Origin of the sequence: Saccharopolyspora sp. NPDC050642 (assembly GCF_040654735.1) — a bacterium.
GTDB classification, from domain to species: Bacteria; Actinomycetota; Actinomycetes; order Mycobacteriales; family Pseudonocardiaceae; genus Saccharopolyspora; species Saccharopolyspora elongata.
In genome coordinates this window covers 55,795-110,782 of sequence record NZ_JBFAIN010000011.1, presented here as the reverse complement: position 1 = coordinate 110,782, position 54,988 = coordinate 55,795, and the positions used below count along the sequence as shown (strand labels likewise).

Sequence of the window (54,988 nt, the reverse complement as noted above, 5' to 3'; positions counted from 1 at the left end):
GTCGGCCTGGTGGCGGCGCTGGCGATCTCCACCACGATCGTCGACACCTCGCCGTTCTCGACGAACGGTGCCCTGGTGCTCAGCAACGCCCGCGGTGTGGACCGGGACCGCTTCTACAGGCAGATCATCGGTTACACGGCGGGAATCGTGGGTGCCGGCCCGATCCTGGCATGGGGCTTCCTGGTGCTGCCCTCCTCGATGTGATCGCGCGGCGGAGCCGGAGCCCATGCCAGGGCTCAGGCCCCGCTGTTCTTTGCGATGTGAGATACGCGTCACAGTCGGATGATCTCCAGTGCGGTTGAAGTTGGAGATTTGGTGCGCAGTCAACGGAGTGCTGAGGAGTGGTCATGCGGGTTGTGCGGGTGAGCGAGTTCGGTGGGCCTGAGGTGCTCGTCGCGGGGGAGGCGCCCGATCCGGTCGCCGGGGCCGGGCAGGTCGTGATCGGCGTCGAGGTCGCCGCCATCGACTTCGTCCAAACCCAGCTGCGCCAGGGCTTCTCGCCGGGACCACCGCTGCCGGAGCTGCCGTACGTGCCCGGCGCGACGGTGGCCGGAACGGTGTTTTCGGCCGGCGACGGCGTCGACGCGAGCTGGACCGGCCGCCGGGTGGTCGCGCACACCGCCGACGGGCTCGGCGGGAACGCCGAGAAGGCGGTCGCCGACGAGGACGCGCTGTTCCCGGTCCCGGACGGGCTGGGGCTCGCGCAGGCGGCGGCGCTGTTCGACGACGGCGCCACGGCGATCGGCCTGGCCGAAAACGCGGCGATCAAGCCGGGGGAGTGGGTGCTCGTCGAGGCGGCCGGTGGCGGCGTCGGCAGCCTGCTGGTGCAGCTGGCATGCGCCGCCGGCGCGCGCGTCATCGGCGCGGCGAGGGGCGAGCGCAAGCGCGAGCTGGTGCTCTCGCTGGGAGCCGAGCTGGCGGTCGACTACTCGGAATCCGGTTGGCGCGAACAGGTCCTGGCGGCGACGGACGGCCGGGGCCCGGACCTGGTCTTCGACGGCATCGGCGGAACCATCGGCCGGGAGGCGTTCGAGCTGACCGCGCGCGGCGGGCGGTTCTCGGTGCACGGCGCCTCCAGCGGCGCGCCGAGCGAGATCGACGGGGTGGAGGCCGGGCGCCGCGAGGTCACCGTGATCGGCCTCGACCAGCTCTTCGGCTTCGCGGCGACCGCGCGCCCGCGCAAGGAACGAGCGCTTTCCCAAGCGTCGGCGGGATTGCTGACCCCGACCATCGGCCAGACCTTCCCGCTGGAGCGCGCCGCCGACGCCCACGCGGCGATGCAGAACCGCCAGGCGATCGGCAAGACCCTGCTCCAGGTGCAGCCGGGCGCATGATCAGGACTCGTGAGCACTTTGGGCTGTTGTAGCAGCCCGAAGCACTCACGAGCCGGGTCAGCGGAGGTAGACCCGGTCCGGGTCGACGTCCTCGCGGAGCAGGCGGAGTTCCGCCGCCGTGGGCGGCTCGATGGTGGTCAGCTCGTCGGCCACCTGGAGGTCCCAGCCGGTCGCCGCGCGGACCTGGTCCACCGTGACGCCGGGGTGCGTCGCCACCAGCCGCAGCTCCTCGCCGACTCCGTCGCGCGCCAGGATGCCGAGGTCGGTGATCACCCGCGTGACGCCCGCGCCCAGCGGCCGGATCCCGTCCTGCAGCGCCCGGTCCGGGCCCGGCGAGGTGCAGAAGTCCAGTTCGGACATGAAGGAACGCGGGTCGTGGCGGCGCATCACCACGAACACCTCGCGGGAGTTGGCCATCACCTCCATCGCCCCGCCCGAGCCGGGCAGCCGCACCTTCGGCGCGTACCAGTCGCCGATGACCGACGAGTTCAGGTTGCCCCACCTGTCGATCTGCGCCGCGCCGAGGAACCCGACGTCGATCCGGCCGCCCTGCAGGACGTAGCCGAACAGCGCCGTCATCGGCAGCACCGCTTCGGAATCGGTGATCAGCACCGCGTCGGCGATCGTCTCCGGCAGCTGCGACGGGTGCGCCCCGCACACCCCGGACTCGTAGACGATCTCGATGCCGGGCGCGACGGTCAGCTGCGCCAGCGACACCGCCAGCGTCGGCAGCCCGATCCCGGCGAAGACGGTGTTCTTGCCGGCCAGCTCCCGCGACGCGACCGCGGCGAGCAGCTCGGAGGACGTAACGGCCACAGTGGACCCCGTCGAACCGGTGGACCCCGTAGAACTGGTGGACCCCGTAGAACTGGTGGACCCCGTAGAACTGGTGGACACAGCGTTCATCACGACAAATCCTTTCGTTCTGCCCGTCAGAGCCGGCGCCCGTAGTTGACCGGTTCGCTCCACGCCTCGCCCACCGCCAGGCCCGCCCAGTGCTCGGCGCCGAGCTTCTCGAGGTACTCGGCGTGGTCGCGGGTGCCGCGGATCCACTCGTCCAGCCAGGCCTGCAGCCGCTCGGGATCCTTGCTGATGTGCGACCAGCCGCGGTAGAAGTCGCCGTCCCGGTCGTAGTAGCCCTGCGCGAAGGCCGGGTGCGCGCCGCGCGGGCACTCCACCACCGCGTCCACCGCGTGCGCCGGGATGACCGTGCGGTTGGGGTCGGAGCGGATCACCTCGTCGGCCACCACCTCCTCGACCACGATGATCGCGTGCTTCGCGGCGTAGACGGCCTCGGCCTGGATGCCGGTCAGGCCCCAGATCTGGGTGTTGCCGGCCCGGTCGGCGCGCTGCGCGTGCACGATCGTGACGTCCGGGTTCAGCGGCGGCACCACGTAGATCTGCTCCGCTTCGCCGTCCGGGCCCGGGAACGGCGAGGTCACCTTGCGGATGCCGGGGTTCACCGCCGGCACGTCGCTGCCGCCGTAGGAGCGCAGCGGGTAGAACGGCAGCCGCTGGGCGCCGGCGAGGTACCGGCAGATCATCCCGTAGTGGCTGTACTCCTCGAACTCCAGCGGCGCGGGCTGCCCGGTCTCGATGCGGCGGCGCAGCTCGCCGAGCGAGCCGGCGGTGGAGTTGCCGACGAACGACGAGACGAGCTTGCGGACGCAGCCGCCGGCGATGAGCTGATCGGTCACGATGTCGGCGGTCATCCGCGCGACGGTGAGGTCCTTGCGGCCCTGCCGGATGATCTCGTGCCCGGCCGCGGTGGGGATCAGGTGCGTGAAGCCCTCCAGCGCCACCGTCGCCCCGTCCGGGACGAACGCGGCGATCGCGTCCCGCATCGTCATGGTCTTGTCGGGCCGCGGGACCGGCGTCGTCGACTCGGCGACCGGGTTCTGCATCGTCGGGGCTCCTCGGTGTGCGCTTCGAATGCACAGCACATTGCCAGGCGGCATTGATAGCTGTCTAATACTGAATTAGTGTCGGATCAAGAGTCATTTCTTATGGATTCCCCGGGTTCCGGGGTGAACAGAGGTCGACCGTGGAGTTGCGCTACCTCACCGCATTCGTCGCCGTCGCCGAGGAACTCCACTTCGGCCGCGCAGCCAAGCGGCTGCAGATGGCGCAGCCGCCGCTGAGCCAGCAGATCCGCCAGCTGGAGAAGGAGCTCGGCGTCCAGCTCTTCGAGCGCAACACCCGCTCGGTCCGGCTCACCAGCGCCGGCGAGTCGTTCCTGGAGCCCGCCCGCACGGCGCTAGACGACGTCGACATCGCGGTGCGCGCCGCGAAGGCCGCCGGCCGCGGCGAGTACGGGCGGGTCACCGTCGGCTTCGCCGGCGCCTCCAGCCACGAGTCGCTGCCCCGGCTGACCCGCGCGGTGCGCGCCGCGCATCCCGGCCTGGAGCTGGTGATGCGCGGCCAGACCTACGCGAACGTGGCGCTGGCGAAGGTCGCCGACGGCTCGCTGGACCTGGGTTTCGTGCGGCTGCCGGTCAACCAGGTCGGCTCGCCGACCCCGGGCGTGCAGACCCGGGTGATCGAGGTGGAGGAGCTGATCTGCGCGCTGCCGACGGACCACCCGCTGGCCGGGCGGGAGCGCATCGCGATCGAGGACCTCGCCGACGAGCCGTTCGTCAGCTTCCCGTCCAACGCCGGGTCCACGGTGCGCGACGCGCTGGTCAAGGCGTGCGTGTCCGCCGGGTTCAACCCGCGCGTGGTCCAGGAGGCGCCGGATTCCTACACCATCCTCGCGCTGGTGGCCGCGGGCGTCGGCGTCACGCTGACGCTGACGTCCTGCCAGCACATCCAGCAGACCGGCACGGTCTACCGGCCGCTGGCGGGCGCGCCGAAGCTGCTGCACGCGGCGCTGGCCTGGCGCACCGACAACACCTCCGCGGCCCTGCGCACCGTGCTCGGCATCGCCGAAGAAGCCCTGCCCACGCCAGCGGGCGGCTGATCGCCGGAGTGCTGCTCACCTGGGGCGTTCCCGCGAATTAATAAGCCTGACGTCTCACTGTTGCACTGATTCTGTATTGGACACGTCTAGGTTTGGGTGGCACGGTTACCGCCATCACATCGGGACGCGGGCGCCGTTCGAGGACGCCCGCCGGCACCGAGCTTCAAGGGAGAATGCATGGGTGCGGCCAACGCGCGCGAACAGAGCCGAACGGCCAACCGCGCCGGGATCGGGGCCTTCATCGGCTCGACCATCGAGTGGTTCGACTTCTACATCTACGGCACGGCCTCGGCCCTGGTCTTCGACAAGGTCTTCTTCCCGGAGCTCGACGGTGCGATCGGCACCCTGGTCGCGTTCGCGACCTTCTGGGTCGGCTTCCTGGCCCGCCCGATCGGCGGCGTCATCTTCGGCCACATCGGCGACCGGCTGGGCCGCAAGAAGACCCTGGTCATCACGCTGCTGCTGATGGGCATCTCGACGACCCTGATCGGCGTGCTGCCCGGCTACGCCCAGATCGGCGTGTGGGCGCCGATCCTGCTGGTGACCATCCGCATGGTGCAGGGCATCGGCCTCGGCGGCGAGTGGGGCGGCTCGGTGCTGATCGCCTCGGAGCACGCGCCCAAGGGCAAGTCCATCCTGTACGGCGCGTTCGCCCAGCAGGGCTCGCCGGTCGGCAACACCCTGAGCACGGTCAGCTTCCTGGCCATCAGCCAGCTCCCGGACGAGGCGTTCCTGGGCTGGGGCTGGCGCGTCCCGTTCCTGGCCTCGGCGCTGCTGGTGCTGGTCGGCCTGTTCATCCGGATGCGGGTCACCGAGTCGCCGGCGATGGCGAACCTCATCGAGCGCAAGAAGGTCGCCAAGCTGCCGGTGTGGGAGGTCGTCCGCTCGCACCCTGCGCTGCTGGCGCTGGGCATCGGGGCCTGCACGATCGGCCTGTCGGCGACCTACTTCAAGTCGACCTTCGCGCTGTCCTGGGCCACCAGCCACCTCAGCTTCGACAAGAGCTCGTTCCTGACGATCATCCTGGTCGCCAACATCACCCAGATCATCGTGCAGCCCTTCGGCGCCGTCATCGCCACCAAGATGCGCAGCTGGTCCCGCGCGGTGACCGTGATGCTGCTGCCCGAGGTCGTGCTGCTGCCGCTGATGTTCGTGCTGATCGGCACCGAGAACTACGGGCTGGCGATGTTCGGCGTGGCGATCGCGACGATCCCGCACTGCCTGTACTACGCGGCCCTGGCGGGCATGCTCGCCAGCCGGTTCCCGGCGCACGTGCGCTACACCGGCATCTCGCTGTGCTACCAGATGTGCGGCACGCTGCTCGGCGGCACGACGCCGATCGTCGGCCAGTTCCTGCTGAACCTGTCCGGTTCGATCACCGCGGTGATCGCCTACGCGATCTTCCAGGTGGTGCTGACCCTCGGCTGCATGCTGTTGCTGCTGCGCCGCCCGAACTACGACGAGCGTGCCGGGGCCGACCAGGCGCCGCGCGCCGAGGCGGTTCCCGCGTAACCGGGCGCGACCGGGTGCGGCTTCCCCGTCCGGCGGGGAAGCTGCGCATCCCGTTCTTCTGGAGGCACAGATGGAGAATCCGCGTTGGGTGCGGCGTCCCGAGGGGTCCAACTGGGGCGATTTCGGGCCGGACGACAACCTGGGGCGGCTGAACCTGCTCACGCCGGAGAAGGTCCGGGAGGGCGTGGCCGAGGTCGTCGAGGGCGTCACCCACTGCCTGAGCCTGCCGCTGGACCTGCCCGGCGGAACCGCGCTGAACCCCAACCGGTTCCCGCCGGTCCTGCGGCCGAACCGGCGCGCCGGCGAGGTCAACTACAACTTCGAGATGGATCGCATCGACCCCGGGCACACCGATGTGCTCTGCGACGACCTCGCCGTCCTGCACCTGCAGTACTCGACGCAGTGGGACTCGCTGGCGCACGCCGGTTCGATGTTCGACGCAGACGGTGACGGAGTTGCGGAACCGGTGTTCTACAACGGTTTCCGCGCCGCGGAGCACGTCGTCGGTCCGGCCGGGCCCGACGACGCGGGCATGCAGACCCTGCACGGCGCCAGCACGTCGTCGGCCGGGCCGCTCGGGATCGACCACATGGCGCGGAAAGCGGTGCAGGGCCGGGCCGTGCTGATCGACCTGCACGCCCACCTCGGCGGTGAGCGCACCCTCGTCGGCTTCGATGCGCTCGCCGAGATCATGGCCGCCGACGACGTGGTCGTCGAACCAGGCGACATCGTCTGCCTGCACACCGGCTTCGCCGAGAAGGTGCTGTCGATGCAGGGGAATCCCGATCCGGACGTGCTGCACGGGTTCGGCGCCGTCCTCAACGGACGCGACCCGGAGCTGCTGCGCTGGATCACCGAGTCGGGACTGGCCGCGCTGGTGGCCGACAACTACGCGGTGGAGGCGTTCCCCGCCCCGGCGGCGCCGGGCCCCAACGCCGTGCTGCCGCTGCACGAGCACTGCCTGTTCAAGCTCGGCGTGCACCTCGGCGAGCTGTGGCGGCTCACGCCGCTCGCCGGACACCTGCGGGCGAGCGGCCGCAGCCGCTTCCTGCTCACCGCCCCGCCGCTGAACCTGCCGGGCGCGGCCGGTTCGCCGGTCACCCCGGTGGCCACGCTCTGAAACATTTCGCACCGGGAAGGCCCCGGCGCGCTAGGGAAAGCACAGATGACCAAGATCGCCAACTTCTTCACCGAGCTGATGCGCCGGTACCTGCCCGATCCGTTCGTGTTCGCCATCGGGCTGACCTTCCTGACCCTGCTGCTGGCGCTGACGGTGGAGGGCAAGGGCTTCCTCGAGATCACCGAGGCGTGGGGCGACGGGTTCTGGAACCTGCTGTCGTTCACCACCCAGATGGCCGTCATCCTGGCCATGGGGTACGTGCTGGCCAGCGCGCCGGTGACCGACCGGCTGCTCGACGCGGTGGTCGCCCGGGTGCACCAGCCGCGCACGGCCGTCGCGGTCGCCACCCTGATCGGCGCCGTCGGCTCCTACCTGAACTGGGGCTTCGGCCTGGTCATCGGCGGGATCGTGGCGAAGAAGCTGGCGCTGAAGGTGCCCGGCGTGCACTACCCGCTGATCATCGCCGCCGCCTACAGCGGGTTCACCATGTACGGCCTGGGGTTGTCGGCGACGATCCCGCTGACCATCTCCACCAGCGGGCACTCGCTGGAGAGCAAGATGGGCGTCATCGCCCTGGGGCAGACGATCTTCTCGCTGCCGATGCTGCTGACCGCGCTCGCCGTGCTGATCACGCTGCCGGTCCTCAACGCGATGCTGCACCCCAAGCCCGGCCAGCCGGTCAAGGAGATCGACCCGGCGCTGCACACCGAGAGCAAGTCCGCGGCCGTCGAGTCCGCGGACTTCGGCGGCGTCACCGTCGCGTCGCGGCTGAACAACAGCCGCGTCCTGAGCCTGCTGATCGGCGCGCTCGGCATGGTCTACGTGGTCGTCTACTTCGTCAAGGGCGGCGCGGCGGACCTGAACCTGGTGAACTTCTTCATCCTGTTCCTGGGCATCCTGCTGCTGGGCACGCCGCAGGCCTACGTCGCGAAGCTCGGTGAGGGCATCAAGACGATCTCCGGCATCGTCCTGCAGTACCCGTTCTACGCGGGCATCATGGCGATCATGGCCGCCTCCGGGCTGGTGGGCACGATCTCGCAGGTGTTCGTGGACATCTCCACCCCGGAGACTCTCGGGTTCTGGGGCCTGATCAGCTCGTTCGTCATCAACTTCTTCGCGCCCTCCGGCGGCGGCCACTGGGTCATCCAGGGCCCGTTCATGGTCGACGCGGCCAACGCGATCGGCGCGCCGATGCCCGACGTGGCGATGTCGGTCATGCTCGGCAACGCCTGGAACGACCTGGTGCAGCCGTTCTGGATCCTGCCCGCGCTGGCGCTGTCGCGGCTGCGCCTCAAGGACGTCATGGGTTACACGGTGATCATGATGTTCTGGGTCGGCTTGATCTACATCGCCGCGATCCTGCTCTGGGGATTCCTCGGCTGAGCCGTTGTTCGCCGGCCCGGTGCGCCCGCTGTGGTGCCGGGCGCACCGGGTCGCTGTCCGACTAGGAGAGTGAAATGCCTTATTTCATCGAAACATTCGACAAGCCGGACCACCAGCAGGTGCGGCTGGACAACCGCCCCGCGCACCTGGCGTTCCTCGAGGAGCACAAGGAGCTGCTGCTGGCCTGCGGCGCGAAGCTGGCCGACGACGGCGATGCGGCCACCGGCGGCGTCTACCTGCTCGACGTCGAAACCCGGGCGGCGGCCGAGGAGTTCATCGCCGCGGACCCCTTCGCGAAGGCCGGGCTGTTCGCCGACACCAAGATCCTCCGCTGGCGCAAGGCCTACCTCGACGGCAAGGGCTACCTGTAGTCCTCACGAGCCGGGCCGGGCGCGGATGGCGAGGAAGCCGCTCGGTTCGCGGTGCAGGCGGCCGGAGCCGAATGACCGTCCACATCGGACCAGGTCGCCAGGCTCCGGCGGGTCTCGAAGCGGCGCCGCCGGCCGCTGATCGGGTCGGTGAACTCCAGCGCCCGGGCGAGGAGCTGGAGGGGCGCGGTGAAGTCGTCGGCGGCGCGGTCGCGGACGACGGGGTAGAGGTCGTCGCCGAGGATCGGGATGCCGAGGCCGTTGAGGTGCACCCGCAGCTGGTGGGTCCGGCCGGTGCGCGGCAGCAGCCGGTACCGGCCAAGGCCGTCGCGGTGCTCGATCAGCTCGATGCGCGTTTCGCTGTTCGGCTCGCCGTGTTCTTCCTGGGCGGCGAGCACGCCGCGGTGCTTGACGATCCGGCTGCGCACCGTGCGCGGCATCGCCAGCCCGGGATCGAAGCGGGCGACGGCCTCGTACTCCTTGTGCACCAGGCGGTCGTGGAACAGGGTCTGGTAGGCGCCGCGCAGCTCGGGCCTGAGCACGAACATGACCAGCCCCGCGGTCAGGCGGTCCAGCCGGTGCGCCGGGCTGAGCTGCGGCAGGTCCAGGTCGCGCCGCAGCCGCACCAGCGCCGTCTCCACGACGTGCCCGCCGCGCGGCGTGGTGGCCAGGAAGTGCGGCTTGTCCACGACCAGCAGGCCGTCGTCGCGGTGCACGACGTCCAGGGCGAACGGCACCGGCGTCTCGTCGGGCAGGTCGCGGTGGAACCAGACGAACCCGCCCGGCGCGTACGGCGCGTCGGGCGCGAGCGGGCCGTCGACGCCGACGATCCGGCCCTCGCGGAGCATGGCGTCGATGCGTTCCGGGGCGAGCTTCGGTATCCGGTCGACGAGGTGGTCCCGGACGGTGGCCCAGTGGCCGTCGGTGGGCAGTCGCAACCGGACAGGGTCCAGGCCGTGCCGCTGGGGCAGCGGCGATCTGAGCTTGCGTCGCATCGCCCCGCCAGCCTAACCGGCGGTCACAGCCGGAGCTTGTAGCCCACGTGCGAGGCCTCGAACCCGAGCCGGTCGTAGAAGCGGTGCGCACCGGAGCGCTGCCTGTCCGTGGTCAGCTGGACCAGGGCGCAGCCGCGTCGGCGGGACTCGGCGATGGCCCAGTCGAACATCACGCGCCCGAGGCCGCGGCTGCGGTGCCGCTCGTGGACGCGGACCGCTTCGATCTGCGCGCGCAGCGCGCCCCGCCGGGCCAGCCCGGGGATGAACGTCAGCTGCATGGTCGCCACGACCTCGCCGCCCGGCGTCGCGGCCACCAGCAGCAGCTGCGCGGGATCGGCCTCGATCGCCTCGAAAGCCCGCTGGTAGGGGGTCAGGTCGGCGGCGGACTCCCGGGTCGAGCCGAGCTGGTCGGCGGCCAGCAATCCGACGATCGGCCCGAGATCATCGCCGGTCGCCCGGCGCAGCAGGTACGTCCCGGACCCGGTGGACAGCTCGACCGGCACGCTCAACTGATCCTCCACTGTGGACTCGGCAGTTGGATTCACCCCACCTGACCCTAACTCGGCGGCGTGGGGGAGCGCGAAAACCGGCGGCGCGCGCCGGCGGGTCTTGGCATGATCGTCGGGGACGCCGGAGGAAGGACGGGTATGCCCGAGGTCGCGACGGATCGGCGGCCGGTGGCGGCGCGGTTGGCGGTGGCCACGCTGTTCCTGGTCAACGGGGCGAGCTTCGCCAGCGTCGTGCCCCGCTACCCGGAGCTCAAGGACGCCCTGGCCCTGTCCAACGCCGCGCTGGGCACGGCGATCGCGGCGCTGCCGCTGGGCTCGCTGGTCGCCGGCCTGCTGGCCGGGCCGATCCTGGCCCGCTGGCGGTCGGCGGTCGTCGCGGTCGGCTGCTCGGTGCTGCTGGCGGCGGATCTCGTGCTGATCGGGTTCGTGGGGCACTGGTGGCAGCTGGCGGCGGCGTTCTTCCTCGCGGGTGCGATGGACGCGATCGTGGACGTGGCGATGAACGCGCACGGGCTGCGGGTGCAGCGGCGCTACGGGCGGTCGATCGTCAACTCCTTCCACGGGATGTGGAGCGTCGGCGCGATCATCGGCGGCGCGGCGGGCTCGCTGGCCGCCGGGGCGGCCCTGCCGCTGCCCGCGCACCTGACGGCGGCCGCCGTCGTCCTGGCCGCCGCTGCGGTCGTCTGCGCCCGGTTCCTGCTGCCCGGCCGGGATGACGCCGAGCGCACGGGCGGGCACCGGGGGAGACCGCGCTTCAAGCTGCTGCTCGCGTTGCTGGCGCTGGGCGCGCTGTGCGCCGCGGCGGCGCTGGTCGAGGACACCGCGGCGTCCTGGGGCGCGGTGTACCTGCGTGATTCGCTGGATGCCGCGCCGGTTCTCGCGGGCATGGCGTTCGTCGCGCTGCAAGCGGCGCAGACGGTCGGCCGGCTCTCCGGTGATCGCCTGGTGGACCGGTTCGGCAACCGGGCGGTCGCGCGCATCGGCGGCATCGCGGTGCTCGTCGGCGTCGGCTCGGCGCTCGTGTGGCCGTCGGTCCCGAGCACGCTGGCCGGATTCGCGCTGGCCGGCTGGGGCGTCGCCACGATCATCCCGGCCGGGTTCCACGCGGCCGACGAGCTCCCCGGACTGCCGGGCGGAACCGGGATCGCGGTCGTCGGCTGGGTCTACCGGCTGGGCATCCTGGCCGGTCCGCCGGTCGTCGGGCTGCTCGCGGACGCGGTCAGCCTGCGCCTCGGCCTGGTGGTCGTCCCGTTCGCGGGGGTGCTGATCGTGCTGCTGGCGTCGCGCCTGCCGCGCCGGCGCCCTAGCGCGGGCTGACCGGTGGCATGGTGAACTTGCCCGCCAGCACTTCTGGGCCCGGGACGTAAGACCGGGCGAACAGGATGAAGTTCTTCCCGTTCGAAGGGCTCGGTAGCCAGTTCGCGGTCTGCTGCGCGGGTTCGGTGGCTTGCACTGCGATATCGATGGTTCCGTCGGGATTGGTGACCAGCCCCCGGGTCTGGCTGCTGATGACGTAGCGGTCGATGGGGTTCGGCGTGGGGAACTGGCCGTTGTCGCGAACCTCGTACAGGGTGATCGACCAGAAGGCATTCGACGGGATGCCGCCGGGCGGGAGGCGCAGAACGTAGTTCTGCGTGCCGCGCAGCGGCGCGCCGGCGGCGTCGGTGAAGGTTATCCAGTAGTTGGCCTCTTCCCTGGACATTCCGAGCGTGCCGCCGCCGGTCGCGAGCGCGAACGCGCGCAGGTCGTGATCCTTCTGCTCGGTGGTGCCGAGGAGGTTCCCGGGCGAGCTGTAGTCGGTCCAGCCCGTTGCGCGGCCGGCCTTCTCGAGCCGTTCGAAGTAGCGGCCCAGGCTGGGGAATTCCGTCGTCCACGCTGCTTTCGCCGCTGCCGGCAAGCCGTCCCAGCCGCATCCGGATCCGCAGATGCCGACCTCGCGGAACCGGTCGACGAGCCCAGCCTCCTCGGCGGGTGGTGGATCGAGGGCCATCATCTGGTTGACGACGTCGACGTAGCTCTTCGGATCACCTTCGACGGGCCGGATCCGCTTCGGTCCGGGTCGGGGCGCCGGTTGCGCCGGGGTGAACCGGAATCCGTCCTGCACGGCGTTCGTCGCGGCCTGATCGGCGGGGCCGTCGGTCTGGATCCGCAGGTTGACGTACACGTCGTTGGTCGATGCGCGCACCAATGTCGCGTCCGCAGGCGCCTGCCCCTGCCAGTCCGGCCCGACGACGAAGTACTTCTGCGCCTGCGTCCCCGTCGTGCGTTCGCCGGCGTAGAAGAAGGTGTTGGAGTAGAAGTCGATCAGGGTCAGCACGTAGAAGCGGTCCCCCGTGTCCGGGGTGTCGAGGTGGACCGGGCCTTGTGCGAGATCCAGCCAGGCGGTCGAGTACAGCACGTCTTCGCTCGGCCCGTTCGCCCAGGTGTCGTCGGGACCGGGAAGCGACCGGGAGTGCGCGAAGGCGTTCAGGGTCGTGGCGGTTCTGCTGCCGGGTGTTTCGAGCGCGTTCCACCGATGCCGCGCCAGTTCGTACAGCGGGAATGCGTATGCGTAGGCTTCTTCGACGGTGGTTCCGAGATCGGGTGACGCCGGATCGGTCCCGGCGCAGCCCGAAGCGACCAGTGCGGAGCAGATGGCGGCAGCCGAGATGACGCGTCCGGTCCGCCGTTCCCGGCTTCGGTGAAGTGCCATTCGTCGTTCCTTCCTGCGGCCCCGCTACCAGGACCGGTCGCCGCGCAGGACCGCGTCGGCGCCGCCGTCGACGAACACCACCTGGCCGGTGATGTGGGAGTTCTCGGGGGAGGTGAGCCAAGCGAGCAGCGGCGCGATCTGCTCGGGCCGGGCGTGGCCGTGCAGTGGCATGGGGACGCTGCCGTCGATGGCCCGGCGACCGGCTTCGGTGTCGAGCATGTCCTGGATCATCGGCGTGACGATGGTGCCGGGAGCGATGGCGTTGAGCGGTATTCCCGCGCCCGCCCATTCCGGTGTGATCGCGGTTCGGCGCACCCATCGCGCGATCGCGGCCTTCGAGGACGCATATACCTGCGCGCCGTCGCCGCGCTCCACCGCGGCGCGGGCGGCAGCCACTGCGGCGTCCTCGTCGCCGGCGAGTGCGGCGTCGACGATGCCGGGATCGGTCGGGTGCAGCGACGCGACCGACGAGATCACGACCGCGCGAGGATCGGTGCCGCGGGCGAGGAGCGGGCGCAGGCCTTCGAGGGCGGCGACCGCGCCGAAGTGGTTGACGCTGATCGTCAGCGGGTCGAACAGCGCGATGCCGGCGCACGCGATCACGCCGTCGAGTCGACCACCGGTCATGTCGTGGGCTCGGTCGACCAGCGTGGCCCGCCCCGCTTCGGTGGCGAGGTCGGCGGTGATGTCGGCGTCGCGCAGGTCGGCGCCGATCACCCGAGAGCCCTGTTCGCGTAGATGTGCGCTGGTCGCAGCGCCGATTCCGGAGGCGCTGCCGGTGACGAGGAAGGTGCGGGGCATGCTTCTGCCCTTTCGTGGCGATCAAGCAGGAGGTGCGCATCTGTGACAGGTCGCCAGCCTGTGCCACGATGCTAGTGTGTGTCAAGACACACCCAGGAGGAGAAGTGACCGAACCGGAGTCGTCCTTGCTGGATCGGCGGCGGCTGGCCACGAAGCTGGACATCGCGGCCGGCGCGGCCCGCCTGTTCCTCGAGCGCGGGTTCGAAGCGACCTCGGTGGAGGACATCGCGCGTGCCGCCGGAATCTCGGTGCGAACCTTCTACCGGCATTGCGATGCCAAGGAGGACGCGCTCACCCCGATCGTGGTCGCCGGTATCCGCGACTTCGTCGGCTACCTGGCGGACAGGCCCGCGGAAGAACCGGTGAAGACGTCCGTGCATGCGGCGTTCGTAGAGGCGTTCCGCCGGGATCGTTACGCTCACGTGGTCCCCACGAGGGACCTCTTCGTCGTCCTGACCTCGGTGCCGGGAATTCGCGCGCGGTGGATGGTCGCGGCCCATGAGCTCACCGACGAGTTGCGTCCCGTCCTCGGCGAACGCGCCGGGCTCGACCCGCAGGGCCTCGAAGCCAGGTTGCTGTCGCACACGCTGATCGGTGCCCTGACGGTCGCACTGGAATACTGGGCCACCTCCGAACCCGAACCCGCTGAACGGGGCGACGTCACCGACCTGGCCGCGGCGGCGCTGTCGGTGATCCGGTTCGAGCGCCTGTGACCGCTACGGCCTTCAGAGCGGACCCCGGTCGCGGAATTCCTCGTGCGCGACGGTCCAGGCGCGGGCCTGGTCGCTGATCGTCACGCCGAGCCCGGGGCGGCTGGAGATGTGCATCCGGCCGCCGGAGATCTCGAGGTGCTCGTCGAACAGCGGGTCCAGCCACTCGAAGTGCTCGACCCACGGCTCGCGGGCGTACGCCGCGGCGAGGTGGACGTGGATCTCCATCGCGAAGTGCGGCGCGAGCTGGAGGTTCCGGTCGTCGGCCAGCGTCATCACCTTGAGGAACTGCGTGATGCCGCCGACGCGCGGGGCATCCGGTTGCACGATGTCGGCGCCGCCGGCGTGGATGAGCTCGCGGTGCTCGGCCGCGCTGGTCAGCATCTCGCCGGTGGCGATCGAGGTGTCGAAGTTCGCGGCCAGCACCGCGTGCCCCTCGAAGTCGTAGGCGTCCAGCGGCTCTTCGATCCACACCAGGTTCAGCGGCTCCAGGGCGCGGCACATGCGGCGCGCGGTGGGCCGGTCCCACTGCTGGTTGGCGTCGACCATCAGCGCGACGTCCGCGCCGATCTCCTCCCGCACCGCGGTCGCGCGGGCGAGGTCGGTGGCGTTGTCGGGATGCCCGACCTTGATCTTGATGCCGCCGATGCCGTTGGCCACCGATTCCGCGGCGCGGTCGAGGACCTCCTCGATCGGCGCGTGCAGGAAGCCGCCGGAGGTGTTGTAGCAGCGCACCGAATCCCGGTGGGAGCCGAGGAGTTTCGCCAGCGGCAGCCCCGCTCGCTTGGCCTTGAGGTCCCACAACGCCACGTCGAAGGCGGCGATCGCCTGGACCGACAGGCCGCTGCGGCCGACGGAGGCGCCCGCCCAGACGAGCTTGTCCCAGATCTTGGCGATGTCGCTGGGGTCTTCGCCGAGCAGCACCGGGGCGATCTCGCGGGCGTGCGCGTACTGGCCGGGGCCGCCGGCCCGCTTGGAGTAGCTGAAGCCGACGCCCTCCAGCCCGCCCGCGGTGGTGATCTCGGCGAACAGCATCGCCACCTCGGTCATCGGCTGCTGCCGCCCGGTCAGCACCTTCGCGTCGCTGATGGGGGTGGGTAGCGGCAGCGTCACGGAGGAGATCTTGACTCCGGTGATCCGGTCCAGCGTGGCGGATTCGGTCGTGGTCATGGGTCTTCCTTCTCCGTTCCGGCGGTTTCGCGGATCACCCCGCGGTGACCAGGACATTAGGTTCGCGCACCGATGCCGGTCCAACACCGATTCGACATCGATCAATACCCGGTCCGCATTGGACACTCGGCGGCCCGGCCCCACCCCGGCTCGCGCGGCGGCGACGCCCGGCGATGCGCGCAAGGTATCGGTCGATGCCGAAATAGCCATGGACACGCATTTTTCGCGCTCTTAGGCTGCGCAGCGTTCCTCACCGTGACGGCACTCACACCGAGCGCGCGGCCCAGCGGACCGAAGGAGAAGGCATTGACCCAGGTGATGTCGAAGGCGCCAGTCCGAGGGGCGGTGTCCGTGCTCGCCGCGGCTCTTTCCCTGTCGCTCGCCGCGTGCGGCGGGAACCTCTCCAGCGGTGGCGGCGGGAAGTTCCCGAGCGGGCCGGTCACCATGACGATCGGCCAGGCCCCGGGCGGCAGCACCGACCTGATCGGCCGCGCGCTGGCCCAGGGCGCGGCCGACGACCTCGGCGTCCCGATGCCCGTGGTCAACACGCCCGGCGCCAACGGCGCCCTGGCCGCCGGGGAACTCGCCGGGAAGCAGCCGGACGGTCAGCACATCATGGTCATCAACGCCTCGCTGACCGCGATCACGCCGCTGGCGGCCGCGCCGCAGGAAGCCGTCGCGATCGACGATTTCGAGGTGGTCACCGGGATTTCGCAGGACGACTACGTGCTGGTCGCCAACGCGGCCTCCGGCCTGAAGTCGGTGCGGGGCCTCGTCGACGCGCACCGGAACCTCAAGTTCGGCACCACCGGCGTCGGCACCGGCAGCCAGCTCTCCCAGGAACTGCTGTTCAAGCAGGCGGGGATCGCCGGCACCGCGGTCCCGTTCGACGGCGGATCGCCCGCTATGACCGCCGTGCTCGGCGACCAGGTGGACGTCGCCTCCGTCCAGCTCGGCGAGGCGATCGGCCAGATCCGGGCGGGCGAGCTGGTCCCGCTGGTCACCTTCGCCGCGCAGCGCAACCAGTACCTCCCGGACACCCCGACGGCCGTGGAAGAGGGTTACGACGTACGGGTTTCGCAGTTCCGCGCGGTCGTCGCCCCGAAGGGCACGCCCCGGGAGGTCGTGGACCGGCTGCGCCAGGCGTTCCGGACGACGTTCGCCACCGAGCGGTACCGGAAGTTCAACGAGGACAACCTGCTCACCCCGCACGAGGTCGACGGCGCGCAGGTCGCGCAGGAGTGGACCGGCTCGCTGGAGAGCTACCGAACCCTTATCCAGCGCTACGGCATCGACCTCGGCGGGCCGAAGTGAGCGATGCCCGGCGCGACGGTCAACCGGCCGGCGCGGCCGCGAACCTGGTGGTGGCGCTGGTGATCGCCGGCATCGGCGGCAGCGGGATGGCCGGTTCGTGGGCGCTGGGCCTGGGCAGTGCGGCCGCGCCGTCCGCCGGAACCTGGCCGTTCCTGGTCAGCGCCGCGATCGCGGCGCTCGGCGTGGTGCTCGCGCTGCTGGCGCGGCGCACGAACGACGCCGAAGGGCTGTCGTCGTCCGGCCTGCCGGTGCTCGGCGCGGTGGCCGGCATGGCCGGGTTCGCCGCCCTGGTCGGCGTGATCGGGTTCGAGATCCCGGGCGCGCTGCTGGTCTTCGCGTGGCTGCGCTTCCTCGGCCGCGAGTCGTGGCGGCTGTCCGTCCTCGGCGCCGTCGGCATCGTGGCGGTCTTCTACCTGATCTTCGTCGGCGCCCTGAACGTGCCGATTCCCCACCTGTTCTAGGAGCGGCGATGGATCTGACTCCGGTGCTCGACGGGTTCGGCGTCGTCCTCGAACCCACCAACCTGCTCTACTGCCTGATCGGCGTCGTGATCGGGATGCTGGTCGGGGTGCTGCCCGGTCTCGGCCCGGCCGCGACGATCGCGATCCTGCTGCCGCTGACCTTCGACGTCGAACCGGTGACGGCGATCATCATGCTGGCCGGCATCTTCTACGGCGCCCAGTACGGCGGCACCATCACGTCGGTGCTGCTGCGGCTGCCCGGCGAGGCGTCCTCCGTGGTCACCGTCTTCGACGGCCACGCCCTGGCCCGGCAGGGCAAGGCCGGCACCGCGCTCGGGATCGCGGCGATCGGGTCGTTCGTCGGCGGCACCGCCTCGATCGTCGTGCTTTCGGTGCTGGCACCCCTGATCGCCGGGTTCGCGCTCGACTTCGGGCCGCCCGAGTACACCGCCCTCGCCCTGCTCGGCATCCTGCTGGTCGCCACCGTGAGCAGCGGCGGCCGGTTGAAGGCGGTCGTGGCCGCCTGCATCGGGCTGCTGCTGGCGGTGGTCGGCCGGGACGCGTTCACCGGCGCCGAGCGGTTCACCTTCGGCTTGCTGCCGCTGTCGGACGGGCTCGACTTCGTCCCCATCGCGATGGGCCTCTTCGGGCTCGGCGAGATCCTCCACGGCCTGGAGGAACGGCGGCAGGGCGCGGCGGCGGTCACCCGGGTGGCCAACGCGTGGCCGTCCCGCGTGGATCTCCGGCGCTCGGCGGGGGCGATCGGCCGGGGCTCGGTGCTCGGGTTCGTGCTGGGAGTGCTCCCGGGCGGCGGCGCCACGCTCTCCTCGCTCGCGGCGTACGCGCTGGAGAAGCGCTGGTCGAAGACGCCGGAGCGGTTCGGCAGCGGCGCGGTCGAGGGCGTGGCCGCGCCGGAGACGGCGAACAACGCGGCCGCGACGTCGTCGTTCATCCCGCTGCTGACGCTGGGCATCCCGGCGAACGCGACGATGGCGATGATCTTCGGCGCCCTGCTGATCCAGGGCGTGACCCCTGGGCCCCAGCTCGTGGACGAGCGGCCGGAACTGTTCTGGGGCGTGGTGAACTCGATGTACGTCGGGAACATCCTGCTGCTGGTCATGAGCATCCCGCTGGTCGGGCTGTTCGTGCAGATCCTCCGCGTGCGCGCCACCGTCCTCGCCCCGATCACCGTGCTGATCACGCTGGTGGGCGCGTACACCGTCCGCAACAGCGTCTTCGACATCGGGCTGGTGATCGCCTTCGGCGCCCTCGGCTACTTGATGAAGAAGTTCGGCTTCGAGCCCGGGCCGCTGGTGCTGGCCTTCGTGCTCGGCGCGCTGCTCGAAACCTCGCTGCGCCGGTCGCTGCTGCTCTTCGACGGAGACCCGGCCGGCTTCGTCACGAGGCCGATCTCCGCCATCCTGTTCGCGCTGCTGCTCCTGGTCGTCCTGCTTCCGCTGCTGCAGAAGCTGATCCGGTCCCGGCGCCGACCACGACAGCCGTCCGATGCAGACGCATGAGGAGCGGGCGGCGGACCCCGGTCACAGCAGGTCGAGCAGTGCGTGCAGGGCTGGGTTGTCGTTCGTTCGGCGCCAAACAAGGTGCAGTTCAACGGGATTCGGTTCGGGGAGCCCAACTTCGCGGAACGTCACGCCTTCGAAGTGCAGCCGGGCCGCGGTGCCGGCACCAAGGCGGTGCCGAGGCCGACCTGGACCAGCGCCAGGGCCGTGTGGATCTGGCTGACGTGCTGCACGTAGGTCGGCTGCACGTCGGCGTTGCCGAAGGTGGTGACGAGCAGTTCGTGGAAGTACCGGGCCTCGGTCGGGGAGTACATCACCATGTCGGTGCCGTGGAATTCGGCGAGCTCCAGGGGTTTCGCGCCGTCGGCGAGCGGATGCCCGGCGGGCAGGGCCGCCAGCAGCGGTTCCGCGCGGAACCGGCGCGACTCCAGCTCGGGCCGCGCGGCGGGCGGGCGGGCCAGCCCGAGATCCAGGGAACCGCCGGACAGGCGGTCGATCTGGTCGCGGGTGACCAGCTCGTGCAGCACGACGTCCACCTGCGGCAGGTGTTCGCGAACGGTCGCCAGCAAGCCGCCCAGCACCCCGTACGCCGAGGTCGCGGTGAAGCCGATCCGGATGATGCCCGCCTGGCCCGAGGTCACCCGCCGCACCGACAACGAGGCGTTCTCGGCCTCGTGCAGCAGGCGTCGCGCGTCCTGCAGGAAGGCGCGCCCGGCCGGCGTCAGCCGCACCGTGCGGCTGGTGCGGTCGAACAGCTGGACCTTGAGCTCCTTCTCCAGTTGCTGGATCTGCCGCGTCAGCGGCGGCTGGGTCATGCGCAGGCGCTGCGCGGCGCTCCGGCGGAGCCGCGGGGAGCGACCACCGGTGCCCACCGCCGCCAGGGCCGGCGCAGTCAGATGAATCCGCCCGATGAAGGAGATCTGCCGATGTCCGCGTATTCGCCCACCGATGTGGCCCGGCAGCTGGCCGGCGGGCTGTTGTCGTTCCCCGTGACGCACTTCCGGCCAGACCACGGCTTCGACGAGGCCGCCTACCGGGAGAACATCGGCTGGCTGGGCGGGTTCGGGGCGGCCGGGCTCTTCGCGGCCGGCGGCACCGGTGAGTTCTTCTCGCTGACCCCGGCCGAAGTCGAGTCGGTGGTCACCGCGGCCGCGCAGGAGGCGCCCGAGGGCGTGCCGGTGATCGCCCCGGCCGGGTACGGCACCGCGATGGCCGTCGAGATGGCCCGCTCCGCCGAACGCGCGGGGGCCGACGGCCTGCTCCTGCTGCCGCCGTACCTGACCGAGGCGGACCAGGACGGGCTGGCCGCCCACGTCCGCGCGGTCTGCGCGGCCACCGGCCTCGGCGTGATCCTCTACAGTCGCGCCAACGCGGTCTTCGACGAGACGACCGTCGCCGCGCTGGCCGAGGACTGCCCGAACCTGGTCGGGTTCAAGGACGGGGTCGGCAACATCGAGAAGATGACCCGCCTGTACTCGCGGCTGGGCGACCGGCTCACCTACATCGGCGGCCTGCCCACCGCAGAGACCTTCGCGCTGCCGTACCTGGAGCTGGGCGTCACCACGTACTCGTCGGCGATGTTCAACTTCGTGCCCGAGTTCGCGATGCGCTTCTACCGGGCGGTGCGCGACCACGACCGCGCCGCCGTGTACCGGTACCTCGACGACTTCGTGCTGCCGTACTGCGACATCCGCAACCGGCGCGCCGGTTACGCGGTAAGCATCGTGAAGGCGGGCATGAAGGTCATCGGCCGCCCGGCCGGGCCCGTGCGCCCGCCGCTGGTCGACCTCGGCGAGCCCGAGCTCGCGCTGCTGGCCGGACTCGTCGAGCGCCTGCCCGAGGAGTCCCGATGACCGACCGGACCGGCCGCATCCCGGTCTGCGGTGGGGGAGAGCGGGCGGTAGCCCAGGCCACCGGCGCCGAGCTGGAGCCGGCGTTCGGCCACGCGATGGTCCACGGCGGACCGTTCCCGTCCACATCGGACTTCGGGGTGACCTCGGTCGGCGCGGCCGCCATCGACGGGTTCCTCCGCCCGGTCGCCCACCAGGACGGTCCGGCGGCGTTGCCCCCCGGCGCGCCGGCCGACGACAATCCCGACGGCTCGTGGCGCCGCATCGACGGCGCGCTCGGCGAGCACTGACCGCGGAGGATGCCGATCATGACCGCTCAGCACGGCCCGTTGGTGACCGGAATGCAGGTCGTTCCCGTCGCGGGGCACGACAGCATGCTGCTCAACCTCAGCGGGGCGCACGCCCCGCACTTCACCCGGAACCTGGTGATCCTCACCGACTCCGAAGGCCGCACCGGGGTCGGCGAGGTGCCCGGCGGGGAACCCATCCGCATCACCTTGGAGGAGTCCCGGGACCTGGTGGTCGGGCAGCCGGTCGCGCGGTACCACGCCGTGCTGGCCGGCGTGCGCGACCGCTTCGGCGACCGGGATTCCGGCGGCCGCGGCACGCAGACCTTCGACCTGCGCGTCGCGGTGCACGCCGTGACCGCCCTGGAGTCCGCGCTGCTCGACCTGCTCGGCAAGCACCTCGGCGTGCCGGTCGCGGAGCTGCTCGGCGACGGCAAGCAGCGCGACGAGGTGCCGGTGCTGGGCTACCTGTTCTTCGTCGGCGACCGCACCAGGACCGACCTGGCCTACCGAGCCCCGGCCGACGAGCCGGCCGACGCCGACGACTGGTCGCGGCTGCGCCACGAGGAGGCGCTGACGCCGGATTCCGTCGTGCGGCTGGCCGAAGCGGCGCAGGCCCGCTACGGGTTCCGCGACTTCAAGCTCAAGGGCGGCGTGCTGCCCGGACCTGCCGAGATCGAGGTCGTCACGGCGCTGGCCGAACGGTTCCCGGAGGCCCGCATCACGCTCGACCCCAACGGCGGGTGGCTGCTGTCCGAGGCGATCGACCTGTGCCGGGGCCTGCACGACGTGCTCGCCTACGCCGAGGACCCGTGCGGCGCGGAGCGCGGGTACTCGGGACGGGAGGTGATGGCGGAGTTCCGGCGGGCCACCGGGCTGCCCACGGCGACGAACATGATCGCCACCGACTGGCGCGAGCTCGGCCACGCGATCCGCGCCGACGCCGTCGACATCCCCCTGGCCGACCCGCACTTCTGGACGATGAGCGGCTCGGTGCGCGTCGCGCAGCTCTGCGACGCGTGGGGCCTGACGTGGGGTTCGCACTCGAACAACCACTTCGACGTGTCGCTGGCGATGTTCACCCACGTCGCCGCGGCGGCGCCCGGCGAGATCACGGCCATCGACACGCACTGGATCTGGCAGGACGGCCAGCGGCTCACCCGGCAGCCGCTGGTCATCACCGACGGCCGGCTACCGGTGCCGACGGCCCCGGGGCTCGGCGTGGAGCTCGACATGACCCGGGTGGCCGAGGCGAACGAGCTCTACCGGCGAGAAGGCCTCGGCGCCCGCGACGACGCGCTGGCGATGCAGTACCTCATCCCGGGCTGGACCTTCGACGGCAAGCGCCCGGCCCTCGAGCGGTGACGACCGGTCAGCCGAGCAGCTTGGCGAGGAACCAGCCGACTCGGCTCACCTTGCGGATTCGGGGGTTGTCGGCCACTCCGTGGATCTCCCACTGCTGGCCGCAGACGTCGCACCGCCACAGGCCGATCCGGCTGGTGTCGGGTTCGCAGGGGTGGCCTCGGCGCCCTCGTCTCATGCACCGATGAGATCACAACGGGTACCCGGGATGGTCCCGATCGGTTCCGGAAGATCGGGTGAAACCGTGACTTTCGGCCTTACCGAGCGTGCACGGAAACGCCGTAGCGTCATCGGCGGTGTTGCACGTCGGGGAGAGGAGCACCAGGTGACGCTGCGGGAGATGGTCGAGCAGATGGAACAGCGCTGGGAGGAGCTGAACACCCTGCGCGCGAGCCCGGACATGTACGGCAGCGAGAGCCTGGACGGCCAGCTCTCCGAACTGGAGCTGTGGCTGCTGCGGATGCACCGCCTGACCGCGGCGAGCTCCGCCGCATGACGGGCGCGCCGGGGGTGCGGATCAGTTGACCAGCCGGTCGCGGGGGGCGAGCTTGTCGAGCAGGCGGAGCAGCTCGGCGCGCTCGGCCGGGGTGAGCCGGTCGAGCAGTTCGATGTCCACCCGGTCGGCGATCGGTTCGACGACGCGCAGTTCGGCCTCGCCGATCGGGGTGAGTCGCAGGAGGCGGCGGCGCCGGTCGGCGTCGTCGACGGTGCGGTGCACCAATCCGCGCTGCTCCATCCGGACCAGCAGGGAGGCGAGGGTCGCCTTGTCGATCGCGGCCCGCTGACCGAGCTGAGCCTGCTCTATGCCGGGGTTCGCCCGGATCGCGTTGAGCACCGCGTACTGCGGTTTCGTCAGGTGCGGCAGGCGGGACTGCCAGCTCGACGTGTGTTCCTGCATGGCGCGGCGCATGAGGTGGAAGACGGCGTTGTCCAGCTCCACGTGGGCGTCACTTCCGTCGGGGTCGGCGAACGGGGTGTGCGAATCCTAGTCCAAACGGCCCAATTCGCGGCCGATATCCGGAACTTCACCGGTCTGGATTCCGGTCGAGGTCGCACGTGCACGGGTCCTGGCAGGCGTGGTTCAGGCCCGGCAGCGGGTACGTCTCGACACGCCGGGCGCGGTCGATGGTCAGCCACGCCAGCACGCCGCCGGCCGCGCACATGACCGCGGAGATCAGCATCGCCTGCCCGAAACCGGGGCCGAGCGGCTCGCCCGCGCCGGTGTGCGACAACCCGGCGATCACCGGGAGCACCGCGACCGCGAGGAGGCCCGCCAGCCGGGACACCGCATTGTTCACACCGGAGGCGACACCGGCGTTGTCCGGGCTGACGGAGGCGAGCACCGCCGAGGTCAGCGGCGCCACCGTGATGGACAGGCCGACGCCGAACACCAGGACGCCGGGCAGCACGCCGCTGAGGTAGGTGCTGCCGGGCACCGCCCAGGTCAGCAGCGCCAGGCCGACCCCGCAGACGACCGGGCCGATGCTCATCGGCAGGCGCGGCCCGGTGCGCTGCGCGAGCGCGCCGACGCGCCCGGACACCAGCAGCATGATGATCGTGATCGGCAGCGTCGCGATCCCCGCGGCGAGGGCGGTGTAGCCCATCGACTGCTGCAACTGCAGCGACAGCAGGAACAACGCACCGCTCAATGCCGCGTAAACGCTGAAGGTCGTCAGGTTCGCGCCGGTGAACTGCGCGGAGCGGAACAACGACAGCGGCAGCAGCGGGTCCGGGTGGCGCGACTCGATCAGCGGGAACGCGACCAGCGCGGCGACGCCCACCACGGCCGCCGCCGCGCTGGCGGCGTTCCACCCGTTCGTCGGGATCTCGATCAGGGCGTACACAGCACCGGCCAGCCCGACGGTCACGGTGATCGCGCCGAGGACGTCCAGCGGCCCGGCGGCGGCCGGGCCGCGGGATTCCGGCACGTGCCGCAGCGCCAGCAGCGCGGCCGCCGCGATGGGGACGTTGATGAAGAACACCCACCGCCAGGACGCCGCGTCCACCAGCCACCCGCCCACGAACGGGCCGATCGCCGAGGCCACGCCGGTCAGCCCGGCCCAGCGGCCGACCGCCTCGCCGCGGTCGTCGTGGCGGATCGTGGAGTTGATCAGCGCCAGGCTGCCGGGCACCAGCAGCGCGCCGCCGACGCCCTGCAGCAGGCGGGCGGTGATCAGGGCCGCGCCGTTCGGCGCCAGGCCGCAGCCCAGCGAAGCCAGTGTGAACAGCACTAGGCCGAGCGTGTAGACGCGGCGGCGGCCGTAGCGGTCACCGAGCGCGCCGCCGAGGAGCAGCAAGGCGCTTAGTGTGAGCAGGTAGGCGTCCAGCACCCACTGCAGGACGCTGAGGTCGCCGCCCACGTCCCGGCCGATCGCCGGCAGCGCGACGTTGACGACGGAGCCGTCCAGGAACGCCACCCCGGAGCCGAGGATCGTGGCGACGATGATCCAGCGGCCGGACCGGGAGCGAAGGGCTGTGGCGGCGGTCACCGACCGACCATAAGGGGCATGTCCAGGACCCGCCGTCGATCACCTGGTCCCCGGCGTGAACGCCACCGGCAGGTGCTTGACCCCGTTGATGAAGTTCGACACCAGGCGCTCGACCGGCCCGGCGACCCGCAGGTCGCGCATCCGCCACAGCGCCTCGCGGTAGAACGCCCGCAGCTGCAGCCGGGCGAAATGCGCGCCCAGGCAGACGTGCGGGCCGTTGCCGAAGGCGACGTGGTCGTTGGGCGCGCGCCGGATGTCGAAGCGGTGCGGGTCGGGGAACCGCCGCTCGTCGAAGTGCGCCGAGCAGTGGAAGACCACGACCTTGTCCCCGGCGGCGATGCGCCGGCCGCCGAGTTCGGTGTCGGCGGTCGCGGTCCGGCGGAAGCTGAGCACCGGCGGGTGGTAGCGCAGCGTCTCCTCCACGGCGGAGTCCAGCAGCCCGGGATCCTCCAGCAGCAGCCGCAGCTGGTCGGGGTTCTCGGCGAAGGCGAGCATCCCGCCCGGCAGCGCGCTGCGCACGGTGTCGTTGCCCGCCACCGAAAGCAGGAAGAAGAACATCTCCAGCTCGGCGTCGGCCAGGCCGCGCCCGTCCGGCTCGGCGGTGGCCAGCGCGGTCATCACGTCGTCGGCCGGATTCCGGCGCTTGAACGCCGCGAGGTCCTGGGCGAAGGCGAACATGTCCGCCAGCATCGCCGGGGAACGCGGGTTGACCGGCTTGCCGTCCGCGTCGCGGACCACTTCGGAGTGCTCCGGGTCCTGGTAGCCGATCACGCGGTTGGTCCACTCCAGCAGCATCCGCCGGTCCGACTCCGGCACGCCGAGCAGATCGGCGAGGTTGCGCAGCGGGTAGTCGTCGGTGACCTCGGCGGGCAGGTCGCACTCGCCGCGCTCGACGACGCCGTCGACGAGCAGGCGGGCCCGCTCCGCGACCTCGTGCCGGAACCGGTCGATCCGCCGGGGCGTGAACGCGCGGCTGACCAGGCGGCGCAGCCGCCCGTGCTCCGGCGGGTCGAGGTTGAGCATCATGCTGCGGATGAACGGCAGGTCCGCCGGGTCGGGATCGCGGATCTGGGTGGCGCCCAGCCAGGACGAGTACGTCGCGGCGGACTTCAGCACCGCGACGACGTCGGAATACCTGGTGACGGCCCAGAACCCGGGCCCGGCGGGCCAGTCGCCGATCTCGTGCTCCTCCTGGCGGCTCACCGGCGCGTGCCGCCGCAGCCAGGCGAAGTCGTCGTGCGGCACGCCGTCGGCGTACCTGCGCGGGTCGAACACGTCCGGAACGTGGGCGGGCGCTGCCATTCGCGACTCCTTCACCGCAGCCGTTGCAGGCCTACTCTGGCCGCGGCGCGCGACCCCGTCAACGCCCGCCTCCGGTCCGAAGTGGACTATCCGGGTACCGGCACCGCCAAGCCGGGGGCGGCCAGCTGCGAGCCCGCGGCGTCCGGGGCGTAGCGGCGCAGCAGGTCCAGGCCGATCTGCGCGCGGCGCACCCGCTCCCGGCCGAGCGCCACCGCCGTCGGCGTCAGGTGGGTGCCGCTGGGGTAGATGTTCGGCGCGTTGCGCAGCCCGAACTTGACGTGCACCGGGGCCGCGACGCGCACGATCTCGGCGATCTCGAAGTGCCGGACGAAGCCGCCCATGTCGTCGGGCGCCTCGACGTAGACGTCCAGCGGCAGGTCGGTGGCGGCGCGGATGGCGGCCAGCTGCCCGATGCTGAGGTCGGTCGGCACGTTGTAGGTGTCGGCGCCCAGGTCCTCGGCGATGCGCACCGAGGCGGGGTTCGCCAGTCCCATCTGGACGCTGATCTTGAACTGCAGGTCCGGCGGCAGGTCGCCGGCCGCGCGCATCGCCGCGGCCACCTTGAGCACGCCGAGATCGGTGATCAGCACGCTGCGGATGCCCGCGTCGGCGGTGCGGCGGATGTCCTCCAGCACGTGCACCAGCTGCTCGGTGCCGCGAGCCTGGGCGGCGACCGGTCCGCCGGCCGGGGCGGTGGCCATCGGGCTGGTGTCCCACCCGGCGACCGGCCGGGCGAACAGGCTCAGCTCGACCGACCGCCCGGCGGCCGTGGCGGCCATCGCGCGCAGCTCGTCGTCGGTGAGCAGCATGCCGCCGCTGCCCTGGGAGATGCGGTGCACCGGCACCTGCCGGGCGTCCGCCTCGGCGAGCACCGCGTCGAGCACCTCGGGGCCTTCGGTGCTGGGGATCTCCACCCGGTACTGCGCGCCGTCCGGGAACCGCTTGGTGCTGGTGGCGGGGGAGTCGTCGGTGGGCAGTCCCTGGGACCGCAGGAATTCACGTGTCTGGCGCACCGGTAGCTCCGTCCGAAATGTCGAACAATGTTCGCCAAATCGTATGGTCGGCCGGACCGGGTGGTCAAGGGACCGGCTCGCCGTGGTCGATATCGGATACGATGTTCGAAATATCGGTCAACGGGCCGACGAGTTCCGACAGGGGGAAGTACGCGTGGCACGAGCGGTACCTGCCGTGGAACGGGCCTTCGACGTCCTGGAGCTGTTCCTGGACGCCCACGAGCTGAGCGCGCCGGAGATCACCGCGCAGCTGGGCCTGCCTCGGACCACGGTGCACGAGCTGGTCGGCACGCTCAGCGAGCGCGGCTACCTGATGCCCGCCGGCCGCGGCAGCAACCGGTTCCGGCTGGGCGTGCGCGGCTTCCAGCTCGGCGCGGCCTACGCCGAGCGGCTGGACCTCGCCCGCGAGGGCCAGCTCGTCGCGGAGGAGATCGCCGAGCGCTGCCAGGAAACGGTGCACGTCGGGGTGCGCGACGGCACGGACGTGCTGTACGTGGCCAAGGTCGACAGCAGCCACCCGGTCCGGATGGTCTCGGCCGTGGGCCGGCGGCTACCCGCGCACTGCACCGCGCTCGGCAAGGCGCTGCTGGCGGCGCTGCCGCGCGCCGACGTCGACGAGCTCTACGGCAACCGCCGCCTGGAGGCGATGACCGAGCACAGCATCACCACCCGCAAGGCGCTGCGCCGGGAGCTCGACGCCATCGCCGAGGGCGGCGTAGCGGGGGAGTACTGCGAGTCCAACGAGTCGGTGGCCTGCGTCGCCGCGCCGGTGCGCGACCAGTCCGGCGCGGTGGTGGCCGCGATGAGCATCTCGGCGCCGATCCTGCGCTGGAACGACGAGACCGAGGCGGCGCTGCGCGAGCTCGTCGCGGAAGGCGCGTCGGCCCTCTCCGAACGCCTGGGCCACACCGGTTCCTGACCCCGCACGCGCGGCGGCCGGGAAGGCTGCCGAGGCCGCCGCGCAAGTCGATCCACCGGATCGTCGTTCAGTGCCGGACGATCACGACCGGGCACTTGGCGTGCTGGGCGCAGCGCTGGCTAACCGACCCGAGCAGCGCGCCGTAGAAGCTGCCGTGGCCACGGCTGCCGACCACCAGCAGGTCGGCGCCTTCGGAGGCGTCGAGCAGCGTCTGCGCCGCGTGCCCGTGGGTGAGCTCGCGCTCCACCGGGACCGCCGGGCTGAGCTCGTGCTCGATCTCGTCGACGGTGTCCGCCAGGCTCTTGCGCGCGGCCTCCTCGAAGTCGTCCGGCGGCATCGGGCCGCCTTCCCAGCTGTAGAAGGCCGGGAACTCCCACGAGGTGATCGCGTGCACCGTGGCCCCGGAGAGCGCTGCCTGCCGCAGCGCCCACCGCAGGGCGCACTTGGACGAATCCGAGCCGTCCACCCCGACGACGATCCTGTGCTGGGTTCCGCTGTTCATGGCGCTGGCCTCCGGTTCCGCGATCCGCTGCGGCGGCTCAGCCGCCGGACCGCTCGACGAGCTCGTCGGACAGTTTCCGCAGCCGCGCCCTGGCCTGCCCGTCGTAGGCCTGTTCGAGCGCGCGGCAGGCGCGGGTTCCATGGAAGTACTCCCCGGTCACCTCGTCCAGTCCCGGGTCCGCGACCAGCCGCATCGTCGCCGCGACGCCCTCGGCCACCGTGGCCACCGGGCTCACCCCGGCCTCGCGGACCATCGCGGTGTTCATGTAGGTCGCCGGGTGCAGCGCGTTGACCGTGACGCCGGTGCCGCGCAGCTGCTCGGCCAGGTCGAAGGTGAACATGATCTGCGCGAGCTTGCTCTGCGCGTACGCCCGGTAGCCGAGGTAGTTGCGGACCAGCATGGGGTCGTCGAAGTCGATCGGGTGCTGCCCGGCCGAGGCGACGTTGACCACCCGGGCCGGCGCCGAGAAGATCAGCAGCGACTGCAGCAGCCGCGTCAGGTGGAATCCGGCCAGGTAGTTCACCGCGAACCGCAGCTCGATGCCGTCCGCGCTCTCCTCCCGGCCGCTGTCCGGCGGCCCGGAGCCGACGCCCGCGTTGTTCACCAGCACGTCCAGCCGGTCGCAGCGCAGCCGGACGTCGTTGGCCAGCCGCTCAACCTGGCGGAGCTCGGCGAGGTCGGCGACCAGCACGCCGAGGCGGTCCGATCCGGTGGCCGCCGCGATCTCCGCGCGCGCCGCTTCGGCGCGCTCCGCGCTGCGCCCGTGGATCAGGACCCGGGAACCGGTCTCGGCGAGCCGGTGGGCCAGGGCCCGGCCGAGTCCGCCGGTCGCGCCGGTGATCAAGATGCAACGCTGGCTGGGATCGCGCACGGCTCGCTCCGAACTGTCGGCGGTGATTACGACCAGTGTGCGGACGTGCGCCGGGAAATGTCATTCCCGCGTGCCGGAGATCCCCGGCCGAGGTACCACGAAAGCGTTGTGTCGCAAGGTAATCGCCGAGGAAGGCGAGATGGGCGGTACGGATAGTGCGGTCCTTACCCGAGTGGGTGCTTGTGACTGTCCGTAACGCGCGATACACCTGAGAACGGTGTGGTGCTTCGCCGCACCCGGAACTCGCCGAGGGAGCGACCATGACCACCAACGAGGAGAGCTCCACCGGACGCTATCTGGTGCTGCTGGAAGACAACTCGACGATCATCGGGACCCGCGAGCTGACGCGGCTGACGGGCATCCGCTGCGCCAACACGGCCGACGCGGCAGGCGCGGCGCCGGGCGAGCTGTTCCGCGGCGCGGGCGGGATCGTGCTTCACCAGCTCGGCATCGCGTTGGTCAGCGCCGACGCCGAGCAGGCGGCGGCCCTGACGAACGCGGCCCGGGAGAGCGGCCCGATCGCGGCGTTCGAACCGGAGCGCCGGGTGTTCGCCATCGGCGCGGAACCGGCCGTCGCGGACGGCGAATTCACCTGGGGCCTGCAAACCGTGCGCGCCGACCGCGCGCAGCCCACCGGCAAGGGCGTGCGGGTCGCGGTGCTCGACACCGGCCTCGACCTCAAGCACCCGGACTTCGCCGGCCGGGACATCGTCACGGGCTCGTTCGTGGAGGGCCAGGACGTGCAGGACGGCCACGGGCACGGCACGCACGTGATCGGCACCTCCTGCGGGCCGCGCACCTCGCAGGCCGGGCCCGGCTACGGCATCGCGTCCGAGGCCAGCATCTACGCGGGCAAGGTGCTCGGCGACGACGGTTCGGGCTCCGACAGCGGCATCCTCTCCGGCATCGAGTGGGCGATCTCCAACGGTGCCGCGGTGGTGTCGATGTCGCTCGGCGCGCCGACGCAGCCCGGCGAGGCGTTCTCCGCGGCCTTCGAGCGGGTCGCGCAGCGCGCGATGGAACGCGGCACGCTGATCATCGCCGCGGCCGGCAACGAGAGCGAGCGCTCCGCCGGGAAGATCGCGCCGGTCGGCCACCCGGCCAACTGCCCGTCCATCCTGGCCGTCGGCGCGATCGATTCGCAGCTGCAGATCGCGGACTTCTCCAGCGGCACGGTCGACGAGATCGGGCAGGTGGACCTGGTCGGTCCCGGCGTGGACGTCTACTCGAGCTGGCCGGGAGCGGAGCGCTACCGCAAGCTCAGCGGCACCAGCATGGCCACGCCGCACGTCGCGGGTATCGCGGCGCTGTACGCGCAGCAGCACGCGGAGCGGGCGTGGGGACTGTGGGCGCGGCTGTCGCAGACCGCCCGCCGGCTGCCGCTCGCGTCGACCGACGTCGGTGCGGGCGTGGTCCAGGCGCCGTAGCGGCCGGAGGTCGCCGCGCGGTCATTCGTCGACGATGGCCTGCGCGGCGACCTTCGTGCAGTTGCCGAGGTCCTCCGCGGCGGCCGCGGCCTGGTCGAGCGCGACGTGCAGCTCGGACGGTTCGGCGGAGTTCGGCGTCTCGTAGGCGGCGGCCAGCATGTCCAGCTGCCGGGCCAGCCGGGCGCCCGCCGCGGTGACGGCCAGCAGCGCTTCGCGGGCCGCGGCGGTTTCGCCCGGTTCCCGGCCCTTGCGGGCGGCCCGTTCCAGTTCCCGGCCGACCTGCGAGATCACTTCGCCTGTCGTGCCGACGTCCTGCCAGCGCGACGGCGTGTCGCTCTCCATCTGGTTTGCCCCCCACCAGCACCCGTTCGCCCGCCCGGGTCAGCTCCGCTGCAGCGCCCGCTCCAGCTCCGACTTCGTCATCTTCGAACGGCCTTTGATGCCGGCGCGCTGGGCGTCCGCGTAGAGCTGCTGCTTGGTGCGCCCACCCGGGCCGGAGCCGGATCGCAGCCCACCGCGGCGCTGCGGCGGGATGTCCTGCGTGGCGGTCCTGCTCTGCTGCCTGGCTTCGCCGCGCTGCGCGCGGTTCTTGTTGACCGTCCGCGCCGCGATCTCCTCGGCGCGGTCCTCGGTGCTGCCGCGCTCGATCGCCTGGTCCTTGATGTGCTGGTACTGGCGTTCCTCCGTTGCGGTCCAGCTCTGCTGCGGCATGCCCGTTCACCTCGCCTCCGCACGACCTTCGACGTGCTTCGCGTACCCCGTGCGGGCGTCGGTCACACGTTTCAGCGGCGGGCGCGGAGGCGCGCGGCGGCGACGGAACCGAGCGCTCCGGCGGCGACCTCCAGTCGGCGCGGGCCGGAGACCGCGAGCCGCTGCCGGAACACGTCGTACCCGGATTCCACGATGCGGTCCAGGATCTCGCCGTACAGCGTGAAAGCGGTGCGCACGCACGGCCGGGACCAGGGCGCGAGCAGCGCGATGCCCGGCTCCGCGGCGCGGTACTTCGAGCGGGTGCGCGCGACCTGGTCGGCCAGCGCGCGGCGCACCGGGCGGTCCGGGCGGCCCGATTCCCGGCACCAGGCCAGCCGGTCCCGGTCGACGCCGAACACCGCGAGCTCCTCCATCGGCAGGTAGACCCGGCCGCGGTCGAGGTCCTCGCCGACGTCGCGCAGGAAGTTGGTGAGCTGGAAAGCGCCGCCCAGCGCCGCGGCGAAGGGCTCGGCCTCGCCTGCCGGGCACACCGTGCCGAGCACCGGGAGCAGCTGGAGGCCGATCACCGCCGCCGAGCCGTGGATGTAGGCGTCCAGCGCCGCCCGCGTCGGGTAGGCGCGGACGGTCAGGTCCATCCGCATCGAGGCCATGAAGTCGGTGAACAGCGCCGGGTCGATGCCGTGCCGGGCGACGGTGTCGATGAGCGCGGCCAGGATCGGGTCGTCGCTGGACCCGGCGCGCAGGCCCGCGCGCAGCTCGCCGTCCAGCCGGTCCAGCGCCTGCTGCCGGTCCGCCACGGTCCGCCGCCGGTCGGTGTCGTCGACGATGTCGTCCACCCACCGCGCGAAGCCGTAGAGCGCGTGCACCGAAGGCCGCTGCTGCGGTGCCAGCAGCCGGGTCGCGAGGAAGTAGGTGCGCCCGTGCGCGGCGTTGAGCATCCGGCACCGCTGGTAGGCGGGGCGCAGCTGCGGCCGGACGCCCGCGGCGTCGAGCTCGCGGCGCGCCGCCACTCGCGGCCAGGTGCCCGTGTCCATACCGGGAATCTCAGCACACGGAGTGCGCGAGCATGCGCACGGTGGGCATCCGCGGTGAACCCGGTCACTACCGCCGGAGTCCTCTTAGGACTGTTCGGCCGGCCCACTGCGCTCGCCCCGCGGGATTCCGCCGAGGCCGCTCTCGGCCAGGGCCTCGTCGAGGCCGTCGAGCAGGACCACGCCCAGGGTGTTCGCGACCGAGCCGGAGGCCAGTTCGCTGCGCAGCCGGAAGGCGAGCAGCCGCACCCGGCGCGGATCCGGCCGGTCCTGCCGCACGGCCTCGCCCAGCCGCCGGGCGATGAGTTCGATCTCGGCGGTGTCGCCGTAGCGCGCGTGCACCGTGGGCAGCGCCAGCAGCACGACCTTGGCCACCCGGCTCAGCCCGGTGAAGTCCGGGCGTGCCGGCGGAGCGTGCGCCGGCTGGGCGGGCACCACGGGGTCCGCCGGGCGCTCGTCGAGCACCGCGACCGACTGCGCCCTGGCCCACGAGCCGATGTCGCCGCCGTGCCTGCCCGCGCAGATCAGCCCGGAGCCGGTCAGCCCGGCGCGGGCGGGCGCGCCCTGCCACCCGGTGCCGCTGGTGGCGATCAGCTCGTGCTCGCGCAGCGTCTGCACGACGTCGGCGAGCTCCGCCCACGACGGCTGCAGCGCGGCCGCCACGGCCGCCGGGCTGGCGAAGAAGTCCGCGATCTCGGGCCGGAAGCGGTCGTCCTCGTACAGGTATCGGAGGAAGGCGCGAGCGATCGACTCAAGCCTGGACACGGTTGGCCTCCAGAGTGCTCGTCCAGGGTGCAGGGCGAGAGGGAGGGCGGACCCGGGTCCTGCCGAAGACCGCAGAACGCACCGGCGCAGCCGGTTCCGGATTTTTGGTGCCGCTGTCCCCAGTTTCAGCGGATCCGCCGTGCGGCCGCCGGGTCCCGGGCGGCCACATCGGAGGAGCGTAAGCGGACCGGGGCCGTGATCGCAGGGGTCTTTCGTCACCCACAAGCTGGGGATTTCGACGCCGCCGCGTGAGTGTCCACTGTGTTCAACTCGGCCGGGAACCGCGCCGCTGCGGCGAACGTGACAGGAGTTACTCGGGGGACCGCCGGTCGCGACCCACATCCAAGTCACGACCGACGGCCGGTCGCGCGCACGAAATCCCCTCTGCGTTCCGCGCGCGCGGCGGGCGCTCCAGATCGCCCACGGGATCGAGACCCGCTGGCGAGATCATCATGACGCCAAGATCTGGAATTTATTCCGCGCGAGTTCCGGGGGCCTCCGGCGCGCGGTCGTCGGCGCCGGTGCGCAGCCCGTCGAAGGCGATCTTGGTCACCGCGTCGGCGACCTGCGCGGCCCGCAGGCCGCGGCTGGGCCGGTACCACTCGATGATCGAGTTGACCATGCCGAACAGCAGGCGGCTGGTCAGCGCCGGGTCGACGTCCGGGCGGATGCTGCCCTCCGCCTCGGCCTGCCGGACCAGCTCGCTGACCACCTGGTCGAACTCGCGGCGCCGGGCCAGCGCCTGCCGCTCGACCTTGGTGTTGCCCCGCACCCGCAGCAGCAGCGTGACGAACGGCAGCTCGTCGACCAGCACCTCGATGCTGCGCCGGACCACGTGTTCGAGCCGGTCGATGGCCTTGCCGGTGGTCGAGGCCGCTTCCTCGGTGACCGCGAACAGGGCGTCCAGGGCCCGGTCGACGCTCAGCCGCAGCAGCTCGTCCTTGCTGGACACGTGGTAGTAGATCGCTGACTTGGTGATGCCCAGCCGCTGGGAGAGGTCCTCCATGCTGGTGCCCTCGTAGCCGCGCTCGTTGAACACCCGGACGGAGACGTCCAGCAGTCTGCCGAGGTCGTAGCCCGGCCGACCTCGGCGATTCGCGCGACCAGCGTTCCCCGACATGGCTCGCAGTATTTCAGCCGGCCGATCGGGGTTCGCGGCGGTCCACCACGCGGCGCAACTTGCCCACCGAGCGCTCCAGCGTGTCCGGGTCCACCACGGCGACCTCGGTGCTGACGCCGACGCCGTCCTTGATCGCGCGGACCAGTTCGGCGGCGGCGGGTTCGCGGCGGTCGGCGGGGCAGTCGGTGCGCGCCTCGACGCGGACCGCCATCTCGTCCATCCGGCCCTTGCGGGTGAGCAACAGCTGGAAGTGCGGCGACAGCCCAGGCGTGCGCAGCACCAGCTCCTCGATCTGGGTGGGGTAGACGTTGACGCCGCGCAGGATGATCATGTCGTCGCTGCGTCCGGTCACCTTCGCCATCCGGCGCATCGGCCGGGCCGTGCCGGGCAGCAGCCGCGTGAGGTCCCGGGTGCGGTAGCGGATGACCGGCATGGCCTCCTTGGTCAGCGAGGTGAACACCAGCTCGCCCTCGGCGCCGTCGGGCAGCACCTCCTCGGTGAACGGGTCGATCACCTCGGGGTAGAAGTGGTCCTCCCAGATGTGCAGCCCGTCCTTGGTCTCCACGCACTCGTTGGCCACGCCGGGCCCCATCACCTCGGACAGGCCGTAGATGTCGACCGCGTCGATGTCCAGCCGCTCCTCGATCTCCTGCCGCATCTGCTCGGTCCACGGCTCGGCGCCGAAGATGCCGATCTTCAGCGACGTGCTGCGCGGGTCGATGCCCTGGCGCTCGAACTCGTCGACGAGGGTGAGCAGGTAGGAGGGGGTGACCATGATGATCTCGGGCTTGAAGTCCTGGATGATCTGCACCTGCCGGGCGGTCATCCCGCCGGACGCCGGGATCACGGTGCAGCCGAGCCGCTCGGCCCCGTAGTGCGCGCCGAGCCCGCCGGTGAACAGGCCGTACCCGTAGGCGACGTGCACCTTGTGGCCCGGCCGCCCGCCGGCGGCGCGGATGGAGCGCGCCACCACGTCTGCCCAGACGTCCAGGTCCCGCTCGGTGTAGCCGACGACGGTCGGGTTGCCGGTGGTACCGCTGGAGGCGTGCAGCCTGCGGACCTGCTCCATCGGCACGGCGAACATGCCGAACGGGTAGTTCTCGCGCAGGTCCTGCTTGGTGGTGTGCGGGAACTTCGCCAGGTCGGCCAGGCTCCGGCAGTCCTCCGGGCGGACGCCCGCCGCGTCGAACTTGTCGCGGTACAGCGGCACGTTCTCGTAGGCGTGGCGCAGGGTGTGCTGCAGGCGCTCCAGTTGCACCGCGGCGAGTTCGTCGGCGGAGTACCGCTCGGCGGGGTCGAGATCGGCCGGATCCGGCGCGGCTCCGAGCCGGCGCGGGGCGCCCGTTGTCGCGGTCATGGCTTGGCTCCCTCGGACTGGTTCTCGGACGAGCCGTTCAGCGTCCGGCTGTGGCCCCGGAATTCGGCGATCGGCTCGTCGTCGCGATGCACCGACACGTCGTAGATCCCGCTGCGGCCGAAGCGGGTCCGCTCCTCGGCGCGGGCGACCAGCAGGTCGCCGGCGCGGGCGGGCCGGATGAAGGTGATGTCCGCGCGCGCCGCGACGGTCGTCGGGCCGTGGCTGTTGCAGGCGCAGGCGAAGGTCGTGTCGGCCAGCAGGAAGATGTAGCCGCCGTGCGCGATCCCGTGGCCGTTGACCATCGCGTCGGTGATCCGCATCCGGGCGAGTGCGAACCCGCTGCCGGTCTCGACGAGCTCGATGCCCAGCGCCCGCGAGGCGCGGTCGTCGTCGAACATGGCCTGGGCCGGGTTGCGCGTCGTCGCGCCGGGCTCCTGCACTGGGGTTCACCGCCTCGTAATCGAACGAATAGTCGGTAATTAATACTGCGCCGCCGGACCCTGTCAAGGGTTCCCGCCCGGGCCGGTGTTTCTGGCTCGGTACAGCAGAATTTAGCTGCACCGGGTGGTGTGCGACACCGGTCTCCGGTGGTACTTTTTCGAACGAACGGTCAGTTAAAGAACGAGGCGGAGGAGGTCGGGCCGCATGGCTGCCCTGCGGAGCTACGTCAACGGTGCCTGGCACGCGCCAGCGGACAACGGTGTGCCGTTGCGCGATGCGGTGACCGGCGAGGAGGTCGCACGGGTCTCCTCGGCGGGGATCGACATGGCCGCGGTGCTGGCCCACGGGCGCGGCAGCGGCGGCCCGGCGCTGGCCGAGCTGACGTTCCACCAGCGCGCCGCGCTGCTGAAGAGCCTCGCGTCGCACCTGCGCGAGCACCGCGAGGAGCTGTACGCGCTGTCGGCCCGCACCGGGGCCACGCTCGGCGACTCCAAGTTCGACATCGACGGCGGCATCGGGGTGCTCTTCGGCTACTCCAGCAAGGGCCGCCGGGAGCTGCCCAACGGCACCGTCTACGTCGACGGCGCGGTCGAGCCGCTAAGCAAGGGCGGCACGTTCGTCGGGCAGCACGTCTGCACGCCGCTGCGGGGCGTCGCGGTGCAGATCAACGCCTTCAACTTCCCGGTGTGGGGGCCGCTGGAGAAGTTCGCGCCCGCGTTCCTGGCCGGGGTGCCCAGCCTGATCAAGCCGGCGAGCCAGACCGCGTACCTCACGCACCGGCTGGTGGAGCTGATGCTCGGTTCCGGCCTCCTGCCCGAGGGGTCGCTGCAGCTGATCTGCGGCAGCGTCGGCGACCTGTTCGAGCACCTCACCGACCAGGACCTGGTGTCGTTCACCGGTTCGGCGGCGACGGGGCAGCGGTTGCGCGCCCACCCGGTGGTGGCGGCGAACTCGGTGCGGTTCAACGTGGAGGCCGACTCGCTGAACTGCTCGATCCTGGGCCCGGACGCCGGGCCAGGCACCGAGGAGTTCGACCTGTTCGTCAAGCAGCTGGTCACCGAGATGACGGTCAAGGCCGGGCAGAAGTGCACCGCGATCCGCCGGGCGCTGGTGCCGGCGAACCGGATCGACGACGTGGTGGCGGCCGCCAAGGCGCGGCTGGAGAAGGTCGTCGTCGGCAACCCCTCCTCGCCGGACGTGCGGATGGGCGCGCTGGCGAGCCTGGAGCAGCGCGAGGAGGTCCGCCGCTCGCTGAAGGCGCTGCTGGAGGCCGGGACCCTGGTGCACGGCGACCCCGAGCGCGTCGAGGTCGTCGACGCCGACCCGGAGCGCGGCGCGTTCCTGCCGCCGCTGCTGGTCCGCTGCGACGACCCGGACCAGTCGCAGCCGCACGAGGTGGAGGCGTTCGGCCCGGTGAGCACCGTGCTGCCGTACGAGACGACGGCGCAGGCCGTGGAGCTGGCGCGGCGCGGCATGGGCAGCCTCGCCGGATCCGTGGTGACCGCCGACGCCGGGTTCGCCCGCGAGGTGGTGCTGGGCGCGGCGTCGCGGCACGGCCGGATGCTCGTGCTGAACCGGGAGAACGCCGGGGAGAACACCGGGCACGGCTCGCCGCTGCCCGCGTTGGTCCACGGTGGGCCGGGCCGGGCCGGCGGTGGCGAGGAGATGGGCGGCGTTCGCGGCGTGCTGCACCACATGCAGCGGACCGCGGTGCAGGCCGACCCGGCGACGCTGACCGCGATCACCGGGCAGTGGGTGCCCGGAACTCCGCGCAACACCACCGAGAAGCACCCGTTCCGCAAGCACCTCGACGAGCTGCGCATCGGCGACACGGTGGTCGCCGGGCCGCGCACCGTGACGCTGGAGGACGTCGAGCACTTCGCCGAGTTCACCGGCGACACCTTCTACGCGCACACCGATGAGGAAGCGGCGAAGGCCAACCCGTTCTTCGACGGCCGGGTCGCGCACGGCTACCTGGTGGTGTCCTTCGCCGCCGGGCTGTTCGTGGACCCGGACCCGGGGCCGGTGCTGGCCAACTACGGGCTGGAGAACCTCCGGTTCCTCACGCCGACCTACCCGGGCGACGAGATCACCGTGACGATGACCGCGAAGCAGATCACGCCGCGGGTCGGCGCCGAGCACGGCGAGGTCCGCTGGGACGTGGACGTGACCAACCAGGACGGCGCCTCGGTGGCCAAGTACGACGTGCTGACGCTGGTCGCCAAGCGGCCGGGGGAGCAGGGGGCATCATGACCAGCACGGTGGACCGGCTCGGCGACGCCGGGCTGCAGGAGCACTTCGACGAGCGGATCGCGCACGACCAGCGCATCGAGCCGCGGGACTGGATGCCGGAGGGCTACCGCAAGACCCTGGTGCGCCAGATCGCCCAGCACGCGCACTCCGAGATCATCGGCATGCAGCCGGAGGGCAACTGGCTGACCAGGGCACCGAGCCTGCGGCGAAAGGCGATCCTGCTGGCGAAGGTGCAGGACGAGGCCGGGCACGGGCTCTACCTGTACTCGGCGGCCGAGACGCTCGGCGTGGACCGCGCGGAGCTGACCGAGAAGCTCATCACCGGCCGGCAGAAGTACTCGTCGATCTTCAACTACCCGACGCTGACCTTCGCCGACATCGGCGTCATCGGCTGGCTGGTCGACGGGGCGGCGATCTGCAACCAGGTGCCGCTGTGCCGCAGCTCCTTCGGGCCCTACGCGCGGGCCATGGTGCGGATCTGCAAGGAGGAGTCGTTCCACCAGCGGCAGGGCTACGAGCTGCTGATGACGATGATGCGTGGCACCGACGAGCAGCGGGAGATGGTGCAGGACGCCACGAACCGCTGGTGGTGGCCGTCGCTGATGATGTTCGGCCCGCCGGACGCCGACTCGCCCAACACCCAGCAGTCCATGGCGTGGCGGATCAAGCGGCACACCAACGACGAGCTGCGGCAGAAGTTCGTGGACATGTCCGTGCCGCAGGCAGAGGCGCTGGGCGTCACGCTGCCCGATCCGGCGCTGCGCTGGAACGAGGAGCGCGGGCACTACGACTTCGGCGAGCCGGACTGGTCCGAGCTCAAGCGGGTGATCGCCGGGCACGGGCCGTGCAACGAGGAGCGGCTGGTCCGGCGCCGGGCCGCGCACGAGGAGGGGCAGTGGGTGCGCGATGCGGCAGCCGCCCACGCCGCGAAGCAGGCCGCACGCGAGGAGGTCGCGTGATGAGTTCGGACGCCGAGACCGGTGCGCCGCGGTCCGCGTGGCCGCTGTTCGAGGTTTTCGTCCGCGGCAAGCGGGGTTTGAACCACGTGCACGTGGGCTCGCTGCACGCAGCGGACGAGGAGATGGCGCTGCACAACGCGCGCAACCTCTACACGCGCCGCAACGAGGGCGTGAGCATCTGGGTGGTGCGGGCGGACGCGATCACCGCGTCCAGCCCGGACGAGAAGGACCCGTTCTTCGCGCCCAGCGGCGACAAGGTGTACCGGCACCCCACGTTCTACCGCATTCCCGACAACGTCCCGCACATGTGAGGTCGGCCTGATGTCGTTCGACAACGCCTACGAGGCGCTGACCGCGGCGGAGCCGGAGGGCGAGTCCCGCTGGGCCTTCGGCACCGGCTTCGACGACCCGCTGTCCGGAGTGGACACCACGCTGCCGGAGGGCGTCGACGGCGCCGCGTTCGCCCGGTACTGCCTGATGCTCGGCGATGACGCGCTGATCGCCTCGCAGCGGCTGACCGAGTGGGTCACCCGCGCGCCGGAACTGGAGGACGAGCTGGCGCTGGCCAACATCGCGCTCGACCTGCTGGGCCAGGCGCGGCTGCTGCTGTCCCGCGCAGGGCAGGCCGACGGCAGCGGGCGCGACGAGGACGAGCTGGCGTACTTCCGCGACGAGCGGGAGTTCCGCAACGTGCGGCTGGTCGAGCCGCCGAACGGCGACTTCGCGCAGACCATCGCCCGGCTGCTGGTGTTCGCGACGTGGCGGCTGGCGCTGTTCGCCCGGCTCGCCGAGTCCCGCGACCCGGTGCTGGCGGCGATCGCGGCCAAGGGCGTCAAGGAGCTGGCCTACCACCGCGAGTACGCGGCGCAGTGGGCGATCCGGCTCGGCGACGGCACCGAGGTGTCGCACGCGCGGATGCAGCAGGGGCTCGACGACGTGTGGCCGCTGATCGACGAGCTCTTCGTGCCGAACGCGACCGACCGGGAAATGGTCGCGGCCGGTGTCGGCACCGACCCGGCGCAGGCGCGAGCCGAGTTCGACGACGTCCTGGACCAGGTCATCGCCGCGGCCACCCTGCGGCGACCCGATGCGTCGGCGCTGGCCGGGGTAGCCGGGCGGACCGGCCGGGACGGCGTCCACACCGAGCACCTGGGCTTCCTGCTTGCCGAGCTGCAGAGCCTGGCCCGAGCGCACCCGGAGGCGACGTGGTGACGAGCACGAAGCCGGGCCTCCGGCACGCCCGCGCGGTCGCCGAGTCGGTCACCGACCCGGAGCTCCCGGTGCTGACGCTGGCCGATCTCGGAGTCCTGCGCGACGTCGAGATGGCCGCGGACGGGACGGTGGTCGTGTCGATCACGCCCACCTACTCCGGCTGCCCGGCGATGCGCGAGATGCGCGCGGACCTCAGCCACCGGCTGCGCGAAGCCGGCTTCGCCGACGTCGAGGTGCGCACGGTGCTGGACCCGCCGTGGACCACCGACTGGATCAGCCCGGCCGGCCGGCGGAAGCTGGCCGACTACGGCATCGCCCCGCCGGGCGCCGCCCCGCAGCGCTCGCCCGGGCCTGTGCCGCTGACGCTGACGGCGCCGCGCGCCCAGGTCCGCTGCCCGCAGTGCGGTTCGCCGGACACCGAGCAGGTATCGCAGTTCGGCGCGACGGCGTGCAAGGCGCTGCGCCGGTGCCGCTCGTGCCGCGAACCCTTCGAGCACATCAAGGAGATCTGACGTGGTCCGTCCCGCCCCCGTCGACGCGCCCGCCCCGGCCGCCACCGAGCGGACCGGCCGCCGTCGCACGACCTTCCACCCGCTGCGGGTCAGCCACGTGGAGCGGCTGTGCGAGGACGCGGTCGCGGTCAGCTTCGACGTCCCGCCGGAGCTCGCCGAGGAGTTCGCCTTCCGGCCGGGCCAGTCGCTGACGCTGCGCCGCCGGGTGGACGGCCGCGAGGAGCGCCGGTCGTACTCGATCTGCGCCCCGCACGGCGCGGCGCCGCGGATCGGCGTGCGCCACGTGCCCGGAGGGCTGTTCTCCAGCTGGCTGGTGCAGGAGGTGCGGCCCGGCGACGAGATCGAGGTGCTCCCGCCGGTCGGCAGCTTCAGCCCGGACCTGACCGCGCACGAACGGCACGTGTGCGTCGCCGCTGGATCGGGCATCACGCCCGTGTTGTCCATCGCCGCGTCGGTGCTGCGCGAGACGGACGCGACCGTGACGCTGCTCTACGGGAACCGGCGCAGCGACACGGTGATGTTCGCCGACGAGCTCGCCGACCTGAAGGACCGCTACCCGGCGCGGCTGGAGCTGGTGCACGTGCTTTCGCGGGAACCGCGGGAGTCGGAGCTGTTCACCGGCCGGCTGGACGCGGCGAAGATCCGGGCCCTGCTGTCCACAGTGGTCGATGCCGGTTCGGTGGACCAGTGGTGGCTGTGCGGGCCGTACGGCATGGTCAGCGACGCCCAGGACGTGCTGCGCGAGTGCGGCGTCGCCACCGGGCAGATCCACCAGGAGCTGTTCTACGTCGAGGACGTCCCGCCGGAGCCGGCGCGCCACGAGGAGCCGGTGGTCGAGGGCCCGACCAGCGAGGTCACGGTGGTGCTCGACGGCCGGTCGACGCCGATGTCGCTGCCCCGCGACGTCCCGGTCCTGGACGCGGCCCAGCGGATCCGCCCCGACCTGCCGTTCGCGTGCAAGGGCGGCGTCTGCGGCACCTGCCGGGCGAAGGTCACCTGCGGCGAGGTCCGGATGCGCCGCAACTTCGCCCTGGAGGAATCCGAGGTCGCGGAGGGCTTCGTCCTGACCTGCCAGTCGCTGCCGACCACCGACGAGGTCACGGTCGACTTCGACGCCTGACGGCTAGCCCTGCAGGGCCAGGCGGACCTCCTCCGCCGCGCGCCGCCCGGATTCCACCGCGCCGTCGAAGTAGCCGTTCCACCGCACCGCGAAGCCGGCACCCACGACGACCGCGTCGTAATGCCCGCCGCCGAATCCGCGTCACCCCGCATCGCGCGCGGACGGCGGGGCGGTCACCGGCACGAGTCTCAGCGGCGAGCCAGGGCCGGGCAACTCGAGCGGATCTCCCCGGCGGATCGTCCACTGTGGTCAGGAGGCCTTGCGGGGACGGCGTCCTTCGGTGCCGGTGGGTTTCCGGATGGCCGCGGCCACCGCCTCTTCGAGCTCGGCGCGCTTCATCTTGGAGCGGCCCTTGATGCCCAGCTGCTTCGCCCGGTCGTCGAGCTCGGCCTTGTTCAGCTCCGACAGGTCTTCCTCGGCCTGCGCGGGCTTGCGGCCCTTGCGGGCCTCGTCGACGCTGCGTCGCAACGCCTCGGTGAGGTCGATGACGTCCGTCGGCTTCGGCGGCTCCTCCGCCGCCGTCACCTCGCCGCCGTGCGCCTTCTCCGCCAGCAGCTCCTCGACCTTCGCGGTGTAGGTGTCCTCGTACTGCTCCGGTTCCCACGGCCCGCTCATCGACTCGATGATCGTGGTCGCCATCTGCAGTTCCTTCTCCGACGGCATCGCCTGCTCGCCCTCGTCGCCGATCAGCTCGCCCGGGTCGCGGACCTCGTCGGCGAAGAAGAGGGTGTTCAGCGCCAGCACGGTGTCGTCGGCGCGCACCGCGGTGAGGTACTGCTTGCCGCGCAGCACGAAGGTCGCGATCCCGGCCTGGCTGGTCTCGTGCATCGCCCGGCGCAGCAGGTTGTAGGGCCGGTAGTGCTCCTTGCTGTTGGGTGCCAGCCAGTAGGTCTTCTGGAAGTGCACCGGGTCGATCTCGGTGAGGTCGACGAACGTGGTGATGTCGATGGTGCGGGATCGGCCAGGGGCGATCTCGTCGAGTTCGGACTGCTCCACGGTGATGACCCCGCCGTCGAACTCGCGGCCCTTGACGATGTCGTTGAAGCCGACTTCCTCGCCGGTCCGCTCGTTGACGCGCTTGTAGCGGATCCGGTCGGCGGTGCCGCGCTCGTACTGGTGGAACTGGATGGTGTGGTCCTCGGTCGCGGCGTAGAGCCCGACCGGGATGGTGACGAGGCCGAAGTTGATGGAGCCGGTCCAGATCTTCCGCGGCATGGTTGCCTCCCATCGCCCCGGCGCCCGAGCGCCGCCGGTGTTCACCATGCGGTGATGGGCGCAAGATCGCAGAAGTCCTGCTCATCGCCGTGGCGTCGGGTTGCCCCCGGTATTTCCCGGGGCCCGGGGTGGGGAAACAACGCGGTGGGTGCCGTCGGCCAGCCGTTGCGTCCGGCCGCGGCGAGCGAGCAGTTCCAGCAAGGGAACCGCAACGCGGCGCGAGGTGTCCAGAGCCTGCCTGGCCTGGCTGAGCGTGAACGGCTCTGGCAGCCGCGCCAGCCGTGCCACGGCGGCGTCGTCGGCGCCTGGCAGGAGCACCAGGCCGGGAGCCAGGCGCAGCAGCGTGCCGGCGTGCGCGGCCGCGGCGAGTTCCTTCTCGCCGAGGCCCAGTTCGGCGAGTTCGTCGGCGGTCGGGGCTTGGAACGGGTGGTCGACGAGCGAGCTCCGGATCGTCGCCACCGCGCGCTGCACGTGCTCGGGCAACCGGCTCCGCCCCTTGTGCAATCGCCCTTCGCTCAGAGCGATCCCGGCTGCTCGGGCGATCGGGGGCAACAGGTCCGGATCGGGCAGGTCCAGGGCGCGGCGGGCGGCCTCGGCGGGCATGCCGTCGTCCAGCGGGTGCGTCTCGTGGTGCCGTGCCAGCAGGTCGTCGAGGCGGCTGGCGAGTTCGTCGCGGTGCTCCTCGTCCAGCAGCCAAGGCCCGGGCCCGGGCGGGGTAGCGCCCATCGCGCGCAGGTCGTCGGCGCGGACCAGGCGGCGGCGCCGCAGCTCGGCCGTGCCGTCGGGGCGGCCGTCCATGGTGTCCAGTTCGGCCGCCCGCGCGCGGGCCGCTCCGCGCCTGGTCAACCGCGGCGGGCGGACGTCGAGCACCACGATTCCGCCGCAGATGCACCGGCTTCCCGGATCGCGCAGCAGGGCTCGGTCGCCGATGCGGAGGGGCAGCGGGGTGCGCAACGTCAGCCGCGCCGTGTCATGGCCGAGCGGCCGGACGCGTGCCCCGACCGCCGCCGCGCCGACGTGCAGCACCAGGTCGTGGGGTAGACGTGGTGCCGCTCCGGTGCCGACGGAAGCAGGCGAGGCCGCCCGGTGGATCCGGACGTCGAGGGCGTCGGTGGTCAGCCACCGGTCCGGGGTCAGCAGCGCGTCGCCGCGCCGCACCTGGTCGAGGTCCACACCGCGGAGGTTGACCGCCACCCGCGCGACGGCGCCGACCTGGTGTTCGGATGATCCGAGCGCCTGCAGGCCCCGGACCGTCGCTTCCACCCCGGCGGGATGCAGCCGGAGCCGGGCATCTTCGCGGAGGGTTCCTGCCGGGAGGGTGCCGGTCACGACCGTTCCAGCGCCGCGGATGGTGAACGCGCGGTCCACCCAGAGCCGCACATCGGCATCCTGGTCGGCCGCGGGTAGCCGGTGGACGAGCTCGTCGATCTGGTGCCGCAGCTCGTCCAGGCCGGCACCGGTGCGACCGCTGACGTGCACGGCGGGGATGCCGGCGAGCGACGTGCCGCGCAGCCGTTCGCGGGCCTGCTCGGCGGCGGGGCCGGGATCGACCAGGTCGCAGCGGGTGACGGCGAGCAGGCCGTGCCGGACGCCGAGGGCGGCCAGGGCGTCCAGGTGCTCGCCGGACTGCGGCATCCAGCCCTCGTCGGCGGCGACGACGAACAGCACCGCGGGCACCGGCCCGACCCCGGCCAGCATGTTCGGCACGAACCGCTCGTGGCCGGGCACGTCGACGAAGGCCGCGGTGCAGCCGTCCGGCAGCCGGGTCCACGCGAACCCGAGGTCGATCGTCAGGCCCCGGCGGCGCTCCTCCGCCCACCGATCCGGCTCCATCCCGGTCAGCTCGCGGATCAGCGTGGACTTGCCGTGGTCCACGTGCCCTGCGGTGGCGATGACGTGCATCAGGCCACCGCCAGCACCGCGCGGCGCAGCAGTTCGTCGTGTTCGGGGGCCAGCGCTGCCAGGTCGAGCAGGCAGTGGTCGCGTTCGATGCGGGCGAGGACGGGAGGGCGTCCTTCGCGCAGGAGTTTCGCGAAGCGATCGGGGAGCGCGACGGCCGCGCTGGGCAGCGTGACGCCGGGGGCTCCGCCGCCGCCGACGGTCGCCTCGCTGTGCTGAGCCGAGGCCGGGACACCAGCGGCGGTCAGCAGATCCGCGAGCCGTTCGGCGCGGCGCAACAGGTCGGCGCGGTCCTGCCGGAGCCGCTGCGCGGTCGGCGTGCTCGGCCCCCGCACGGTGGCCTCCAGCGCGGCGAGGGTGAGCTTGTCGACGCGCAGCGCACGCGCCAGCGGATGCCGCCGGAGGCGGTGCACGATCTCGGCCCCGCCCAGCAGCAGCCCGGCCTGCGGCCCGCCGAGGAGCTTGTCGCCGCTGGCGATGACCAGATCCGCGCCGTCGGAAAGCGCTGTGGTCGCATCGGGTTCCCGCGGCAGGGCGGGATGCGGGTGCAGCAAGCCCGACCCGATGTCGGCGACCACGGGCACCCCGAGTTCGCGCAGCGCGGCGAGCGGCACGGACGAGGTGAAACCGGTGATCACGAAGTTCGACGGGTGCACCTTGAGGACGAAGCCGGTGTCCGGCCCGAGCGCCGCCCGGTAGTCGTCGAGCCGGACCCGGTTGGTGGTGCCGACCTCGCGCAGCCGGGCTCCGGTGGCGGTGAGCAGTTCGGGGATGCGGAAGCCGTCGCCGATCTCGACCATTTCGCCGCGTGCCAACACGATTTCGCGGCCCTGCGCGAGCGCGGTCGCCGTCAGGGCGAGCGCTGCGGCGCCGTTGTTGACCACGTGCGCGGCTTCGGCGCGCGGCACGGCTGCCAGCAGCGCGGCGATGGCGGCCGTGCCGCGCGGGCCGCGCCGGCCGGTGTGCAGGTCGAGTTCGACGTCGGTTGTCCCGGCGGCCTGTTGCAGGGCGTGGATCGCCGCGCCCGACAGCGGCGCGCGGCCGAGGTTGGTGTGCAGCAGGACGCCGGTCGCGTTGAGCACCGGCCGGATGCTCGACGCGGATTCCGGCAGCGCGGCAAGGGTTTCCGCGACGATCCGGTCGGGCGCGATTTCGCCGCTGCGGGCGCGTTCCTGCGCCGCGTGCACGGCCTGCTTGACCAGCCGGTGGCCCAGCCGCCCGGCCGCGGCGGCCACCTCGGGATCGGCCAGCACCCGGTCGGTGCCCGGCACCAGCTGCCGCGGATCGGCCATGCCCCGGACTATAGAGCTGTTCGGGATGTGGTCGCGCGGGCGAAGTGCCGGAGCTGCCATCGACGTGCCGAAGCCACGTGGCGGAGGCGGCGTTCTCGCGCGAGAACGGTGCGCTGGCCGGGTGCCGGAACAAGTCGACTGTGACAATGACTGTTGACAAGGTCTGTACTCTGCGGGGTATGGCTCGCACGCCGCGCGAAGCGGATTCCGGCAGGTGGATCGACACCGGCGATGGGCTGCGGTTGGCCGTGCGGGAGCACGGCGACCCGGCCGCCCCGACGCTGCTCGCGGTGCACGGCTACCCCGACGACCGCTCGATCTGGGACGGCGTGGTGGCGGCGCTGTCCGGGCGGTACCGGGTGGTCACCTACGACGTGCGCGGGGCGGGGGAGTCCGACAAGCCCCGCGGCACCGACGCCTACCTGCTGGACCGGCTCGCCGACGACCTGCGCCGCGTCGCCGACGCGGTGAGCCCGGACCGGCCGGTGCACCTGCTGGCCCACGACTGGGGCTCGATCCAGGCCTGGCACGCGGTCACCGATCCGCGGCTGGCCCACCGGTTCGCCTCGTTCACGTCGATCTCCGGGCCCTGCCTGGACCACGCGGGCCGCTGGATGCGGGCCAAGCTGCACCGGCCCACGCCGCGCGGGCTGCGCGACCTGGTCGCGCAGCTGATCTTCTCCGGCTACATCGGCTTCTTCCAGCTCCCGGTCCTGCCCGAGCTGGCGTGGCGGACCGGGGCGCTGCCCAAGCTGATCGGTGCGCTGGAGCGGCTCGATCCCCGCACGGCGGCGAACCCGACGCGCCCCGCGTTGGCCGACGGCCTGCACGGCTTGCAGCTGTACCGGGCGAACATGCGGTCCCGGCTGGGCAAACCGGGGGAGCGCCGCGCCGAGATCCCGGTGCAGGTCCTCGCGCCCGGTGGCGATCCGTTCGTGTCGACGCCCCTGCAGACCGGGATCGCGCCGTGGGTGCCGAACCTGCGGGTGCGCCGGCTGCCGGGCGGCCACTGGCTGCCGCGAAGCCGGCCGGAGCTCGTCGCGCGGTGCGCCGCGGAACTCGTCGACCACGTCGAAGGCGGCGCGGAGCCGCGAGCCCTGCGGGCCGCCCGGATCCGCCCGGGGCGCCACCACTTCCAGGACCGGCTGGTGGTGATCACCGGCGCGGGCGGCGGGATCGGCCGGGCGACGGCGCTGGCCTTCGCCGCGCAAGGCGCGCACGTGGTCACCGCCGACGTCGACGAGGCCGCCGCCAAGGCCACCGCGGAGCTGGTCGCGCGCACCGGCGCGGGCGCCACCTCCTACCGCGTCGACGTGGCCGACCAGGCGGGCATGGAGCGCTTCGCCGAACACGTGCACGCCGAACTCGGCACCCCGGACGTGGTGGTGAACAACGCGGGCATCGGCGTCGCCGGGTCCTTCGTGGACACCGAGGTGGCGGACTGGGAACGCGTCATCGACATCAACCTGTGGGGCGTCATCCACGGTTGCCGGCTGTTCGCCGGGCAGATGATCGACCGCGGCGAGGGCGGGCGGATCGTCAACGTCGCCTCCGCCGCCGCGTACCTGCCGTCGAAGCTGCTCCCGGCTTACAGCACCACGAAGGCGGCGGTGCTGGCGCTCAGCGAATGCCTGCGCGCCGAGCTGGCCGCCGACGGGATCAAGGTGACCGTGATCTGCCCCGGGCTGATCAACACCGGGATCACCGGCAGCACCCGGTTCGTCGGCGTCGCCGACGCCGAGCAGGACCGGCGCCGCCGCGCGGCCAAGCAGCTCTACCAGCGGCGGAACTTCACGCCAGAGCGCGCCGCCGCGGAGATCCTGCGCGCGGTCCGGCGCGACGCCGCGGTCGCGCCGATCACCGCCGAAGCCAAGGTCGGCCTGGTGCTGTCCCGCCTGACCCCCGGGCTGCTGCGCGCGGCGGCCCGGGCCGACCTGACGCCCCGCTGATTCGAGGAGGCCGGAGATGTCGCAGATCGATCCAGGGGAGCCGGACCGCGTCGCGTTGCAGGCCCGCGACGTCGCCTTCGACTGGGCCCAGCTGCCGATGCACTGGATTCCCGGCGAGCCGTTCGCCACCCACATGATCAACTTTCTGCACCTGGTGCTGCCGGAGGGCGAGCGCTGGTTCGTGGAGGTCTTCAAGCAGGCGATGCCGTTGATCAAGGACGACCGGCTGCTGGAGGACGTCCGCGGCTTCGTCGGCCAGGAGGCGATGCACGCCGAGTCGCACCAGGGCGTGCTGGACCACTTCGACGCGCACGGCCTGGACACCCGGCCCTACGTCGCGCAGGTCGGCTGGATGTTCCGCAAGATCCTCGGCGACCGGCCGCACACCGGCAAGCGCGCCGAGTCGTGGCTGGTGCAGCGGCTGGCGATGATCGCGGCGATCGAGCACTACACGGCGTTCCTCGGCCAGTGGGTGCTGGACGCGGCGGAGCTCGACGCCGCGGGCGCCGACCCGATGATGCTCGACCTGCTGCGCTGGCACGGCGCCGAGGAGGTCGAGCACCGGTCGGTCGCCTACGACCTCTACATGCACGTCGACGGCGGCTACCTGCAGCGCTGCCGGACGATGGCGATCGCGATCACCGTGCTGGCCATCCTGTGGGCGCGAGGCGTCCGCTACCTGATGGCGCACGACCCGGTGCTGCGCGGCCGCCGCAAGCCGCGCTTCCGCGACATGCTGCGCACCGGGCGCCTCGGGCTGACGCCCAGCTACTGGCAGATGCTGAAAGCGATCCCGCCCTACTTCCGCCGCTCCTACCACCCGTCGCAGCACGGTTCGACCAGCCAGGCGGTGGCGTACCTGGCGAAGTCGCCCGCCGCGCAGGCGGCCGAGCACTGATGGCCGAGGTCGATCGCGCCGTGCCGCCGGCGCTCACCCACGCAGGCCCGGACCGGTTCCTCTGGGTGCTCGACAAGCTGACCACCGCCGTGGAATGGCTGCACCGCAACGACCGCCGCGACCACCCGCCGGTCCGGCCGGTGGACCGCGACATCCCGCTGCTGGTGTCGGAGGTGCGCGCCGAAGCGGACGAGGTGATCAGCCTGCGGCTGACGAGCCCGAGCGGCGCGCCGCTGCCCTCCTGGCAGCCCGGCGCGCACCTCGACGTCGTGCTGCCCTCCGGCCGCAAGCGGCAGTACTCGCTGTGCGGGGATCCCGGCGAGCGCGGGCACTACCGGATCGCGGTCCGGCGGCTGGCCGACGGCGGCGGATCGCGCGAGATCCACGACGAGCTCCGCTCCGGCAGCCGGATCGTCGCGCGCGGGCCGCGCAACGCGTTCCCGTTCGTCACCGCGCCGCGCTACCTGTTCATCGCGGGCGGCATCGGCATCACGCCGATCCTGCCGATGGTCCGCACCGCCGCGGCGCGCGGCGCGGACTGGCGGCTGGTCTACACCGGACGGTCGCGCGATTCGATGCCGTTCCTCGGCGAGCTGGCGGCGCTGGACCCGGCGCGCGTCTGGATCCGGCCGGACACCGAGTTCGGCATCCCGGCCTCCGGCGCGGAACTGCTGGAGCACTCGCCGCCCGACGCGGCGGTGTACTGCTGCGGGCCGATCCCGATGATCACCGGCGTGCGGGTCGACCTGCCCGGCAGCGCGGCGGATTCGCTGCACTGGGAGCGGTTCTCGGCGCCGCCGATCGTCGACGGCCGCCCGTTCACCGTCGAGCTGGCCTGCACCGGCGAGACCGTCGAGGTGCCCGCGGACCGGTCGGCGCTGGACGTGATCGGCGAGGTCCTGCCGCAGGTGCCCTACTCCTGCCGCCAGGGCTTCTGCGGAACCTGCCACGTCCGGGTCCTCGCCGGGGAGGTCGACCGCCGGGGCCGGGCCGAGGACGACCGGATGGCGATCTGCACCTCCCGCGCGACGGGCCGGGTCGTGCTCGACCTCTGAACCGATCGCAGCGACGAAAACCACTCTCGGTGGGGCTCCCCGGTGTCGTACGGTCTGAGGTGGGAGATCGATCTTGGGGAGAAGCCATGGAGCTCACTGGTCTGGTGGAGATCACGTCGGTCGACGAACTGCGCGAGATCGTCGGCGAGCCGCTGCAGCGCGTCGCGGACAAGGCGCGCCCCGGCCTGCACGAGCTGGACCGGCAGTGGCTCGCGGCCTCGCCGTTCTGCCTGATCGCCACCTCCGCCGCGGACGGCACGTGCGACGTCTCGCCCAAGGGCGACCCGGCCGGGTTCACGCTGGCGCTGGACGACCGGACGATCGCCATCCCGGACCGGCTGGGCAACCGGCGCGTCGACGGGTTCCGCAACGTGCTGTCGAACCCGCACGTCGGCCTGATCTACTTCATCCCCGGCCGCGGCGACACCCTGCGCATCAACGGCCGCGCGCGGCTGGTGCGCGACGCGCCGTTCTTCGACGAGATGGTGGTCAAGGGCCACCGCCCGGCGCTGGCGCTGGTGGTGGAGATCGACGAGGTCTTCCACCACTGCTCGAAGGCCTTCCTGCGCTCCGCGCTGTGGAAGTCCGAAACGTGGGAGCCGGACGCCGTGGCTTCCCGCGCGCAGATCGCCAAGTTCCTGGAGCGCCCGGAGGACTCGCTGGCGGAACTGGAGCGCTACTACGGCCCGTCCTACGCCAACGGCCTCTACTGACGGGCCGTCAGCGCGCCGAACCCCGGACCGCCGAACCGACCACGTCGGCGGCCTGGGCCAGGCCACCGGCGGTCTCGTCCAGCACCCGGGCGAGGATCTCGCGCAGCGGCGTGCCGCCGGTGCCGACCAGCCAGCTGTGCATGGCCGAGCCGTAGCAGCTCATCAATGTGATCGAGTAGGCGACCGTGCGCGGGTCGTCGTCGCCGGTGCCCGTCCGTTCCGCGACCAGCGCGGCCATGTCCTGGACCCAGCGCTGCCTGATGAGGTGCAGCTCGTAGTCGCCGGCGTGCTCGAGACCGTCCAGCAGCTCGGCGCGCATCAGGTGCTGCGCGCGGTCCTGTTCGATGCGTTCGGCCGCGTCCAGCAGCGCCGCGGCCAGCGATCGCATCGGGTGCTCGCCGGCGGGCCGGGCGGCCAGCACTTCGCGCATCCGTTCGGTCTCGCGGCCCGGGTCGCCGAAGAGCACGGCGTCCTTGCTGGGGAAGTGGCGGAAGAACGTGCGCGGGGCGATGTCGGCGGCCTCGGCGATCTGCTCCACCGTGGTGCTGGCGAAGCCTTGCTCGGTGAACAGCTTCAGGGCCGCCGCTTCGATGGCCGCGCGGGTGCGCATGGTCCGGCGATGGCGGCGGTCCTGAGGTCGGGAAGCCGGGTTCTCCGCCGCAGCGGCCGTCATACCTGCCAGATTCGTCCCGGCTCCGGCCCAGGTCAAGCGCGCCGATGACCGGTGCGAGCGCTGGGCTTGCGCCGCGCCGCCGCCGGGTTTCTCCTGGAACCACGCGTGTGGGGAGAACGGCGATGGCGGAGTGGTTGCGTTGGCCGGTGGTTCGCCAGCTGACCGGGGCGGACCCGCTGGGCAGGGGCCCGGCGGCCCGGTCGCGGCGCACCGATGAGCGGCGGGCGCGCACCGAGGACGCCGACGCGGTGGTCCGTTCGGTGTGCCCGTACTGCGCGGTGGGCTGCGGGCAGCGGGTCTTCGTCCAGGACGGCGCGGTCACCCAGATCGAGGGCGATCCCGATTCGCCGATCAGCCGCGGCCGGCTGTGCCCCAAGGGCTCGGCGAGCCGCGAGCTCGTGACCTCGCCGCTGCGGCAGACCAAGGTCCGCTACCGCCGCCCGCACGGCACCGGGTGGGAGGACCTCGACCTCGACACCGCGCTGGACATGATCGCCGACCGGGTGCTGGCCACCCGGGCCGCCACCTGGCAGGACGCCGACGCCGACGGCCGGCCGCTGCGGCGCACGACGGGCATCGCGAGCCTCGGAGGAGCGACCCTCGACAACGAGGAGAACTACCTCATGAAGAAGCTCTACACCGCCCTCGGCGCGATCCAGGTGGAGAACCAGGCCCGCATTTGACACTCCTCCACGGTGCCCGGTCTGGGCACCTCGTTCGGGCGCGGCGGCGCCACCACGTTCCAGCAGGACCTCGCCAACGCCGACTGCGTCCTCATCCAGGGGTCCAACATGGCCGAGGCGCACCCGGTCGGCTTCCAGTGGGTGGTGGAGGCGAAGCGGCGCGGCGCCACGATCATCCACGTCGACCCGCGCTTCACCCGCACCTCGGCGCTGGCGCACCGGCACGTCGCGCTGCGCGCGGGCAGCGACATCGCGTTCCTCGGCGCGCTGATCAACCACGTCCTGACCAACGACGCCTACTTCCACGACTACGTCGTGGCCTACACGAACGCGCCGATGATCGTGGGCGAGGACTTCCGGGACACGGAGGACCTCGACGGCGTCTTCTCCGGCTTCGACCCCGAAGCGGGCAGCTACGACACGACGACCTGGCAGTACGAGGGCAGTTCCGCGGTGCCGTCGGTCGGCGGTCACGGCCCGGAGACCGCGGTGCCCACGACGCCCCACGGACGCGAGCGCGACGCCAGCCGCCCGGAGCGCACCGGAGCGGGCGGCCCGGTCTACCGCGGTCGCGCCGAGACCGACCCGACGCTGCAGCATCCCCGCTGCGTGTTCCAGCTGCTCAAGCGGCACTACGCGCGCTACACGCCGGAAATGGTGGAGGAGGTGTGCGGGGTTCCGCGCGAGGACTTCGAGTGGGTGGCCGAGCAGCTCGTGGCGAACTCCGGCCGGGACCGCACCACGGCGATCGCCTACGCGGTCGGCTGGACGCACCACACGGTGGGCGTGCAGTACATCCGCGCCGCCTCCATCCTGCAGCTGCTGCTGGGCAACATCGGCCGGCCCGGAGGCGGGATCCTGGCGCTGCGCGGGCACGCCAGCATCCAGGGCTCGACCGACATCCCGACGCTGTTCAACCTGCTTCCCGGCTACATCCCGATGCCGCACGCGCACGCCGACTTCGACCTTGACTCCTTCGTCGCGCCGGACGAGCTCGCGCGCGGCTACTGGGGCAACATGCGGTCCTACCTGGTCAGCCTGCTCAAGGCGTGGTGGGGCGAGCACGCCACGGCCGACAACGACTTCTGCTTCGACCGGCTGCCGCGGCTGACCGGCGACCACGGCACCTTCCAGACCGCGATCGACCAGATCGAGGGGCGCTGCAAGGGCTACTTCGTCGTCGGCGAGAACCCGGCGGTGGGCACGGCGAACGCCCGCCAGCAGCGGATGGGCCTGGCGAACCTGGACTGGCTCGTGGTGCGCGACCTCAACCTGATCGAGACGGCCACCTTCTGGCTGGACGGCCCGGAGATCGAGACCGGCGAGATGCGCACCGAGGACATCGGCACCGAGGTGTTCTTCCTGCCCGCCGCGGCGCACACCGAGAAGGACGGCACCTTTACCAACACCCAGCGGCTGCTGCAGTGGCACCACAAAGCCGTTGAACCGCAAGCGGATCAGCGCAGCGACCTGTGGTTCTTCTACCACCTGGGGCGGCGGATCCGGGAGAAGCTCGAACCCGGCGCCGAGCGGGACCGGGCACTGCTGGAGCTGACCTGGGACTACCCGGTCGAGGGCGACATCCGCGAGCCGAGCGCGGCGGCCGTGCTGCAGGAGATCAACGGCTTCGACGCCGCCGGCGACCCGCTGTCGTCCTACACCCAGCTGCGCCCGGACGGGTCCACCCGCTGCGGTTGCTGGATCTACTGCGGCGTCTTCGCCGACGGGATCAACCAGTCCGCGCGGCGTCGCCCGGGCCGCGATCAGTCGTGGGTCGCGCCGGAGTGGGGCTGGGCCTGGCCGGCGAACCGGCGGCTGCTCTACAACCGGGCATCGGCCGATCCGGACGGCCGGCCGTGGAGCGACCGGAAGGCCTACGTCTGGTGGGACGACGAGCGCGGCGAGTGGACCGGCCACGACATCCCGGACTTCGACCGGGCCAAGCGGCCGGACTACCTGCCCGACCCGGACGCCACCGGGCCCGAGGGCATCGCGGGCACCGAACCGTTCATCATGCAGAGCGACGGGCGTGGCTGGCTCTACGTCCCGGCCGGGCTGGTCGACGGCCCGCTGCCGGCGCACTACGAGCCGCAGGAATCGCCGCTGGAGAACCGGATCCACGCCGCCCAGCAGCGGAATCCGGCGCGGCAGGTGTTCTCGCGGCCGGAGAACCGCTACCAGCCCAGCGGCGCCGAACCCGGCAGCGAGGTGTTCCCGTACGTGTTCACCACGTTCCGGCTCACCGAGCACCACACCGCGG

General features: G+C 71.9%; 56 protein-coding genes (2 of these 56 running past the window's edge). 29 read left to right on the top strand and 27 right to left on the bottom strand.

The features are described 5' to 3' along the window. Positions 1-204: the 3' end of an SLC13 family permease gene (locus tag AB0H93_RS19350; protein ID WP_358574209.1), read on the top strand. Its footprint begins 1,053 nt before the window's first position; the window shows 204 of its 1,257 coding nt (coding positions 1,054-1,257); its start codon lies off the left edge, out of view; it ends in the stop codon at positions 202-204. 143 nt (positions 205-347) lie between these two features. Then, positions 348-1,334 carry a zinc-binding dehydrogenase gene (locus tag AB0H93_RS19345; RefSeq protein ID WP_358574208.1) on the top strand — a complete coding sequence of 329 codons (987 nt, stop codon included), beginning with the start codon at positions 348-350 and terminating at the stop codon, positions 1,332-1,334. A 57-nt stretch (positions 1,335-1,391) separates the two neighbouring features. On the opposite strand, the gene AB0H93_RS19340 is transcribed toward AB0H93_RS19345, so the two are convergent. Both AB0H93_RS19340 and AB0H93_RS19335 read right to left on the bottom strand, forming a co-directional pair. Then, positions 1,392-2,150 (bottom strand): CoA-transferase, encoded by a 759-nt coding sequence (locus tag AB0H93_RS19340; protein ID WP_358574206.1) that lies wholly within the window; start codon positions 2,148-2,150, stop codon positions 1,392-1,394. Positions 2,151-2,266: 116 nt separating this feature from the next. Next, on the bottom strand, positions 2,267-3,238 hold the full coding sequence (locus AB0H93_RS19335) for a CoA-transferase (RefSeq protein WP_358574205.1): 972 nt from the start codon (positions 3,236-3,238) through the stop codon (positions 2,267-2,269). Positions 3,239-3,378: 140 nt separating this feature from the next. Between AB0H93_RS19335 and AB0H93_RS19330 the strand changes: the two genes are divergently transcribed. The 5 genes from AB0H93_RS19330 to AB0H93_RS19310 all read left to right on the top strand — a co-directional run bounded on the left by AB0H93_RS19330 (position 3,379) and on the right by AB0H93_RS19310 (position 8,679). Further along, positions 3,379-4,293: a LysR substrate-binding domain-containing protein gene (locus tag AB0H93_RS19330; protein WP_358574204.1), complete on the top strand. Its 915-nt coding sequence runs from the start codon at positions 3,379-3,381 to the stop codon at positions 4,291-4,293. Between the two features lie 177 nt (positions 4,294-4,470). Continuing rightward, entirely contained in the window at positions 4,471-5,805 is a 1,335-nt protein-coding gene (locus AB0H93_RS19325) for an MFS transporter (RefSeq protein ID WP_358574203.1), read from the top strand. 70 nt (positions 5,806-5,875) lie between these two features. Then, positions 5,876-6,925 (top strand): cyclase family protein, encoded by a 1,050-nt coding sequence (locus AB0H93_RS19320; protein WP_358574202.1) that lies wholly within the window; start codon positions 5,876-5,878, stop codon positions 6,923-6,925. 45 nt (positions 6,926-6,970) lie between these two features. Next, complete coding sequence (locus AB0H93_RS19315; protein ID WP_358574201.1) at positions 6,971-8,308, top strand: TIGR00366 family protein; 1,338 nt, start codon at positions 6,971-6,973, stop codon at positions 8,306-8,308. Between the two features lie 74 nt (positions 8,309-8,382). After that, positions 8,383-8,679, top strand: coding sequence for a YciI family protein (locus AB0H93_RS19310; RefSeq protein WP_358574200.1), 297 nt, complete (start codon positions 8,383-8,385; stop codon positions 8,677-8,679). Here the strand turns inward: AB0H93_RS19310 and AB0H93_RS19305 are convergent. Further along, positions 8,670-9,671 carry a pseudouridine synthase gene (locus tag AB0H93_RS19305; RefSeq protein ID WP_358574198.1) on the bottom strand — a complete coding sequence of 334 codons (1,002 nt, stop codon included), beginning with the start codon at positions 9,669-9,671 and terminating at the stop codon, positions 8,670-8,672. The two genes, AB0H93_RS19310 and AB0H93_RS19305, sit on opposite strands and share 10 nt — an antisense overlap. Before the next feature lie 23 nt (positions 9,672-9,694). Beyond that, positions 9,695-10,162: a GNAT family N-acetyltransferase gene (locus tag AB0H93_RS19300; protein WP_358574354.1), complete on the bottom strand. Its 468-nt coding sequence runs from the start codon at positions 10,160-10,162 to the stop codon at positions 9,695-9,697. 156 nt (positions 10,163-10,318) lie between these two features. Between AB0H93_RS19300 and AB0H93_RS19295 the strand changes: the two genes are divergently transcribed. Then, positions 10,319-11,497, top strand: a complete 1,179-nt coding sequence (locus AB0H93_RS19295; protein ID WP_358574197.1) for an MFS transporter — start codon at positions 10,319-10,321, stop codon at positions 11,495-11,497. Here the strand turns inward: AB0H93_RS19295 and AB0H93_RS19290 are convergent. Beyond that, positions 11,484-12,872: a DUF1254 domain-containing protein gene (locus AB0H93_RS19290; protein WP_358574196.1), complete on the bottom strand. Its 1,389-nt coding sequence runs from the start codon at positions 12,870-12,872 to the stop codon at positions 11,484-11,486. The genes AB0H93_RS19295 and AB0H93_RS19290 overlap by 14 nt on opposite strands. Before the next feature lie 24 nt (positions 12,873-12,896). Next, positions 12,897-13,673 carry an SDR family oxidoreductase gene (locus tag AB0H93_RS19285; RefSeq protein ID WP_358574195.1) on the bottom strand — a complete coding sequence of 259 codons (777 nt, stop codon included), beginning with the start codon at positions 13,671-13,673 and terminating at the stop codon, positions 12,897-12,899. Positions 13,674-13,777: 104 nt separating this feature from the next. Here AB0H93_RS19285 and AB0H93_RS19280 point away from each other — a divergent pair, with 104 nt between their 5' ends. After that, positions 13,778-14,386 carry a TetR family transcriptional regulator gene (locus AB0H93_RS19280; protein ID WP_358574193.1) on the top strand — a complete coding sequence of 203 codons (609 nt, stop codon included), beginning with the start codon at positions 13,778-13,780 and terminating at the stop codon, positions 14,384-14,386. A gap of 12 nt (positions 14,387-14,398) precedes the next feature. Here AB0H93_RS19280 and AB0H93_RS19275 read toward each other — a convergent pair whose 3' ends face one another. Then, the gene (locus AB0H93_RS19275; protein WP_358574191.1) at positions 14,399-15,553 is read right to left on the bottom strand and encodes a mandelate racemase/muconate lactonizing enzyme family protein; all 1,155 of its coding nucleotides are present in this window, start codon (positions 15,551-15,553) and stop codon (positions 14,399-14,401) included. A 315-nt stretch (positions 15,554-15,868) separates the two neighbouring features. Here AB0H93_RS19275 and AB0H93_RS19270 point away from each other — a divergent pair, with 315 nt between their 5' ends. Genes AB0H93_RS19270 through AB0H93_RS19260 form a run of 3 tightly spaced genes read left to right on the top strand, consistent with a single transcriptional unit; the run spans position 15,869 to position 18,848 of the window. Then, positions 15,869-16,867, top strand: a complete 999-nt coding sequence (locus AB0H93_RS19270) for a tripartite tricarboxylate transporter substrate binding protein (RefSeq protein ID WP_358574352.1) — start codon at positions 15,869-15,871, stop codon at positions 16,865-16,867. Continuing rightward, on the top strand, positions 16,864-17,328 hold the full coding sequence (locus AB0H93_RS19265; RefSeq protein ID WP_358574189.1) for a tripartite tricarboxylate transporter TctB family protein: 465 nt from the start codon (positions 16,864-16,866) through the stop codon (positions 17,326-17,328). The genes AB0H93_RS19270 and AB0H93_RS19265 overlap by 4 nt, the downstream gene beginning before the upstream one ends. Before the next feature lie 8 nt (positions 17,329-17,336). Next, on the top strand, positions 17,337-18,848 hold the full coding sequence (locus AB0H93_RS19260) for a tripartite tricarboxylate transporter permease (protein ID WP_358574187.1): 1,512 nt from the start codon (positions 17,337-17,339) through the stop codon (positions 18,846-18,848). Between the two features lie 128 nt (positions 18,849-18,976). Here AB0H93_RS19260 and AB0H93_RS19255 read toward each other — a convergent pair whose 3' ends face one another. Then, complete coding sequence (locus AB0H93_RS19255) at positions 18,977-19,663, bottom strand: LysR family transcriptional regulator (protein ID WP_358574185.1); 687 nt, start codon at positions 19,661-19,663, stop codon at positions 18,977-18,979. 111 nt (positions 19,664-19,774) lie between these two features. On the opposite strand from AB0H93_RS19255, the gene kdgD reads away from it, so the two are divergent. Genes kdgD through AB0H93_RS19240 form a run of 3 tightly spaced genes read left to right on the top strand, consistent with a single transcriptional unit; the run spans position 19,775 to position 22,350 of the window. Next, positions 19,775-20,701, top strand: coding sequence for a 5-dehydro-4-deoxyglucarate dehydratase (gene kdgD, locus AB0H93_RS19250; protein WP_358574183.1), 927 nt, complete (start codon positions 19,775-19,777; stop codon positions 20,699-20,701). Beyond that, positions 20,698-20,988: a hypothetical protein gene (locus AB0H93_RS19245; protein ID WP_358574181.1), complete on the top strand. Its 291-nt coding sequence runs from the start codon at positions 20,698-20,700 to the stop codon at positions 20,986-20,988. The genes kdgD and AB0H93_RS19245 overlap by 4 nt, the downstream gene beginning before the upstream one ends. Before the next feature lie 18 nt (positions 20,989-21,006). Then, positions 21,007-22,350: an enolase C-terminal domain-like protein gene (locus tag AB0H93_RS19240; RefSeq protein ID WP_358574179.1), complete on the top strand. Its 1,344-nt coding sequence runs from the start codon at positions 21,007-21,009 to the stop codon at positions 22,348-22,350. Positions 22,351-22,357: 7 nt separating this feature from the next. Here AB0H93_RS19240 and AB0H93_RS19235 read toward each other — a convergent pair whose 3' ends face one another. Further along, positions 22,358-22,525, bottom strand: coding sequence for a hypothetical protein (locus AB0H93_RS19235; RefSeq protein ID WP_165968063.1), 168 nt, complete (start codon positions 22,523-22,525; stop codon positions 22,358-22,360). Between the two features lie 147 nt (positions 22,526-22,672). Here AB0H93_RS19235 and AB0H93_RS19230 point away from each other — a divergent pair, with 147 nt between their 5' ends. Continuing rightward, positions 22,673-22,843 (top strand): hypothetical protein, encoded by a 171-nt coding sequence (locus AB0H93_RS19230; protein WP_358574177.1) that lies wholly within the window; start codon positions 22,673-22,675, stop codon positions 22,841-22,843. Positions 22,844-22,864: 21 nt separating this feature from the next. On the opposite strand, the gene AB0H93_RS19225 is transcribed toward AB0H93_RS19230, so the two are convergent. The 4 genes from AB0H93_RS19225 to AB0H93_RS19210 all read right to left on the bottom strand — a co-directional run bounded on the left by AB0H93_RS19225 (position 22,865) and on the right by AB0H93_RS19210 (position 27,151). Beyond that, positions 22,865-23,287, bottom strand: a complete 423-nt coding sequence (locus tag AB0H93_RS19225) for a MarR family transcriptional regulator (protein WP_358574175.1) — start codon at positions 23,285-23,287, stop codon at positions 22,865-22,867. 85 nt (positions 23,288-23,372) lie between these two features. Then, on the bottom strand, positions 23,373-24,836 hold the full coding sequence (locus AB0H93_RS19220; RefSeq protein ID WP_358574173.1) for an MFS transporter: 1,464 nt from the start codon (positions 24,834-24,836) through the stop codon (positions 23,373-23,375). A gap of 39 nt (positions 24,837-24,875) precedes the next feature. Further along, positions 24,876-26,138 (bottom strand): cytochrome P450, encoded by a 1,263-nt coding sequence (locus AB0H93_RS19215; RefSeq protein ID WP_358574171.1) that lies wholly within the window; start codon positions 26,136-26,138, stop codon positions 24,876-24,878. 86 nt (positions 26,139-26,224) lie between these two features. Then, positions 26,225-27,151, bottom strand: a complete 927-nt coding sequence (locus AB0H93_RS19210; protein ID WP_358574169.1) for a U32 family peptidase — start codon at positions 27,149-27,151, stop codon at positions 26,225-26,227. A gap of 154 nt (positions 27,152-27,305) precedes the next feature. Here AB0H93_RS19210 and AB0H93_RS19205 point away from each other — a divergent pair, with 154 nt between their 5' ends. Continuing rightward, positions 27,306-28,070, top strand: a complete 765-nt coding sequence (locus AB0H93_RS19205) for an IclR family transcriptional regulator (protein ID WP_358574167.1) — start codon at positions 27,306-27,308, stop codon at positions 28,068-28,070. Positions 28,071-28,137: 67 nt separating this feature from the next. On the opposite strand, the gene AB0H93_RS19200 is transcribed toward AB0H93_RS19205, so the two are convergent. After that, positions 28,138-28,572: a universal stress protein gene (locus tag AB0H93_RS19200; RefSeq protein WP_358574165.1), complete on the bottom strand. Its 435-nt coding sequence runs from the start codon at positions 28,570-28,572 to the stop codon at positions 28,138-28,140. Between the two features lie 37 nt (positions 28,573-28,609). Beyond that, positions 28,610-29,416 (bottom strand): SDR family NAD(P)-dependent oxidoreductase, encoded by an 807-nt coding sequence (locus tag AB0H93_RS19195; protein ID WP_358574162.1) that lies wholly within the window; start codon positions 29,414-29,416, stop codon positions 28,610-28,612. A 287-nt stretch (positions 29,417-29,703) separates the two neighbouring features. Between AB0H93_RS19195 and AB0H93_RS19190 the strand changes: the two genes are divergently transcribed. After that, positions 29,704-30,870, top strand: a complete 1,167-nt coding sequence (locus tag AB0H93_RS19190; RefSeq protein WP_358574160.1) for a S8 family serine peptidase — start codon at positions 29,704-29,706, stop codon at positions 30,868-30,870. A gap of 21 nt (positions 30,871-30,891) precedes the next feature. On the opposite strand, the gene AB0H93_RS19185 is transcribed toward AB0H93_RS19190, so the two are convergent. The 7 genes from AB0H93_RS19185 to paaI all read right to left on the bottom strand — a co-directional run bounded on the left by AB0H93_RS19185 (position 30,892) and on the right by paaI (position 36,252). After that, the gene (locus AB0H93_RS19185; protein WP_358574158.1) at positions 30,892-31,212 is read right to left on the bottom strand and encodes a hypothetical protein; all 321 of its coding nucleotides are present in this window, start codon (positions 31,210-31,212) and stop codon (positions 30,892-30,894) included. A gap of 39 nt (positions 31,213-31,251) precedes the next feature. Beyond that, entirely contained in the window at positions 31,252-31,581 is a 330-nt protein-coding gene (locus AB0H93_RS19180; RefSeq protein ID WP_132483692.1) for a plasmid stabilization protein, read from the bottom strand. A gap of 71 nt (positions 31,582-31,652) precedes the next feature. Beyond that, positions 31,653-32,615 carry a phytoene/squalene synthase family protein gene (locus AB0H93_RS19175; protein WP_358574156.1) on the bottom strand — a complete coding sequence of 321 codons (963 nt, stop codon included), beginning with the start codon at positions 32,613-32,615 and terminating at the stop codon, positions 31,653-31,655. An 84-nt stretch (positions 32,616-32,699) separates the two neighbouring features. Then, positions 32,700-33,377 carry a hypothetical protein gene (locus AB0H93_RS19170; protein ID WP_358574154.1) on the bottom strand — a complete coding sequence of 226 codons (678 nt, stop codon included), beginning with the start codon at positions 33,375-33,377 and terminating at the stop codon, positions 32,700-32,702. Positions 33,378-33,849: 472 nt separating this feature from the next. After that, positions 33,850-34,497: a TetR/AcrR family transcriptional regulator gene (locus AB0H93_RS19165; RefSeq protein WP_358574152.1), complete on the bottom strand. Its 648-nt coding sequence runs from the start codon at positions 34,495-34,497 to the stop codon at positions 33,850-33,852. Between the two features lie 13 nt (positions 34,498-34,510). Continuing rightward, a complete protein-coding gene (gene paaK / locus AB0H93_RS19160) occupies positions 34,511-35,854 on the bottom strand; it encodes a phenylacetate--CoA ligase PaaK (protein ID WP_358574150.1) in 1,344 nt (447 codons plus the stop codon). Continuing rightward, the gene (gene paaI / locus AB0H93_RS19155; RefSeq protein WP_358574351.1) at positions 35,851-36,252 is read right to left on the bottom strand and encodes a hydroxyphenylacetyl-CoA thioesterase PaaI; all 402 of its coding nucleotides are present in this window, start codon (positions 36,250-36,252) and stop codon (positions 35,851-35,853) included. The genes paaK and paaI overlap by 4 nt, the downstream gene beginning before the upstream one ends. A 247-nt stretch (positions 36,253-36,499) precedes the next feature. On the opposite strand from paaI, the gene paaZ reads away from it, so the two are divergent. From paaZ to paaE, 6 genes are all read left to right on the top strand, one after another. After that, a complete protein-coding gene (paaZ, locus tag AB0H93_RS19150; RefSeq protein WP_358574148.1) occupies positions 36,500-38,548 on the top strand; it encodes a phenylacetic acid degradation bifunctional protein PaaZ in 2,049 nt (682 codons plus the stop codon). Further along, positions 38,545-39,507: a 1,2-phenylacetyl-CoA epoxidase subunit PaaA gene (paaA, locus tag AB0H93_RS19145; RefSeq protein WP_358574146.1), complete on the top strand. Its 963-nt coding sequence runs from the start codon at positions 38,545-38,547 to the stop codon at positions 39,505-39,507. The genes paaZ and paaA overlap by 4 nt, the downstream gene beginning before the upstream one ends. Beyond that, entirely contained in the window at positions 39,507-39,818 is a 312-nt protein-coding gene (gene paaB, locus AB0H93_RS19140) for a 1,2-phenylacetyl-CoA epoxidase subunit PaaB (RefSeq protein WP_093263452.1), read from the top strand. The genes paaA and paaB overlap by 1 nt, the downstream gene beginning before the upstream one ends. Positions 39,819-39,828: 10 nt before the next feature. Continuing rightward, a complete protein-coding gene (gene paaC, locus AB0H93_RS19135; RefSeq protein ID WP_358574144.1) occupies positions 39,829-40,719 on the top strand; it encodes a 1,2-phenylacetyl-CoA epoxidase subunit PaaC in 891 nt (296 codons plus the stop codon). Continuing rightward, a complete protein-coding gene (gene paaD / locus AB0H93_RS19130; protein WP_358574142.1) occupies positions 40,713-41,231 on the top strand; it encodes a 1,2-phenylacetyl-CoA epoxidase subunit PaaD in 519 nt (172 codons plus the stop codon). Before paaC ends, paaD begins: the two co-directional genes overlap by 7 nt. 82 nt (positions 41,232-41,313) lie before the next feature. After that, entirely contained in the window at positions 41,314-42,351 is a 1,038-nt protein-coding gene (paaE, locus tag AB0H93_RS19125; RefSeq protein ID WP_358574349.1) for a 1,2-phenylacetyl-CoA epoxidase subunit PaaE, read from the top strand. A gap of 3 nt (positions 42,352-42,354) precedes the next feature. Here paaE and AB0H93_RS19120 read toward each other — a convergent pair whose 3' ends face one another. From AB0H93_RS19120 to selA, 4 genes are all read right to left on the bottom strand, one after another. After that, positions 42,355-42,456, bottom strand: coding sequence for an FAD-dependent oxidoreductase (locus AB0H93_RS19120; RefSeq protein WP_358574140.1), 102 nt, complete (start codon positions 42,454-42,456; stop codon positions 42,355-42,357). 144 nt (positions 42,457-42,600) lie between these two features. After that, positions 42,601-43,566, bottom strand: a complete 966-nt coding sequence (locus AB0H93_RS19115) for a Ku protein (protein ID WP_358574138.1) — start codon at positions 43,564-43,566, stop codon at positions 42,601-42,603. A gap of 81 nt (positions 43,567-43,647) precedes the next feature. Next, complete coding sequence (selB, locus tag AB0H93_RS19110; RefSeq protein ID WP_358574136.1) at positions 43,648-45,468, bottom strand: selenocysteine-specific translation elongation factor; 1,821 nt, start codon at positions 45,466-45,468, stop codon at positions 43,648-43,650. Beyond that, positions 45,468-46,757 carry an L-seryl-tRNA(Sec) selenium transferase gene (selA, locus tag AB0H93_RS19105; protein ID WP_358574133.1) on the bottom strand — a complete coding sequence of 430 codons (1,290 nt, stop codon included), beginning with the start codon at positions 46,755-46,757 and terminating at the stop codon, positions 45,468-45,470. The genes selB and selA overlap by 1 nt, the downstream gene beginning before the upstream one ends. A gap of 179 nt (positions 46,758-46,936) precedes the next feature. On the opposite strand from selA, the gene AB0H93_RS19100 reads away from it, so the two are divergent. The 4 genes from AB0H93_RS19100 to AB0H93_RS19085 all read left to right on the top strand — a co-directional run bounded on the left by AB0H93_RS19100 (position 46,937) and on the right by AB0H93_RS19085 (position 51,372). Further along, positions 46,937-48,706, top strand: coding sequence for an SDR family oxidoreductase (locus tag AB0H93_RS19100; protein ID WP_358574131.1), 1,770 nt, complete (start codon positions 46,937-46,939; stop codon positions 48,704-48,706). A gap of 16 nt (positions 48,707-48,722) precedes the next feature. Beyond that, positions 48,723-49,604: a metal-dependent hydrolase gene (locus AB0H93_RS19095; protein ID WP_358574129.1), complete on the top strand. Its 882-nt coding sequence runs from the start codon at positions 48,723-48,725 to the stop codon at positions 49,602-49,604. Continuing rightward, a complete protein-coding gene (locus AB0H93_RS19090; protein ID WP_358574127.1) occupies positions 49,604-50,659 on the top strand; it encodes a PDR/VanB family oxidoreductase in 1,056 nt (351 codons plus the stop codon). The genes AB0H93_RS19095 and AB0H93_RS19090 overlap by 1 nt, the downstream gene beginning before the upstream one ends. Positions 50,660-50,745: 86 nt before the next feature. After that, positions 50,746-51,372 carry a pyridoxamine 5'-phosphate oxidase family protein gene (locus tag AB0H93_RS19085; protein WP_358574125.1) on the top strand — a complete coding sequence of 209 codons (627 nt, stop codon included), beginning with the start codon at positions 50,746-50,748 and terminating at the stop codon, positions 51,370-51,372. 7 nt (positions 51,373-51,379) lie between these two features. Here the strand turns inward: AB0H93_RS19085 and AB0H93_RS19080 are convergent, their stop codons facing one another. Beyond that, positions 51,380-52,045 carry a helix-turn-helix domain-containing protein gene (locus AB0H93_RS19080; protein ID WP_358574123.1) on the bottom strand — a complete coding sequence of 222 codons (666 nt, stop codon included), beginning with the start codon at positions 52,043-52,045 and terminating at the stop codon, positions 51,380-51,382. A 122-nt stretch (positions 52,046-52,167) separates the two neighbouring features. Here AB0H93_RS19080 and fdh point away from each other — a divergent pair, with 122 nt between their 5' ends. Further along, positions 52,168-54,988 carry the 5' portion of a formate dehydrogenase gene (gene fdh / locus AB0H93_RS19075; protein ID WP_358574121.1) on the top strand. 455 nt of this gene lie beyond the right edge of the window, so 2,821 of the gene's 3,276 nt are visible here — the first part of the coding sequence; it begins with the start codon at positions 52,168-52,170; its stop codon lies off the right edge, out of view.

Bases quoted from the DNA above. Each gene is read 5' to 3' on its own strand.
- AB0H93_RS19285 (WP_358574195.1), bottom strand. From the start codon at position 13,673: ATGCCCCGCACCTTCCTCGTCACCGGCAGCGCCTCCGGAATCGGCGCT.
- AB0H93_RS19115 (WP_358574138.1), bottom strand. From the start codon at position 43,566: ATGCCGCGGAAGATCTGGACCGGCTCCATCAACTTCGGCCTCGTCACC.
- AB0H93_RS19325 (WP_358574203.1), top strand. From the start codon at position 4,471: ATGGGTGCGGCCAACGCGCGCGAACAGAGCCGAACGGCCAACCGCGCC.
- AB0H93_RS19235 (WP_165968063.1), bottom strand. From the start codon at position 22,525: ATGAGACGAGGGCGCCGAGGCCACCCCTGCGAACCCGACACCAGCCGG.
- AB0H93_RS19190 (WP_358574160.1), top strand. From the start codon at position 29,704: ATGACCACCAACGAGGAGAGCTCCACCGGACGCTATCTGGTGCTGCTG.
- selB (WP_358574136.1), bottom strand. From the start codon at position 45,468: ATGCACGTCATCGCCACCGCAGGGCACGTGGACCACGGCAAGTCCACG.
- AB0H93_RS19305 (WP_358574198.1), bottom strand. From the start codon at position 9,671: ATGCGACGCAAGCTCAGATCGCCGCTGCCCCAGCGGCACGGCCTGGAC.
- AB0H93_RS19085 (WP_358574125.1), top strand. From the start codon at position 50,746: ATGGAGCTCACTGGTCTGGTGGAGATCACGTCGGTCGACGAACTGCGC.
- AB0H93_RS19240 (WP_358574179.1), top strand. From the start codon at position 21,007: ATGACCGCTCAGCACGGCCCGTTGGTGACCGGAATGCAGGTCGTTCCC.
- AB0H93_RS19080 (WP_358574123.1), bottom strand. From the start codon at position 52,045: ATGACGGCCGCTGCGGCGGAGAACCCGGCTTCCCGACCTCAGGACCGC.
- AB0H93_RS19090 (WP_358574127.1), top strand. From the start codon at position 49,604: ATGGCCGAGGTCGATCGCGCCGTGCCGCCGGCGCTCACCCACGCAGGC.
- AB0H93_RS19175 (WP_358574156.1), bottom strand. From the start codon at position 32,615: ATGGACACGGGCACCTGGCCGCGAGTGGCGGCGCGCCGCGAGCTCGAC.
- AB0H93_RS19255 (WP_358574185.1), bottom strand. From the start codon at position 19,663: ATGACCCAGCCGCCGCTGACGCGGCAGATCCAGCAACTGGAGAAGGAG.
- AB0H93_RS19165 (WP_358574152.1), bottom strand. From the start codon at position 34,497: ATGTCGGGGAACGCTGGTCGCGCGAATCGCCGAGGTCGGCCGGGCTAC.
- paaZ (WP_358574148.1), top strand. From the start codon at position 36,500: ATGGCTGCCCTGCGGAGCTACGTCAACGGTGCCTGGCACGCGCCAGCG.
- AB0H93_RS19315 (WP_358574201.1), top strand. From the start codon at position 6,971: ATGACCAAGATCGCCAACTTCTTCACCGAGCTGATGCGCCGGTACCTG.
- AB0H93_RS19100 (WP_358574131.1), top strand. From the start codon at position 46,937: ATGGCTCGCACGCCGCGCGAAGCGGATTCCGGCAGGTGGATCGACACC.
- AB0H93_RS19200 (WP_358574165.1), bottom strand. From the start codon at position 28,572: ATGAACAGCGGAACCCAGCACAGGATCGTCGTCGGGGTGGACGGCTCG.
- paaC (WP_358574144.1), top strand. From the start codon at position 39,829: ATGTCGTTCGACAACGCCTACGAGGCGCTGACCGCGGCGGAGCCGGAG.
- AB0H93_RS19180 (WP_132483692.1), bottom strand. From the start codon at position 31,581: ATGCCGCAGCAGAGCTGGACCGCAACGGAGGAACGCCAGTACCAGCAC.
- AB0H93_RS19335 (WP_358574205.1), bottom strand. From the start codon at position 3,238: ATGCAGAACCCGGTCGCCGAGTCGACGACGCCGGTCCCGCGGCCCGAC.
- AB0H93_RS19245 (WP_358574181.1), top strand. From the start codon at position 20,698: ATGACCGACCGGACCGGCCGCATCCCGGTCTGCGGTGGGGGAGAGCGG.
- paaA (WP_358574146.1), top strand. From the start codon at position 38,545: ATGACCAGCACGGTGGACCGGCTCGGCGACGCCGGGCTGCAGGAGCAC.
- AB0H93_RS19095 (WP_358574129.1), top strand. From the start codon at position 48,723: ATGTCGCAGATCGATCCAGGGGAGCCGGACCGCGTCGCGTTGCAGGCC.
- AB0H93_RS19310 (WP_358574200.1), top strand. From the start codon at position 8,383: ATGCCTTATTTCATCGAAACATTCGACAAGCCGGACCACCAGCAGGTG.
- selA (WP_358574133.1), bottom strand. From the start codon at position 46,757: ATGGCCGATCCGCGGCAGCTGGTGCCGGGCACCGACCGGGTGCTGGCC.
- AB0H93_RS19290 (WP_358574196.1), bottom strand. From the start codon at position 12,872: ATGGCACTTCACCGAAGCCGGGAACGGCGGACCGGACGCGTCATCTCG.
- AB0H93_RS19260 (WP_358574187.1), top strand. From the start codon at position 17,337: ATGGATCTGACTCCGGTGCTCGACGGGTTCGGCGTCGTCCTCGAACCC.
- AB0H93_RS19345 (WP_358574208.1), top strand. From the start codon at position 348: ATGCGGGTTGTGCGGGTGAGCGAGTTCGGTGGGCCTGAGGTGCTCGTC.
- paaB (WP_093263452.1), top strand. From the start codon at position 39,507: ATGAGTTCGGACGCCGAGACCGGTGCGCCGCGGTCCGCGTGGCCGCTG.
- AB0H93_RS19275 (WP_358574191.1), bottom strand. From the start codon at position 15,553: ATGACCACGACCGAATCCGCCACGCTGGACCGGATCACCGGAGTCAAG.
- kdgD (WP_358574183.1), top strand. From the start codon at position 19,775: ATGTCCGCGTATTCGCCCACCGATGTGGCCCGGCAGCTGGCCGGCGGG.
- paaK (WP_358574150.1), bottom strand. From the start codon at position 35,854: ATGACCGCGACAACGGGCGCCCCGCGCCGGCTCGGAGCCGCGCCGGAT.
- AB0H93_RS19215 (WP_358574171.1), bottom strand. From the start codon at position 26,138: ATGGCAGCGCCCGCCCACGTTCCGGACGTGTTCGACCCGCGCAGGTAC.
- AB0H93_RS19295 (WP_358574197.1), top strand. From the start codon at position 10,319: ATGCCCGAGGTCGCGACGGATCGGCGGCCGGTGGCGGCGCGGTTGGCG.
- AB0H93_RS19320 (WP_358574202.1), top strand. From the start codon at position 5,876: ATGGAGAATCCGCGTTGGGTGCGGCGTCCCGAGGGGTCCAACTGGGGC.
- AB0H93_RS19185 (WP_358574158.1), bottom strand. From the start codon at position 31,212: ATGGAGAGCGACACGCCGTCGCGCTGGCAGGACGTCGGCACGACAGGC.
- paaI (WP_358574351.1), bottom strand. From the start codon at position 36,252: ATGTTCGACGACGACCGCGCCTCGCGGGCGCTGGGCATCGAGCTCGTC.